General features: G+C 43.0%; 53 protein-coding genes and 1 pseudogene (2 of these 54 cut by a window edge). 18 read left to right on the top strand and 36 right to left on the bottom strand.

Annotated elements, in window-relative coordinates; all coding sequences use genetic code 11:
• Positions 1 to 1,035, top strand: partial view of a site-specific integrase gene (locus DWW90_RS08325; RefSeq protein WP_233547680.1) — the 3' portion only. The gene continues 12 nt to the left of window position 1, outside the view; 1,035 of the gene's 1,047 nt are visible here — the last part of the coding sequence; its start codon lies beyond the left edge, outside the window; the stop codon is at positions 1,033 to 1,035.
• 200 nt (positions 1,036 to 1,235) lie between these two features.
• On the opposite strand, the gene DWW90_RS08330 is transcribed toward DWW90_RS08325, so the two are convergent.
• The 14 genes from DWW90_RS08330 to DWW90_RS08395 all read right to left on the bottom strand — a co-directional run bounded on the left by DWW90_RS08330 (position 1,236) and on the right by DWW90_RS08395 (position 17,203).
• On the bottom strand, positions 1,236 to 2,555 hold the full coding sequence (locus DWW90_RS08330; protein WP_122344643.1) for a sigma-54 dependent transcriptional regulator: 1,320 nt from the start codon (positions 2,553 to 2,555) through the stop codon (positions 1,236 to 1,238).
• Positions 2,548 to 4,857, bottom strand: coding sequence for an ATP-binding protein (locus DWW90_RS08335; protein WP_122344644.1), 2,310 nt, complete (start codon positions 4,855 to 4,857; stop codon positions 2,548 to 2,550). Before DWW90_RS08335 ends, DWW90_RS08330 begins: the two co-directional genes overlap by 8 nt.
• Before the next feature lie 30 nt (positions 4,858 to 4,887).
• On the bottom strand, positions 4,888 to 6,054 hold the full coding sequence (locus DWW90_RS08340) for a MalY/PatB family protein (RefSeq protein ID WP_122344645.1): 1,167 nt from the start codon (positions 6,052 to 6,054) through the stop codon (positions 4,888 to 4,890).
• A gap of 9 nt (positions 6,055 to 6,063) precedes the next feature.
• Positions 6,064 to 6,930 carry a DUF3737 family protein gene (locus DWW90_RS08345; protein ID WP_122344646.1) on the bottom strand — a complete coding sequence of 289 codons (867 nt, stop codon included), beginning with the start codon at positions 6,928 to 6,930 and terminating at the stop codon, positions 6,064 to 6,066.
• Between the two features lie 20 nt (positions 6,931 to 6,950).
• Entirely contained in the window at positions 6,951 to 7,538 is a 588-nt protein-coding gene (locus DWW90_RS08350; protein ID WP_122344647.1) for a cyclophilin-like fold protein, read from the bottom strand.
• 21 nt (positions 7,539 to 7,559) lie between these two features.
• Entirely contained in the window at positions 7,560 to 8,258 is a 699-nt protein-coding gene (locus DWW90_RS08355) for a flavodoxin family protein (RefSeq protein WP_122344648.1), read from the bottom strand.
• Positions 8,259 to 8,456: 198 nt separating this feature from the next.
• Positions 8,457 to 9,518, bottom strand: coding sequence for an alpha/beta hydrolase (locus DWW90_RS08360; RefSeq protein ID WP_122344649.1), 1,062 nt, complete (start codon positions 9,516 to 9,518; stop codon positions 8,457 to 8,459).
• A 15-nt stretch (positions 9,519 to 9,533) separates the two neighbouring features.
• Complete coding sequence (locus DWW90_RS08365) at positions 9,534 to 11,012, bottom strand: aldo/keto reductase (RefSeq protein ID WP_122344650.1); 1,479 nt, start codon at positions 11,010 to 11,012, stop codon at positions 9,534 to 9,536.
• Between the two features lie 12 nt (positions 11,013 to 11,024).
• Entirely contained in the window at positions 11,025 to 12,041 is a 1,017-nt protein-coding gene (locus tag DWW90_RS08370) for an alpha/beta hydrolase (RefSeq protein WP_233547688.1), read from the bottom strand.
• 237 nt (positions 12,042 to 12,278) lie between these two features.
• The gene (locus tag DWW90_RS08375; protein WP_122344651.1) at positions 12,279 to 13,721 is read right to left on the bottom strand and encodes an MATE family efflux transporter; all 1,443 of its coding nucleotides are present in this window, start codon (positions 13,719 to 13,721) and stop codon (positions 12,279 to 12,281) included.
• Positions 13,718 to 14,968, bottom strand: a complete 1,251-nt coding sequence (locus DWW90_RS08380) for a DUF418 domain-containing protein (RefSeq protein WP_122344652.1) — start codon at positions 14,966 to 14,968, stop codon at positions 13,718 to 13,720. Before DWW90_RS08380 ends, DWW90_RS08375 begins: the two co-directional genes overlap by 4 nt.
• A 3-nt stretch (positions 14,969 to 14,971) precedes the next feature.
• Positions 14,972 to 15,550 carry a DapH/DapD/GlmU-related protein gene (locus DWW90_RS08385; protein WP_122344653.1) on the bottom strand — a complete coding sequence of 193 codons (579 nt, stop codon included), beginning with the start codon at positions 15,548 to 15,550 and terminating at the stop codon, positions 14,972 to 14,974.
• A 15-nt stretch (positions 15,551 to 15,565) separates the two neighbouring features.
• Complete coding sequence (locus tag DWW90_RS08390) at positions 15,566 to 16,105, bottom strand: flavodoxin family protein (RefSeq protein ID WP_122344654.1); 540 nt, start codon at positions 16,103 to 16,105, stop codon at positions 15,566 to 15,568.
• Positions 16,106 to 16,141: 36 nt separating this feature from the next.
• Complete coding sequence (locus tag DWW90_RS08395; protein WP_199662184.1) at positions 16,142 to 17,203, bottom strand: DUF362 domain-containing protein; 1,062 nt, start codon at positions 17,201 to 17,203, stop codon at positions 16,142 to 16,144.
• A 227-nt stretch (positions 17,204 to 17,430) separates the two neighbouring features.
• On the opposite strand from DWW90_RS08395, the gene DWW90_RS08400 reads away from it, so the two are divergent.
• A complete protein-coding gene (locus DWW90_RS08400) occupies positions 17,431 to 18,336 on the top strand; it encodes an AraC family transcriptional regulator (protein WP_122344655.1) in 906 nt (301 codons plus the stop codon).
• Between the two features lie 8 nt (positions 18,337 to 18,344).
• Positions 18,345 to 19,241 (top strand): AraC family transcriptional regulator, encoded by an 897-nt coding sequence (locus DWW90_RS08405; RefSeq protein ID WP_122344730.1) that lies wholly within the window; start codon positions 18,345 to 18,347, stop codon positions 19,239 to 19,241.
• A 140-nt stretch (positions 19,242 to 19,381) separates the two neighbouring features.
• On the opposite strand, the gene mobA is transcribed toward DWW90_RS08405, so the two are convergent.
• Positions 19,382 to 19,804 carry a conjugal transfer protein MobA gene (gene mobA / locus DWW90_RS08410; RefSeq protein ID WP_122344656.1) on the bottom strand — a complete coding sequence of 141 codons (423 nt, stop codon included), beginning with the start codon at positions 19,802 to 19,804 and terminating at the stop codon, positions 19,382 to 19,384.
• 283 nt (positions 19,805 to 20,087) lie between these two features.
• Positions 20,088 to 20,630 (bottom strand): DUF3408 domain-containing protein, encoded by a 543-nt coding sequence (locus tag DWW90_RS08420; protein WP_122344658.1) that lies wholly within the window; start codon positions 20,628 to 20,630, stop codon positions 20,088 to 20,090.
• A 416-nt stretch (positions 20,631 to 21,046) separates the two neighbouring features.
• Here DWW90_RS08420 and DWW90_RS08430 point away from each other — a divergent pair, with 416 nt between their 5' ends.
• From DWW90_RS08430 to DWW90_RS20630, 3 genes are read left to right on the top strand one after another with little or no spacing between them, the layout of a single operon-like run.
• The gene (locus DWW90_RS08430) at positions 21,047 to 21,358 is read left to right on the top strand and encodes a helix-turn-helix domain-containing protein (RefSeq protein ID WP_122344660.1); all 312 of its coding nucleotides are present in this window, start codon (positions 21,047 to 21,049) and stop codon (positions 21,356 to 21,358) included.
• A gap of 52 nt (positions 21,359 to 21,410) precedes the next feature.
• Positions 21,411 to 21,716 carry a helix-turn-helix domain-containing protein gene (locus tag DWW90_RS08435; RefSeq protein ID WP_122344661.1) on the top strand — a complete coding sequence of 102 codons (306 nt, stop codon included), beginning with the start codon at positions 21,411 to 21,413 and terminating at the stop codon, positions 21,714 to 21,716.
• A gap of 50 nt (positions 21,717 to 21,766) precedes the next feature.
• The gene (locus tag DWW90_RS20630; RefSeq protein WP_199662185.1) at positions 21,767 to 21,934 is read left to right on the top strand and encodes a hypothetical protein; all 168 of its coding nucleotides are present in this window, start codon (positions 21,767 to 21,769) and stop codon (positions 21,932 to 21,934) included.
• A gap of 124 nt (positions 21,935 to 22,058) precedes the next feature.
• Here DWW90_RS20630 and DWW90_RS08440 read toward each other — a convergent pair whose 3' ends face one another.
• Genes DWW90_RS08440 through DWW90_RS08450 form a run of 3 tightly spaced genes read right to left on the bottom strand, consistent with a single transcriptional unit; the run spans position 22,059 to position 24,937 of the window.
• Complete coding sequence (locus DWW90_RS08440) at positions 22,059 to 22,433, bottom strand: hypothetical protein (RefSeq protein WP_122344731.1); 375 nt, start codon at positions 22,431 to 22,433, stop codon at positions 22,059 to 22,061.
• Between the two features lie 13 nt (positions 22,434 to 22,446).
• Positions 22,447 to 23,667 (bottom strand): site-specific integrase, encoded by a 1,221-nt coding sequence (locus tag DWW90_RS08445; protein WP_122344662.1) that lies wholly within the window; start codon positions 23,665 to 23,667, stop codon positions 22,447 to 22,449.
• 37 nt (positions 23,668 to 23,704) lie between these two features.
• Positions 23,705 to 24,937, bottom strand: a complete 1,233-nt coding sequence (locus DWW90_RS08450; RefSeq protein WP_122344663.1) for a site-specific integrase — start codon at positions 24,935 to 24,937, stop codon at positions 23,705 to 23,707.
• 272 nt (positions 24,938 to 25,209) lie between these two features.
• On the opposite strand from DWW90_RS08450, the gene DWW90_RS08455 reads away from it, so the two are divergent.
• Positions 25,210 to 25,401, top strand: coding sequence for a tyrosine-type recombinase/integrase (locus DWW90_RS08455; protein ID WP_255418857.1), 192 nt, complete (start codon positions 25,210 to 25,212; stop codon positions 25,399 to 25,401).
• Positions 25,402 to 25,489: 88 nt separating this feature from the next.
• On the opposite strand, the gene DWW90_RS08460 is transcribed toward DWW90_RS08455, so the two are convergent.
• The 3 genes from DWW90_RS08460 to DWW90_RS08470 form a co-directional block, all read right to left on the bottom strand.
• Positions 25,490 to 25,783 (bottom strand): helix-turn-helix domain-containing protein, encoded by a 294-nt coding sequence (locus DWW90_RS08460; RefSeq protein WP_122344665.1) that lies wholly within the window; start codon positions 25,781 to 25,783, stop codon positions 25,490 to 25,492.
• 3 nt (positions 25,784 to 25,786) lie between these two features.
• The gene (locus tag DWW90_RS08465) at positions 25,787 to 26,068 is read right to left on the bottom strand and encodes a helix-turn-helix domain-containing protein (RefSeq protein WP_122344666.1); all 282 of its coding nucleotides are present in this window, start codon (positions 26,066 to 26,068) and stop codon (positions 25,787 to 25,789) included.
• Between the two features lie 124 nt (positions 26,069 to 26,192).
• On the bottom strand, positions 26,193 to 27,398 hold the full coding sequence (locus tag DWW90_RS08470) for a site-specific integrase (RefSeq protein ID WP_122344667.1): 1,206 nt from the start codon (positions 27,396 to 27,398) through the stop codon (positions 26,193 to 26,195).
• A gap of 575 nt (positions 27,399 to 27,973) precedes the next feature.
• On the opposite strand from DWW90_RS08470, the pseudogene DWW90_RS08475 reads away from it, so the two are divergent.
• Positions 27,974 to 28,267 (top strand): annotated as a pseudogene (locus tag DWW90_RS08475) (IS982 family transposase); the annotation flags it as partial.
• A gap of 531 nt (positions 28,268 to 28,798) precedes the next feature.
• Here DWW90_RS08475 and DWW90_RS20510 read toward each other — a convergent pair.
• Positions 28,799 to 29,134: a hypothetical protein gene (locus tag DWW90_RS20510; RefSeq protein ID WP_158582832.1), complete on the bottom strand. Its 336-nt coding sequence runs from the start codon at positions 29,132 to 29,134 to the stop codon at positions 28,799 to 28,801.
• Positions 29,135 to 29,488: 354 nt separating this feature from the next.
• Here DWW90_RS20510 and DWW90_RS08485 point away from each other — a divergent pair, with 354 nt between their 5' ends.
• Genes DWW90_RS08485 through DWW90_RS08500 form a run of 4 tightly spaced genes read left to right on the top strand, consistent with a single transcriptional unit; the run spans position 29,489 to position 34,505 of the window.
• Positions 29,489 to 31,504, top strand: coding sequence for an AAA family ATPase (locus DWW90_RS08485; RefSeq protein ID WP_122344668.1), 2,016 nt, complete (start codon positions 29,489 to 29,491; stop codon positions 31,502 to 31,504).
• Positions 31,494 to 32,084 (top strand): hypothetical protein, encoded by a 591-nt coding sequence (locus DWW90_RS08490; RefSeq protein WP_122344669.1) that lies wholly within the window; start codon positions 31,494 to 31,496, stop codon positions 32,082 to 32,084. The genes DWW90_RS08485 and DWW90_RS08490 overlap by 11 nt, the downstream gene beginning before the upstream one ends.
• A gap of 3 nt (positions 32,085 to 32,087) precedes the next feature.
• Positions 32,088 to 33,203 carry a hypothetical protein gene (locus tag DWW90_RS08495; protein ID WP_122344670.1) on the top strand — a complete coding sequence of 372 codons (1,116 nt, stop codon included), beginning with the start codon at positions 32,088 to 32,090 and terminating at the stop codon, positions 33,201 to 33,203.
• A gap of 9 nt (positions 33,204 to 33,212) precedes the next feature.
• A complete protein-coding gene (locus DWW90_RS08500) occupies positions 33,213 to 34,505 on the top strand; it encodes a DNA modification methylase (protein WP_122344671.1) in 1,293 nt (430 codons plus the stop codon).
• Between the two features lie 540 nt (positions 34,506 to 35,045).
• Here DWW90_RS08500 and DWW90_RS08505 read toward each other — a convergent pair.
• A complete protein-coding gene (locus DWW90_RS08505; RefSeq protein WP_122344672.1) occupies positions 35,046 to 35,999 on the bottom strand; it encodes a ketopantoate reductase family protein in 954 nt (317 codons plus the stop codon).
• Positions 35,996 to 36,841: a helix-turn-helix domain-containing protein gene (locus DWW90_RS08510; protein WP_122344673.1), complete on the bottom strand. Its 846-nt coding sequence runs from the start codon at positions 36,839 to 36,841 to the stop codon at positions 35,996 to 35,998. The genes DWW90_RS08505 and DWW90_RS08510 overlap by 4 nt, the downstream gene beginning before the upstream one ends.
• Before the next feature lie 303 nt (positions 36,842 to 37,144).
• On the opposite strand from DWW90_RS08510, the gene DWW90_RS08515 reads away from it, so the two are divergent.
• The 3 genes from DWW90_RS08515 to DWW90_RS08525 all read left to right on the top strand — a co-directional run bounded on the left by DWW90_RS08515 (position 37,145) and on the right by DWW90_RS08525 (position 38,339).
• Positions 37,145 to 37,450, top strand: a complete 306-nt coding sequence (locus DWW90_RS08515) for an RNA-binding protein (protein ID WP_122344674.1) — start codon at positions 37,145 to 37,147, stop codon at positions 37,448 to 37,450.
• A 198-nt stretch (positions 37,451 to 37,648) separates the two neighbouring features.
• Complete coding sequence (locus DWW90_RS08520; protein ID WP_122344732.1) at positions 37,649 to 38,119, top strand: cold-shock protein; 471 nt, start codon at positions 37,649 to 37,651, stop codon at positions 38,117 to 38,119.
• A gap of 10 nt (positions 38,120 to 38,129) precedes the next feature.
• Complete coding sequence (locus tag DWW90_RS08525; protein ID WP_115499584.1) at positions 38,130 to 38,339, top strand: hypothetical protein; 210 nt, start codon at positions 38,130 to 38,132, stop codon at positions 38,337 to 38,339.
• A 56-nt stretch (positions 38,340 to 38,395) separates the two neighbouring features.
• Here the strand turns inward: DWW90_RS08525 and DWW90_RS08530 are convergent, their stop codons facing one another.
• The 6 genes from DWW90_RS08530 to DWW90_RS08555 all read right to left on the bottom strand — a co-directional run bounded on the left by DWW90_RS08530 (position 38,396) and on the right by DWW90_RS08555 (position 47,422).
• Positions 38,396 to 39,511, bottom strand: a complete 1,116-nt coding sequence (locus DWW90_RS08530; RefSeq protein ID WP_122344675.1) for a glycoside hydrolase family 105 protein — start codon at positions 39,509 to 39,511, stop codon at positions 38,396 to 38,398.
• 62 nt (positions 39,512 to 39,573) lie between these two features.
• Entirely contained in the window at positions 39,574 to 41,289 is a 1,716-nt protein-coding gene (locus DWW90_RS08535; RefSeq protein ID WP_122344676.1) for a RagB/SusD family nutrient uptake outer membrane protein, read from the bottom strand.
• 18 nt (positions 41,290 to 41,307) lie between these two features.
• Complete coding sequence (locus tag DWW90_RS08540; protein ID WP_122344677.1) at positions 41,308 to 44,694, bottom strand: SusC/RagA family TonB-linked outer membrane protein; 3,387 nt, start codon at positions 44,692 to 44,694, stop codon at positions 41,308 to 41,310.
• Between the two features lie 158 nt (positions 44,695 to 44,852).
• Complete coding sequence (locus tag DWW90_RS08545; protein ID WP_122344678.1) at positions 44,853 to 46,013, bottom strand: FecR family protein; 1,161 nt, start codon at positions 46,011 to 46,013, stop codon at positions 44,853 to 44,855.
• A gap of 56 nt (positions 46,014 to 46,069) precedes the next feature.
• Positions 46,070 to 46,648, bottom strand: coding sequence for an RNA polymerase sigma factor (locus DWW90_RS08550; protein WP_233547683.1), 579 nt, complete (start codon positions 46,646 to 46,648; stop codon positions 46,070 to 46,072).
• Positions 46,649 to 46,750: 102 nt separating this feature from the next.
• Positions 46,751 to 47,422, bottom strand: a complete 672-nt coding sequence (locus tag DWW90_RS08555; RefSeq protein ID WP_122344679.1) for a YitT family protein — start codon at positions 47,420 to 47,422, stop codon at positions 46,751 to 46,753.
• 191 nt (positions 47,423 to 47,613) lie between these two features.
• On the opposite strand from DWW90_RS08555, the gene DWW90_RS08560 reads away from it, so the two are divergent.
• Positions 47,614 to 48,213 carry a MarC family protein gene (locus DWW90_RS08560; RefSeq protein ID WP_115499578.1) on the top strand — a complete coding sequence of 200 codons (600 nt, stop codon included), beginning with the start codon at positions 47,614 to 47,616 and terminating at the stop codon, positions 48,211 to 48,213.
• A gap of 7 nt (positions 48,214 to 48,220) precedes the next feature.
• On the opposite strand, the gene DWW90_RS08565 is transcribed toward DWW90_RS08560, so the two are convergent.
• From DWW90_RS08565 to DWW90_RS08585, 5 genes are all read right to left on the bottom strand, one after another.
• On the bottom strand, positions 48,221 to 49,069 hold the full coding sequence (locus DWW90_RS08565) for a M23 family metallopeptidase (protein WP_122344680.1): 849 nt from the start codon (positions 49,067 to 49,069) through the stop codon (positions 48,221 to 48,223).
• 195 nt (positions 49,070 to 49,264) lie between these two features.
• On the bottom strand, positions 49,265 to 50,437 hold the full coding sequence (uxuA, locus tag DWW90_RS08570; RefSeq protein ID WP_122332802.1) for a mannonate dehydratase: 1,173 nt from the start codon (positions 50,435 to 50,437) through the stop codon (positions 49,265 to 49,267).
• Positions 50,438 to 50,459: 22 nt separating this feature from the next.
• Positions 50,460 to 51,272 carry an SDR family oxidoreductase gene (locus tag DWW90_RS08575; RefSeq protein WP_115499575.1) on the bottom strand — a complete coding sequence of 271 codons (813 nt, stop codon included), beginning with the start codon at positions 51,270 to 51,272 and terminating at the stop codon, positions 50,460 to 50,462.
• Between the two features lie 131 nt (positions 51,273 to 51,403).
• The gene (locus DWW90_RS08580; RefSeq protein ID WP_122332801.1) at positions 51,404 to 52,459 is read right to left on the bottom strand and encodes a LacI family DNA-binding transcriptional regulator; all 1,056 of its coding nucleotides are present in this window, start codon (positions 52,457 to 52,459) and stop codon (positions 51,404 to 51,406) included.
• 65 nt (positions 52,460 to 52,524) lie between these two features.
• Positions 52,525 to 53,157, bottom strand: a complete 633-nt coding sequence (locus DWW90_RS08585; RefSeq protein WP_122344681.1) for a hypothetical protein — start codon at positions 53,155 to 53,157, stop codon at positions 52,525 to 52,527.
• A gap of 472 nt (positions 53,158 to 53,629) precedes the next feature.
• On the opposite strand from DWW90_RS08585, the gene DWW90_RS08590 reads away from it, so the two are divergent.
• Together DWW90_RS08590 and DWW90_RS08595 are read left to right on the top strand one after the other, a co-directional pair.
• Complete coding sequence (locus DWW90_RS08590) at positions 53,630 to 54,841, top strand: efflux RND transporter periplasmic adaptor subunit (protein ID WP_115499625.1); 1,212 nt, start codon at positions 53,630 to 53,632, stop codon at positions 54,839 to 54,841.
• A gap of 32 nt (positions 54,842 to 54,873) precedes the next feature.
• Positions 54,874 to 57,671: the 5' portion of an efflux RND transporter permease subunit gene (locus DWW90_RS08595; protein ID WP_122344682.1), read on the top strand. Its footprint extends 424 nt past the window's final position; the window shows 2,798 of its 3,222 coding nt (coding positions 1-2,798); its start codon is at positions 54,874 to 54,876; its stop codon lies beyond the right edge, outside the window.

The following is a 57,671-nucleotide window of genomic DNA, read 5'->3' on the forward strand; positions in this document are numbered from 1 at the left end:
GGGCAGCAGGATGAAATCCGTATCCAGCGTTCAGTACCGGTCAAGCTGTGGAACAATCAAAAGGGTTGCAGCAAAGGAAAAGACCGCGCATCGGTGGAATTGAACAGTTATATTGAGTCATTGACAGTTCGGTTATACCGGATACATAAAGAGCTGTTATGCCAGGAGGCTTTGATAACCCCCAAACATCTTCTGATTAAACTGTTTTCCAAAGAGGAACGCCGTACGGTTTTAGGTACGATGAAGAAATGCATGGAGGATTGGACTGCTTTAATCGGCAGAGAATATCAAAAGTCCACCCTTTCCCGTTACGGGAACTGTTACGAATCTTTGGAAAGTGTAATCAATGAATTCTATAAGAAAGAGGACATCGTTTTTAATGAACTGAACGGTGAATTCATTGATGCTTTCGAGATGCATTTACGGATAGTCAGAAAATTATCCCAAAATACGCTTACTAAATATATGAGCTGTTTCAGAAAAATAATAGGAATAGCCAGGGATAATGGGTGGCTGACGTTCGATCCGTTTGTCGGCAAACGCAAGAGGCTGTTCCGAAAGGAGGAAACCTGCCCGACTTTCCTGACATTGGAGGAATTGCAGCGTATTATCTCAAAGGATTTTTCAACTACCCGTCTGGAGCATGTAAAGGATTTCTTCCTCTTCTGCTGCCTGACCGGCATGTCATACATTGATGTAACCACTTTATTACCTGTACACTTGTGCCGCGACAACGAGGGGCAGTTGTGGATACACAAATCCAGAGTTAAAATAACGGCTGCCAAGGAAACGTGTACAAGCAATGTGCCTTTGCTTGCTCCGGCAGTAGCCATTCTTGAAAAGTATAAAGGATGGGATCCCGAAAACCCGGATGGTCCTTGTCTGCCGGTGCCTTCCAACCAGAAAATGAATGAGTACTTGAAAGAGATTGCCGTATTGTGCCGGATTAACAAACGCTTGACGGTTCACCAAAGAAGACATATTGAATTGTCTTTATCGCTGAAACAGAATAGTTTGCAAAGATTCGTTTCTTGACAGGTAACGATTTGGAAACGAGCGAAGCTCTATATTCTGCCTTGTTCTGCATCAAATCAAAAGAACGCTGATTTCAAGTGTAAAGGTAATATTATTTTTTGAAACAGAAGTCTTTATATTGAGCAAAATGCGGCATAGCGAATATAATTTCTATTTATATTCGATTTGACCTCCAACAGATACAAATGAGCCACTGACAACTATTCTTGAAATTTATACCTCAAATCATATTCTTCCAACTTCTTATACAGCGTTGTACGTCCTATTCCGAGCAGTTCGGCGGCAACCTTGCGGTTCCCGTTTGCCTGCTTCAACGCCCGTAAAATCCGTTCCCGTTCTTCCACATCGTTGCGCAGGGCGAAACTGACGGGTGAGTTAGGCTTCGTCACGGCAAGTTCCAGATGCTCTTTCGTGACAAGCCCCGTCTGTGCCTCCAACACCGCAGCCATGATTTTCTGCCGAAGCTCACGCACATTGCCCGGCCACGCATGGGTCAGCAATCTCTTACGGGCTTCCGCATCAAAGCCTGTCACGCTACATTCCAGTTCATTGTTGGCTATCTCACGGAAAAACTCCGCCAGCGGCATGATGTCCTCCTGACAGTTACGCAACGGCGGGACGGTTATCTCGTAGTCGTGCAGCCGGTGGAACAAATCCTGACGGAAACGCTTTTCAATGACTGCCTGCTCCAAATCCTCGTTGGTGGCGGCGATGATACGGACGTTGAAGTTCCTGTCTGCCTTATCTCCTATCGGGCGGTATTTCCGTTCCTGTATGGCGCGGAGCAGCATCTGCTGGGTTTCCATTGCGAGGTTGCCCACCTCGTCCAGAAACAACGTGCCGCCTTCCGCCTCGTGGAAATAGCCCTTCTTAGCACTGTCCGCACCCGTGAACGCTCCTTTCACGTGTCCGAAGAATGCCGAAGGTGCAAGTTCTTTGGAAAGGGAACCGCAGTCCACCGCCACGAACGGTTTTCCCGCCCGTTTGCTCTTTTCGTGCAGATGGTGCGCGATATGTTCCTTACCCGTCCCGTTCTCGCCTAATATCAACACGCTCATATTGGTGGAAGCAACCTGCCTTATCCGTTTCATGATGGTTTGGAATGCCGAACCGTTACGGGAAAACACGGGCATACGCCTTCTTCCTATACGCATTTCCTTCAGAATATCGTGAAGCAACGGAATAAGTTTGACCTCTAACTGTTGCTTGGGTATATAGTCCAACGAGCCGAGTCTGATGCTTTCCACAGCCGTATGCACTGCGGCATAATCGGTCATGATGATGAACGGCTGCATCATGCCTTCCTTGCGCATCCATCGCAAGAGGTCGATGCCGTCACCGTCCGGCAGACGCAGGTCTGAAACCACTATGTCATCTTCTGTCGCCTGTTGCAACAGTTTCCTCGCTCCCGAAAGGTGGTAAGCCTGTACGGTACTGAAGCCTTCCCGTTCCAGCAGGTTGCAGACCAACTGACAATACACCAGATTGTCGTCCACCACTATGATTCTTGTCTTATCCATTTTCGTATTTTCTCCTTTCTTCTTTTGCCAGCCGGATGATTTCCGCGCCTTTGTCCAGTACGGTAGCCACGGTCTGGTTTATCGCTTCCCAATCGGGCGTACCCCCGGCATGAAGCAGTGTGTAAAGTTCTCTCAACGGTTGGTCGGCACGGAGTATCTGCCATGAACTCCGCAGGTGGTGTGTCAGCGCATCCAATTCTTGGAGGTCTTGCTTTTCTTCCGCATCTTTGACCGCCTGCATTTCCTTTTCGGTTTCTGTTATCAGCTTTTCCAGCATGATGGTTTCATTGCCGTATGACAATAAAGTGGAAAAGTCCGGTTTCCCGTCTTGTTTTTCTTTTGTGGCATAGTTGTCGGTGACTTCCATCAGTTCGGACATGGAGAACGGTTTGAACAGGCATCCGGCAAATCCCCGTTCCATCAGTTCCTCCTTGCTGCAACTGCCCGATGCGGTTGTCACGACAACCGGGATGCTCTTTGAATTGCCCACATTGGACGAGCGTAGCAGCTCCAGCAGTTCAAAACCGTTTATCTCAGGCATATTCAAATCCGTCAGGAGTAAATTGTATTCCTTGTTCCGTATCATCTCCATCAGTTCCGCGACATTGGTGCAGGTGTCGCAGTGCATACCCTCATGGGCATACATCTCTTTCAACATCAGTAGCAGTACCTCGTCATTGTCGATGGCAATCACATCGTGGCAGGCATGGTTAGGGCGTATTAGGGATTGACTTATCTGTTCTGGCAGTTCTTCGGCTGTCTTCATGGGGATTTCCACCGTGAAACGGCTTCCTTTGCCTTTCTCGCTTTCCAACCGGATTGTACCGCCGAGCATCGCCACAATGCGCTGCACGATGGATAAGCCCAATCCGAAGCCGTCTTTCGTGGCAGCATTTGAAAGGCGTTCAAACGCACCGAACACCCGTTGCCGTTCCTCTTCGGTCATGCCCGTACCCGTATCTTCGACGACAAGTTTCAGCACACCGTTCTCGTAATCCATTGTCAAGGATACACCGCCGTTCTCCGTGAACTTGATGGCATTTGAAAGAAGGTTGTTGCCTATTTGCAGGATACGTTCCTTATCGGTCAGGACAACCGCTTCCACGTTGTTGTCCACGGTAAGGGACAATCCCTTGTTCATGGCAATGGGCATGAACTCTGTTTCAAGAATGTGTGCGATATTGGAAATCCTGCATGGGGAAACGTTGGGCTGTTCCTTGCCGTTGTCCAGACGGAAGAAATCCAGCAGCATGTTGAGCATCCGGCGCATACGGTCGGAGGATTGCCGTATGTTCTGGATATATATCCCGGTTTTATCCGCATCATGTTCTTTGTCCATCAGTCCGGCATAGCCTGTTATTGCTGTCAGCGGTGTACGAAGTTCATGGGTGATGGTATGGACGGCTTTTTTTCGGGAGAGAATCAATGCCTCGTTCTTCTCTACCGATTGTTGCAACCGTCCGATTAAGTCTGCCGTTTCCCGTTTGTACCGTTTGATGCGGTTGGTATTCCGGTGTATGATGATATAGGAAATGACCAGCAGCAAAAGGACAATAGCAGTCAGACCACCGATTTGCATGAATGACTGTTCGCGCATGGTCGCTATCCCGGCTTCCCGTTCCTGCAGATCGGTCTGCACCTTCTCATCCATCTGGCGGATCAAGCCCTGCAACTGTCGGTTTAGTTCCGCGTTCCGTGCCGCAAGACTGTCGGCGAGCTCTGACAGACGGCGGCTTTGCACCCGTTGTTCGGCTATCATGTTCCGGTTGAGGGAGCGGAGCATCGTGGTGGTTGTGGTAGGTTCCGGCTTTTCCTTTTTGCCGAAAATACCGAGAAATCCTTTCCGCTTTGGTTTCTTGGGTTGTTCCTGCACACTTTTCTGTACGATAACGGGTACTTGCCGTGCCATCTTCTCATTGAGGGCCTGCTGTTCATCGAGCAGTTTGACGATGCCGCGCATCTGCTGTTCCTTGTCTTCGAGAAGATGGCGCACGCTGTCTATGCGCCCTGTCGGATAAAACGCTTTGAAACGGCACAGCATACTGTCCATCGCCATACGCCGGGTATGGTAATGTTCCAGATTATTCTCCTCCCAATCCAATATGGTTTCACCCAATAGGGAAAACTCTATCAGTTGGATGTGGACTTCGTTTATTTCTTTCCTGAAATCGTCTATCTGTCGGTTTTGTGCTTCCAGCCTTTCGACATCCTGCCATTCTTTATGCCATGTATAAGCTATACACACTATTAGCAAGGTAATCAGCAAATAACCGGAAGCGATAATTTTCCGAATAGATATCATTTATATTCTTTTAATTATTGCATTATATAATTAGTAAAGAGCTTTTACAAAACTGGCAAAACATTCCAAGCCTTCTATCAGCGTATTACGTGGACAGGCGATATTCCAACGCATGAACCCTTCACCCTCTGCACCGTACATTGTTCCGGCATTGAGCCACAATCCGGCTTCGATTATCAATCTTCGTTCAAGTTCTTCCGAAGATATGCCAAGTTTACGACAATCCATCCAGACGAGATAGGTCCCCTCCAATACCGTGACAGGAAATTCAGGCAGATGCTCACGACAGAACTCTCGCATATAGATATAATTGGCGTGCAGGTATTCAATGAGTTGGTTCAGCCACTCTTCCCCCTCGTTGTAAGCAGCCCGGGTTGCGATTACTCCAAACGGATTGACATCGCAGACCTCATTGTCGTTGATGGCACGGTCTATTTTCACACGGCGGTCGGCATCGGCGCATACAATGTTCGCAATCTGCAAACCAGCGATATTGAACGCCTTGCTTGGGGATATACAGGTGACGGAATGCCTTAAAAAATCTTCCGATATGGAGGCAAACGGTGTGTAACGATGTTCCGGGAAAACCAGTTCACAATGTATTTCATCCGAAACGACAAGAATATTGTGACGGATACAAATCTCGCCTATACGCACCAGTTCCTCACGCTTCCAAACTCTTCCGGCAGGATTGTGAGGATTACACAGAAGCATCAATTTCACTTTCGGATCAGCCGCCTTGCACTCCAAGTCTTCGTAGTCAACAGTAAAAGTATTGCCGGAAAAGACCAACGGTGACGACAACATTTCACACCCGTTGTTGCGGATGGACGAAAAGAAACAGTTATAGACGGGAGTCTGCACCAGCACCTTGTCACCCGGCACGGTCAAAGCCTTGATAACGGCAGAAATGGCAGGGACTACACCGGAGGTATAAATCATCCATTCACGGTCAATCGTCCAACCGTGACGGCGTGCGAACCAACCAATAACAGACTCATAATAGCTGTCGGGGACACGGGTATAACCGAAGATTCCGTGTTCCACACGTTGGCGCAGGGCATCAACGATAGCGGGGGCTGTACGGAAATCCATATCAGCCACCCACATCGGCAATACATTCTCGTTTCCGGCACTGTCCCATTTGTAGGAATCGGAGCCACGCCGCGAAATTTGTTCATCGAAGTCGTACTTCATATCTTCGTTTTAATCAGTGAAACAGGTGCGTTCGTCCCGAAGACGGATTTCACAATCGGCAGGAGCCTTGATATTCTCGTCTATGGTGATGGAGCCGTACTCGTCGGCAATGATACGTCCCGATGTCGGATTCTTAATGTTCGTAATAGCTCCCCGAATATCGGCCTGCAACGTGCTGTACTCAAATGCACGGTCGCAATCCGGTCCAAAAGTGCAGTTTTCAAGAATAAGGTCATGTGCATAGCAGAGCGGCTGTTCACCGGTGATATGGCAATTAACCAGACGCAGGTTCTTCGAGTGCCAGCCGAGGTACTCTCCGTTAAGCTCGGAGTCGTAAATCGTTACATTTTCCACCTCCCAGAAAGCGTCCTTCGTTGTAATTTTGGCATGGTGGATTTCCACGTTCTTCACGTATTGGAACACATATTTGCTGTCGCTCTCCAGTCCGTCCACATAAATGTTGTTGCTGAACATGAATGGATAGGTGCCGCCATGTAGTTTGAGATTCTTGATGCGGATGCCATTGCAGCGCCAAAACACTTCATCGGCATCGTTCATCGTTACATTCTCAATGTCTATTTCATCCATTTCACGGAACATCTTCGGCGCGTCGATAATCGTGTCGGTCATCTTCAGGTGGTCGGAATACCACAACGCCGAACGTCCTCCGACATCGAAATAACAACGGTCGATTTTGAACCCGCGTACATGCCAAAAGGGATAGTTCCCTTCAAAGCGACAATTTACCGCTTCGATATTGCTACATTCTTTGATGGCCAATTCTCCGGCACGGATAATCACATTCTCCAGACGAAGGTCATGGGATTCAAACAAGGGGCGTTCTCCCCCGAATTCTGTATCTTTAATAAGTTTCATTTAATGTATTGTTTTAATTTTCAATTATTAGTGCGTTCGAATGTAACGGCTACATTTCCTCTTCCAAGAGCTGAAGCCAATCCTGACGGATTGTCAATCCTGCCTATACGGGTGTAGCTGTAAGATGATGAGAATGATTCATAGAATAGGACGACACAACTGGAACCATAAAGCATCAGGTCGCCATTGTGGATTGTTCCCGGCCGATAGCTGTCCGTAGGCAGATTCTCTGACAGATAATGGTATTTTTCATTGCCGTTCATCTCGTTCATTGTTACCGTCATAGGCAGCAATGCGGAAAAAGCGCGTGCCGTGGCATTGTCCTCAAGTGTGGCGGTAAAACTGCGGTCGCCTACACGGACTGTGATATTTCTGTTCATTTCGTTGTCTCCTCCATTATTTTCGTTGTCTTCTCCATTATTTTCGTTATCACCACTCCCTGTATTGTCACTCCCGTTTCCGGTATTGTCATTATCTCCCGGCTCTTCGGGATCCGGAACCGGTGTGACAGGAGTCTCTATTATAGGATCGTCATCCGGGCTGCACGCTGTCAATACGGATGTTGCGGTCACAAGTGCTAAAGTGATTATAATCAAATACCTGTTCATTGTTCATTCATTATTTAACTGTTATAATACCAATCCCATTTTATAGGCTTTTTCAAGATGCTCAGGGGCTATTTGACGGGCTATATTCTCACATCCCGTACAACCGCCTGCCAAATAAGTACCGGTCTCTTTCCCTCCCAAAACACCACTGATGATATGGAAATAATTCAAAGCCTGGTCGAAAGTATGTTCGTTGTTGTCTCCCGCTGTCATAAGCAGCACGGTTTCTTTCTCAGGATATTTATCCTCGACAGAAATGGCATATAGACGTTCAATAAAAGATTTCAGTCTTGCCGTGATTGTCCAGAAATAGATTGGTGAGGCCATTACAAGCGTATCACATGCTGCAAAAAGCGGGTAAATCTGTTGCATATCGTCTTGCACGGCGCAACGGTTCCCATTACGCTGGCAAGCCCCGCATCCCCGGCATCCCGCCATACGCATACTACCCAGATATACTTTGGTCACAGTGTGTCCTTTCTCGGAAAGTCCCTTGATATAAGCATCGGTCAGACGGTCTGTATTGCCCTGTCGCGTGCCTGCGCTCATCAGTACAAGCACATTCTTGCCGTTCCCTTGGCATATTTTTTCTATTGTCGCGGGACGAGGGGGGTCTTCCTCCTGCTTGCTATCTTTCATAAAACGGAAAATAGCCGACCCTCCGAGTAATACACCGCCAGCCGTAAGCAGGCTGTTTCTCAAAAAAGTTCTTCTTTCCATATTCTATAATTCTTTTTTTCATATTGTTATTCTTCTGATTTCCACAATGCAAAGTTACGTTGAAACTACGAGACACACGGTAGATGAATTACGGAGAAGATAACCCCAATTACAGATTGAATAAAAAAGCACCTGCCCCTCCAATGATGGCGGCAGATGCTATCACTTTTATTTCGGTTTTATATTGATGTATTACTTCTATTTCAAGTATTCTTTGAAGAACTCCTCTATCTTGTCGAACGGTATAATATCCGTCCGGTCGTATAAATCCGTATGCACGGCACCGGGAACGATGAGCAGTTGCTTGTTGTCACCTTTCAGCTTTTTGAAAGCGTCCTCGCCCATGTAGCGGGAATGCGCCTTCTCGCCATGAACCACCAATACGGCACTGCGGATTTCATCGGCATAAGCAAGGATAGGCGCATTGAGAAATGCAAGATTGGAGGTCTTGTTCCAACCTAAGCCGGAGTTGATGGAACGGGGATGATAGCCTCGCTCGGTCTTGTAATAGTCGTAATAATCTTTCATGAACTGCGGCGCGTCATCGGCAGGTTCCGGGTTCATCACGGTGCGGGGATATGTACCGGTACGGTAGTCTTCCGTGCGCTGGGCGTTGAGTTCCTGACGCATCTTATAGCGTGCATCCGCATTGTTGGCAGCATCGAAATAACCGTTTGCCGAACAGCGGCTGATGTCATACATGGTGGAAGCCACCGTTGCCTTGATACGTGTGTCGTTGGCAGCCGCATTGATGGCAAATCCGCCCCAGCCGCAAATACCTACTATGCCGATACGTTCGGCATCCACGTCCGGCCGTGTCGCAAGGTAATCCACCGCCGCCGAGAAATCTTCGGTGTTGATGTCCGGCGAAGCCACGCTGCGAGGTTGACCACCGCTTTCTCCGGTGAACGATGGGTCGAAAGCAATCGTAAGGAATCCCCGTTCGGCAAGAGTCTGGGCATAAAGTCCTGATGACTGTTCCTTTACAGCCCCGAACGGACCGCTGACAGCGATGGCAGGCAGTTTCCCCTCAGCGTTAGTTTTCGGTACATACAAGTCGGCGGCGAGCGTGATGCCGTAACGGTTGACAAAAGTCACCTTGCTGTGGTTCACCTTGTCATTCTTCGGGAATGTTTTGTCCCATTCCTGTGTCAAATTCAACTGTTCCATATTTCTGCTACTTTGGTTTTCCTGTGCCATACTCTCTGTCAGACCGAAGAGACAGAGGAAGGCGGCTGTTAAAATTGTTATTCGTTTCATAATAAATAATAGTTGTTAATACCAGTCATGTTTCTCGTTCCGGTTAAGTGCGGCGATTCGCACCATTTCATCATCAGTTAACGAGAAATCGAAAATTGAAATGTTTTCCTTGATATGGTCAGGATTGCTCGAACCGGGAATGGCAACCACACCGCGTTGCAAGTCCCAACGTAAAATAACCTGTACTACTGATTTGTTATGGCTGGCAGCGATTTCGGACAACACGGGGTCGCTCAAAAGTTCTTTTTGGTGTCCGCGACCGCCAAGCGGATACCATGCCTCCACTACAATGCCGAGGTCATGCAGATGCTTTACCACTTCTGTGTCCTGATAATACGGATGAATTTCGTTTTGCACTAATACAGGTTTGATGTCCACATTCGGCAAAAATTCGTCAATCTCTTTGACATAGTAACACGAAACACCTATTGACCGGATTTTGCCTGCCGCCACATATTTTTCCATCGCTTTGTATGCCTTCACATCGTTCGTGCCGGGATGATGTAGTAGCATAAGGTCAATATACCCGATGTCGAGTTTGCGCAAGCACTCCTCGATGGCAGCTTCCGGATTGGAAAATTGGTTGGGGTAGAGTTTTGTTGTCACAAAAATCTCTTCACGTGGCACGCCTGACTCACGAACGCCTTGTCCCACTTCCTCTTCATTGCCATAGATTGATGCCGTATCTATTTTGCGGAAACCGGCAGCAAGTGCGGATTTTACAGAATTGATACAGGTGGCTCCGTGCAGGCTGTAAGTACCCAATCCGAGAATAGGCATATCGTAGCCGCTGCTTAATTTCACTGTCGGGGCGTTTCCGTTCGTTCCTGTCGAGAGGTCAAATACCCCAGTATTCGTATTATTAAAATTCAGGTTCATACTTTCAATCCAGTCTTCAATTGTTTCTTTTGATTCGTTGCCGCTGAACCGCCGCCCCGGTTGCCAGACGGCTCCGGCTGCCAGACGGTGCAGGTCGCTATCGCTCGAACCGATACCGCTGGAATGCGAGGTGCAGAACGGAACGATGGTCTTGCCCGTAAGGTCATGGCTTTCAAGAAAGGAAAAAATGACTTTCGGGGCTTTGCTCCACCAGATGGGATAACCGAGGAAAACCACATCATAATCGGCAAGGTTCTCGCATTTCCCTTTGATGGCGGGACGTGCCGCCGGGTCGTTCTGTTCGCGGTTGGCACGGGATGAAGAATTGTTGTAATTCAAGTCCTCAGACGTGTAAGCCACTTCGGGTTCAATACGCCAGATCACCGCATCAGTCGCCTCGACAATCCGCTCGGCGATGCCTTTGGTTGTGTTCGTGCAGGAGAAATAGACCACCAAGGCACGGCCTCCAGAAGGTTGCGGGTCAGGATTTGGTTCGGGTTCCGGGTCGGGTATAGGTGTAGGCTCTTCCGTTTTTATCGGTTCGTCAGCAGGGCTGCAGGCATTGGCTGTTAACATCAATCCAGGCAGCAGTACAGATAATAGCCACATCTTCATAAACCTAATGGATTATTTCAGATTTTCATTAAAGAATTTCTGAATATGACTGAATGGGATAATGTCGAGTTGGTCATACAAGTCGGTATGACTCGCGCCGGGAATAACCATAAACAGCTTATTGTTCTCTTTTCCTGGTACAACGGTCAGTTTTTTATAAGCATCACTGCCGAAATAGAATGAGTGTGCCTTTTCTCCGTGAATAATTATGACAGCATTCTCTATCTCACCTGCACGGCTCATGAGTGGGAAGTTAATCCATGGGATTGGTGATGTGGCATTGCGACCGCCATTAGAGTTGAGCGAACGTTTATGGTATCCTCTCGGTGTCTTATAATAATCGAAATAGTCGCGGATGAATTTTGGCGCATCTTCAGGTAAAACATCGGGAACCCCACCGCCAAGTTTTGGAGTTCCTGTCCGATAGTCTTCAGTGCGCTGTGCAGCAAGAGTTTTACGAAGAGCATTGCGAGCTTCAGCACTGTCATCGGTATCGAAATAACCATTGGCAGAGACCCGGCTCATATCGTACATTGTGGATGCGACTGTCGCTTTGATACGCGGATCGGATGCTGCGGCGTTGATTGCAAGGCCACCCCAACCGCAAATACCAATAATACCGACTTTTTCTGAATCCACATCAGAGCGGTTGACCAGATAATCAACAGCAGCACTGAAATCTTCGGTATTGATATCGGGCGAAGTCATGTAACGTGGTGTGCCACCGCTTTCTCCGGTAAATGAAGGGTCGAAGGCGATTGTCAGAAAGCCTCGTTCAGCCATCTGCTGGGCATAGAGTCCGGAGGACTGTTCCTTGACCGCACCGAAAGGACCACAGACCGCTATAGCGGCCAATTTCCCGGTAGCATTCTTCGGTACGTACATATCAGCCGCCAGCGTGATGCCGTAACGGTTTACAAAAGTTACTTTACTGTGGTTCACCTTCTCGCTCTTTGGGAATGTCTTGTCCCATTCCTGTGTCAAATTCAACTGTTCCATATTTCTGCTACTTTGATTGTCCTGTGCCATACTCTCTGTCAGACCGAAGAGACAGAGGAAGGCGGCTGTTAAAATTGTTATTCGTTTCATAATCGCTGTGATTTTAATGTTTATCGTTTCTTGTTTTCTTTTCACTGTGCAAAATTACAGCGGATTACAGAGAAAGCCGGTAGATGAATTACGGATTGTATAACCCCGATTACAGACTTTGATAATTACAATGTCAGACTTCGACAATCACAATGTCAGACTTTGACAATCACAATGTCAGACTTTGACCGTCTCGAAGTCTGACATTGTCATCCACCGTTCCCGCTTCAGGCGAACAAGGAAAATCAGTCCCCTGAAACACAATTCGATACACATGGCAATCCAGACACCTTTCAGCCCTAATGAAGGAGCGAGTAACGCAGCCAAAGACAGACGCACCGCCCAGATGCTGAAAAAGTTCATCAGGCACGGGACAAGCGTGTCAGCCGCTCCGACGAAGACACCGTAAGCGACGATTGAAGCTGCAAACATCGGTTCGGCGAACGCCTCAATGCGCAGAGCCATCACACCCAATTCCCGAATTTCTCCGACTGGGGTCATCAAGCCGATAATCTGAGGTGCGAACAGATACATGAGCACGCCCATCAATCCCATGATACCCATTCCCATAAATACGGTGATGCGGGCGAAACTGCGGGTCAGTTTCCGGCGACCGGCACCGATACTCTGCCCGACCAGTGTCGTGGCGGCATCGGCAATTCCGTAGCCGGGCATATAGCAAAGGCTTTCAGCTGTGATGGCAAACGAATTGGCAGCGATGGCGAAGACGCCCAGCGGAGCCACTATAACTGTAGTCATAATTTGTGCACCGCAAATAACGATATGCTCTATTCCCATAGGAAGCCCGATATGGAGTGCCTTTTTCAACGTTGCCGCCATCGGGCGGAAACTTCCTTGTTCTCCCAGTAGTTTTAACTCATCGGAACGGGTCCAGAGATACCACAGCATAATCCCGGCAATCACCGCCTCTGCTGCTGCCGTACCCAATGCCGCGCCTTCCACACCTAATCCCGCACCCGGCATCGTGAAAGGAACTTCGGCTACGTGCCATTCACGAGAGGGGAAAATCAAGAAGAAATTAAACACGACATCAAGTACGCACATTGCTACTCCCAACAGACTCGGTATGTGCATATTCCCACTGCACCGTAACATGCCCCCTGCAAGGAAATTCAACTGTAAGGCAGGCAGGAATATCGAGAAGATAAAAAAATAAAGCGATGCGTCGCTGCGAATGGAAATATCTCCTCCTAACCATCCGGGAAGCATATCGCTGATTGCCGTACCAAGTACGGCTAATAACAAACTGAAAACAAGTGTGGCGGTCAGTGACTGCCGCAACACGACACGCGCACCTTTCATGTCGCCTGCTCCGATTTTATGCGCCACCTGTACGGAGAATCCCGTGGCAGCCGCCACGCATAGCCCCCAAAAGAGCCATGTGGTCGTCGATACCAGTCCGATGGCAGCCGACGCCTCTGCTCCGAGATGTCCCACCATTGCCGCATCAATATACTGCATGACAATAGAGGATAGTTGTGCGATGACAGCCGGAATGCTGAGTTGTACAGTCAGGTTTAGCCGTTGTCGCAGCGTCATCGGTTTACAGTCACGGATAGACGCAAGCAGGGTGTTTGTTTTGTCCGCTCGTATTCTCATCCGTTCCGTTCTTTGGTTAGTTTAAACACTTTCCCGTAAGTAAACATCCGCCAAATCCATTCCAAAGGACCGAATTGGCAATAATGCAACCAGACTCTACTGAACAATGCCTGTATTGACCATACTCCGGCAGCAATCAGAACGACATAGACTAATCCTACTTTGGCTCCGAAGCCGAACCCTATACCATAGAAAAGCAACATGCCGAAAACCGATTGCCCGATATAATTGGTCAGTGCCATGCGCCCCGGCATGGCGAAGAATCGGAAACCTTTCCATTGTGGATGCTGAAGGTAACAAAGGCATACACCGGACACGTAAGCGAAACCCAGCGGAAAAACGCTGATGAAATAAAGTGCAGCATGTGTGCACAATCCCAACGGATGACCGTTCATTGCGCTCCACGCATAGATGAACGACAGCGGCAACCCGATGATGAATCCATAACGGGCGATACGCTTCAGTTGCGGTATAAACTCGGACAAATTGGCATATAGCCGGTTACGTCCGATACAAAAGCCCAACAGAAACAGTCCCATTACTTTGAAATACCGGTTTCCGTCAATAAATTCCTGAACACGTACCAGTGCCCCTTGTATCAAAAACTTGAAAGTTTCGCCATAATGTTCCGCATCACGCAACCAATAAGCAAAATTCTCGTCCGTAATACCATATTTGTCACAATAGAATTGTTGAAGTTCCACAACTGCTGCCGATTGGTAAATACCGGATAACTCCACGATAAAATCCACAGCTACAGGTATCACCATCAAGACGAAAGCCCACACCAGCAACAACCGATTCGAGGCATTGCGGAATAGGGGCAGCAGCATACCGAGCAAGGCATATAGCATCAGTATATCGCCACTCCAAAGGAACATCAAATGTAAAAATCCTATCAGCAACAAGATGAACATACGTCGGTAGAATATACGGAAACCATCGGCACCCCTTCTTGCCGCATTGGTAATGATGATGGAGAAACCGATACCGAAAAGCAACGAGAATATCGTATAAAATTTTCCGTCGATGAAGACGTATTGCAGGTAACGCACGATACGGTCGATTCCGGCAGTGGGCATGGCATTCGCTGCATCAACCGGAAGAAAGGAGTACAACGAAAACTCAGGAAAGTTGGCTATTGCGATACCCAACAAAGCCAATCCGCGCAACACGTCCAGTATGACGTACCGTTCGGATGACTTGACGGGGATGGCTGTATGGTTAGTAACTGATTCCGATTCCATTGGCTATCGCTTTTTATTACAGTCAATGTCCCGAATGTACTTGGCAGGTACACCTCCCACGATGGTGTTGGCCGCCACATCTTTCGTTACCACCGATCCGGCGGCGATAATGGCGTTGTCACCTACGGTCACACCCCGAAGGATGGTAGAGTTTGAACCAACCCACACGTTTTTGCCTAAACGGATAGGTGCCGGATACATCACCCCTCGGTCTTCGGAAGCCTCACCGTGATTGAGTGTGGCAAAAACCACGTTGTGACCGATGAGGCAACCGTCGCCCAGTGTCACACCGCCATGATCCTGAAAATGGCAGCAAGCATTGATGAAGACATTACGCCCGATGGTGATATTTCTGCCGAAATCGGTATAGAACGGCGGGAACATCTTGAATGTTTCATCCACAGGTTTACCGGTCAGACGTGACATCAACATACGCAATTCTTCTTGTGAATGGTACGAGTTATTTATCTCGCAGGTGATTCGCCGGGCTTCATCACTCATTTCATCCATCAGCCGATAGATTTCCGGTGTATTCAGTACACCGCCGTTATCTATATGATTCAGAAAATCGTCAAGTGTCATAATCCGCTCCTTTCCTTACGCCTGTCTGCCCATTTCGTATGCCTCCTGCAATTTCGGGTTTCCCTTTATTTCTCCCGTGTGCCATACACCGCCGCAAAACAGTGTGCCCTTCACCGTAGGATTCTCCAGACAATCGAGGAATCCCATGAAATTGGCTACGATACGGTCCATAATCGTTTCGTCTTCTTCAGCGGCTGTGGCAATGAAATAGAACTCTTTGTCTTTCATTTCGGTATAAGGCCCGCAACAGCGGTCTATCATCATTTTCATCTGCGCGCTCATGGCATAGAAATAGACCGGTGTGCCCATCACGATGACATCTGCCGCAAGCATTTTTTCTATTACTTCCGCCGCATCGTCTTTCTGCGGGCAGGGTTTCTTGTATTGGCTGCACACGCTGCACCCCGTGCAGGGATGTATGTTCTTGTCGCGCAGGAAAACCTTCTCTACATGGTTTCCGCTCTCAATGGCTCCGCGCATGAATTCATCGCAAAGCGTGTCCGAATTGCCGCCACGACGGGGGCTGGATGATAAAATCAGAATATTCTTCGACATGGCTTATCTGTTTAATTGTTATCTATTTCAGGTACTTTATTCTTTGACAAACGGCTTTAATCCCTTGACTGCTTCCGCGGCGGTAATACGCTTGCCTCCATTGTCCAAATCAATGAGGATGTAACGGTCATTACCCATTCCCAGTTCTTTCATATAGGACAACTGGCGCAATCCGTGACGGCTTTCGATGCGTTCCACCAAGTCATGGTGCTCGGCTTCTGTCATGGCATATACCAAATCCACGCACGCCTGGTCAAGAGCCAATATATCGGTAGAAGAAAGGATTCCGACATTCGGTGTCACGACAGGAGCGGCATTCACCCCCTCGCAATCGCATGATACCGACATGTTGCGCATCACATTGACATACGTGATTTGCTTGCCGAAATAGTCTATGACAGCTTTGGTCGATTCGGTCATTCGTTCCATGAACTCCTCTTCGCTTATGTCCCATTGGTTATCCTGTCCGGGAGTGGTATGAATCCATGCTTTTCCGATACGTCCGTCCGCACAGCCGATGCCGATGTTTTTGTTACTTCCACCGAAACCGCCTTGGGTGTGTCCTTTGAAGTGTGTGAGCACCACAAGGGAATTGTAATCGGTCGTATGGCTTCCCACGGACATTTTCTCAAACCATTTGCCGCCGTGAACAGGTAATGTCAAGGTATCTTCCTCATCCATAATGTCAACCGGGCAGAATGTCCAGCCGTTTACTTCCAAAGTCCGGCGATGCTGCTCGGTGGTATAGCGGTCACCTTGATAATAAGTGTTAGTTTCGACGATATTTGCATCCGGCAAATCTTTCCGTAACAATGCTTTTACCCATTCACGCGGGATGATGTTAGGTCCATTCTGCTCTCCGGTGTGCAGTTTCACCCCGGTATGTCCCTTGATGTTCGCACTGACCTGTTCATACGATTTGATAAGCCCTTCGGCACTGAGGTTGCGCGTAAAATACACAATGGATTCATTGCCGCTTCGTTCTTCGTATGGCACATACTTATTACCGTTTTCCCCTGGAACAGGCTTGGACTGCGCCATGGCTGTTGTTCCCATAATAAACATGCTTGCAATCATGATGGCTGATATACGTTTCATTATCTTTTTATTTTATTGAATTTAGCATTTCTGTTTCTGGATGCAAAGTTAAGCGTATGCCCGAAAATACCGTGTAGATGAATTACTGATGTTATAACCTCAATTACATGATTTCAGAGAAAACGATATGAATCTGTAGTCGGGGTTACATTATCCGTAATTGAGGTTATGGCAATATCGACATAAAGCCTTAATTTTGTACTGTGAAATTAAGGACATCTGAAAATATGGATAAGATACTCAACTTGGACAATGTGGACCAATACAACCGGTTATACGGTCTTGAAACCCTGCACCCGTTGGTCAGTGTGGTCAATCTTAACGAAGCGACCCGTGCGGTGGATACCATCCGTTTGAACTATGGTGTATATGCCTTGTTCTTAAAATTGGAAAAGGCGTGCGATATTAAATACGGTCGTCAAAAATACGATTACGAAGAAGGAACCATAGTCTGTTTCGCTCCCGGACAAACAGCAGAAACGACGTCTACGCTCGGACAGATACAGACGAATGCATACGGAATCATCTTCCATCCCGATTTGCTTCGCGGCACGTCATTGAATAAGACGATAAAGAACTATACATTTTTCTCGTATGAGGTCAATGAAGCGTTGCACGTGTCCGAAGAAGAACAGGCCATCATATTGGATTGCCTGAAAATAATCAGGAAAGAACTGGAGCACGATATAGACAAACACAGCAAGACTCTAATCGCCACATATATCGAATTGCTGCTCGGTTACTGTATGCGTTTCTACGAACGCCAGTTTATCACGCGCAGTAAAAGCAACCGTGATGTGCTGACACGTTTTGAGAATCTGTTAGACGAATATTTCGAAGGGAGTGCAGCTGAGCGTGACGGACTTCCTTCTGTAAAATACTTCGCTGACAAATTGTGTCTCTCTCCAAACTATTTCGGAGATATGCTGAAAAAAGAAACCGGCAAGACACCGCAGGAATATATTCAGGAGAAAGTAATCGAATTAGCCAAAGACCGCATATCGGGTACTCAGGATACAGTAAGCCAGATTGCTTATTCTCTTGGATTCCAATATCCGCAGCACTTGTGCCGTCTGTTTAAGAAACGAGAGGGATGCACACCGAATGAATACCGGGCAAGGATGATAGGATGAAAGGACATATGAAAGAGACGTTAGACATAAAAAGCGTGCGTGAATGCAATCAATGTTTAGGGTGCAGGACGCTGCATCCGCAGGCAAGCATCATCAATTTAGAACATCCGGATTTGGAACAGGAAACTGTGAAATTCGAGTTTTATGCGGTGCTGCTCATTGAGGAGTGCGCGGATGGATGTTGCTCTTGCGGCCGAAAATATTATGATTATTCCAATGCTACGATGATATTTCTAAAACCCGGAGAGGTCTTTCGTATGAGCGAAGCGGGCGTACTGCCGGATAAGGGGTGGCTATTGGCATTTCATCCCGATTTGATATATCGCACCTCACTGAAAAATCATATCAAAAACTACACGTTCTTTTCTTATAATAAGGAAGAAGCATTGCATTTGTCGCAGCGTGAAACGGCAACTGTTACATGTTGTCTCGAAAACATAGAAGAGGAACTGCACCACTCAATCGACACGCACACAGCTACCATTCTATCGCGGCATATTGAGTTGATGCTGGACTATTGTACCCGTTTCTACGAGCGCCAGTTCATCACACGGGAGAATAGAAACAAAACAGTGCTTGAAGAATTGGGGACTCTGCTCGATGACTACATTGATTCCGGCAGGTTACGCGATTCCATATTGCCTACATCTGAATATTGTGCCACGAGGCTGGAATTGTCCGTTCCTTATTTCAACGATTTGCTGAAGTTTGAGACAGGTAAGACTCTAGATGAATATTTCCAGTTGAAACGGCTTGAAACAGCTAAAAAGATGTTACTCCAGACGAATAACACACCAGCTACCGTTTCTCGTCAATTAGGGTATTCTAATGTTCAATACTTTAGTCTGCTATTTAAGAAAATAACAGGCATTGCACCTAACGAATACCGATATTCTCAAAATTAAAGAGATTAGTTGATTGTAATAACAAAGGAAGTTAACTTACAACCTCCTTTGTTTTTTAGTTATATATTCATTTCTTTCGGACGGTTTTCATCTTTTGTATATACTCCCTGTCGCTTGACGATTATATGTTGGCAACAAGATTATTCCTTCCGTTGTTCCCACTTGGCATACATTTCCCTTGAAAGCTCCACTATCTCCCGGCTCAGTTTCACAAGGTCGATGGTCTGCTTCTCCAACTTATAGAGTAATGCCATCGCCTTCTTCTCCGAGAAATGGCAGCGCAATTCCTTGACGACTTGGTTGTAGTTCGTTCCGATGCCTCGGAATTGGGCATGGAAGTCGGACAGTTTGGTGCAGTATTCCAGCATCGTCTTGTCCACCTTCAGTACCTTGAACTTCTGTCCGAAGAAATGCGCCTTGAGAAAGACGGCTTTCGCGTACACCTGCGATTCCTCGTACATCGTGAGGAAGCTGTTCCATTCCACATCATCGAAGCGCACCATCACGCAGTGCGTCTTCGGGTCTGATACGGGATTCCTCCCGTACTTGCTGTTCTTTTTCATCTTGTCTTCTTCTTTTGAATTAATAGTTCATCCATCGTCTAATCTCCGATTAAAAAACTTGGAAATTATCCGACTGCGGAGGATAATTCTGCCCACGGCAGTGCAAGGGTTTTCAGTTACCGGGAAGTCCCGGAGTAACTGAAAATATATCTTGCTGTGTCTTTGAAGACACAAGAATCCTCCGCTTGTCGGATTTGTTTGTGGGTATAATAACTCATTAGGAGTATTGGTCAAACCGATGGAGTGTATCCACCGGCTTGACCGGTTCCACTACTTTATCAGCTCAGAGCTTACGCCACTGCTCAATGTCTTCCCGATAGGCTTCTATATGCAGACGGGCGAGGTTCTCGATAAGCCCTGATGCGCTCATGCCACGTCCTCCGAGACGGCGGACAATCTCATCCAGTCTGTCACGTACCTCCCCACTGACGAACACGGGCTTGCGGTCGGCAATCTTGGGCACTCGCAGATAGGTGGCACGGTATTCGTCCAATGACAGCCTGCGCTGTTTACTGCTGATACGTCTGGCGATTGTCCGTTCCACGGGAATGTTGCCCGTATCTGTGACGGTTTCCTGTGCCTTGTCATCTGATTTCGCCTCCGTTACCTGCTCGTGTATGCGGGTATCCGACACTGCCACCAGTACTGCGGATGTGTCCGGCTCATCCAATACAGGAAAGAGACTGCCCGCTTCCTCAACAGGCTCTTGTTCTACTGCGGAAGAAACCTCTTCCGATTTGTGTTCGGGCATGGAAGGCATATAGTCTTCCAGCTTGAAGTTCTTGAACGCTTCATCGTTCTCGATGTTTTTGAATTTCTTACTCATTGTTGTTTCTTGTTAAAGTGAATACTTGTTGGTCCGTATGCGCATAGTTGACCGTTTGTCGGGAGCAAAGTAAGAGGCTTTATTGCAGTCAGTCAAGGACTTGGATTCTGTTAGGCAATTTTGTGTGGTTTTGCCTTATGGCGGCATGAACAATGGTGCAGACTTCTCCGATTTGCCGGATATGAATCTGAGGGAGGACAAAGATGATTTTAAGGGCAAATTTGAATTAAGCCCTTATTTATCTCTTGGCATTCTTGCTAAAATCCCCAATTAAGGTAATAACAATAAGTAGGTACCCCGGACAACCTCTACCATATCGGTGCCACATGCTGCCACTTTTAGAAAATCCATTGTCAGATAACGAATTATCTATTCCTTTGCGCCAAAAGAAACAATAACAGCAAAGAATAAAGAATATGGAAATCGTATCAATCGAAAGAAAGACCTTTGAAGCGATGGTTGCCAAGTTCGACCGCTTTGTCCACCGTATGGAAGCCATCTGCCATCGGCACGGCGAAAAGAAAATGAGTGAGTGGATGGATAATCAGGACGTGTGCCGGATGCTCAACATCAGCCCGCGCACGTTGCAGACCCTGCGGGACAACGGCACGCTTGCCTACTCGCAGATAAACCACAAGACGTATTACCGTCCCGAAGATGTGCAGCGTATTGTTTCCGTTGTGGAGGATAGACGGAAAGAAGCGAGGTTCAAGGGAAGGACAATATAAGCAGAACGCAATGAACGTAGTATAATAACAATACCCACTAAATCCGAGTAACATGAACGAGTTAATCAACAAAGACAACGAGTGGATAATCCACTTCATGGGCAGCCTTGACCGTCTGCTGGACAACTACGAGCGTCTGACCGCCAACTACCGCCCGACATTGGGCGGAGAGCGTTTCTTTACAGACAAGGAGGTCTCTGCCCGATTGAAGGTAAGCCGAAGAACACTTCAAGACTATCGCAACGAAGGGCGTATAGCCTATATCCAGTTGGGCGGCAAAATCCTTTATCGTGAATCCGACATCGAAAGGATGCTTGCTGACGGCTACCGCTCTGCTTACCGACAGACGGCTATCTGATTTTCTTGAAGGAGCGCAGTTTGCCGTCTGCCCCTATAAATGCGATAGCAATGAACTTACGGAAAAAAGAAAAGGGACGGTTTACGGGTGAAGCATCCAAATTTCACTTCACTTGTAAACCGTCCCTGATTTTTCATCTGATTTCCCGTCAGTCGCTTGTTTCCGTTGCCGGATGCCTTTCAAGCGTATGGTTGGCAGAGGCAAGGTTTTCGGGCTGAATACGCTCCGCAGGAGGAAGATTCTGCCCGAAACGGCTCTACCGCTCGGCCTTGCTACTGCCATCAGAACCATACGCTACCTTTGCATCCGAGCATCGGGAACAGGTGGCTGGCGGGATGAACTTCAACTATACGATAGGTTGCTCCCTCTGCCACAGGAAAGAAACAATGTTATCGGAGTCTCTCTCTTGGTGGCACTGATTTCATTTATTACAAAGCGTCTGAACAGGATACTTTCTCTACTGCATATCCTGAATGCAATGGCTATAACCACTTCAATATTATAAGTGTCATAGCTGATGTCGTCCGATTGCTTGATATACTTCATCGTATCACATTCGTTCAACTCTTTATTCTTATATATCGCATGAATCGCCTTGCGGATATTGCACGAGAATATCCCGAACAGGTCGGCTATCTCGAACTGTGTCATCCATACGGGTATGGTCGGCATAGTAACAACACCCGTTTCACTGATTGTTATTATTCCTCTGTTCATAATGTTTCGTTTTTTATTCGTCTGTTCTTTTTTCATCAGCCGATTGCTTTTTCCTGCGCTCCATCAGCTTGTCCATATCATTGGAAATCTTGTCATCCGTGATTTTGGCATAGACTTGGGAGCTAATGATATTTGTATGTCCCATCATTTTGGCGATGCTCTCTATCGAAATGCCTGCGGAAATCAACAGAGTTCCGAAAGTGTGCCGGGCTTGGTGATGGGAGAGATTCTCCTCAAACTCCAGTGCGTTACCGATGGAATGTACCTCGTGCCAAAGTATATCACGGATTGGCAACGGGAAAACGGGCTTGGTGTCATCGGTCGTGTTGTAAAGTGACAATATACGCTCTGCCACGGGATGCAGGGGGACAAATGCTTCCACGTTAGTCTTGCCTCTCTTTTTGCGGATATACTTCCTGCCGTCCGCTGCCTCTCCGATATGGTGCGGATAGAGCCTATGTATATCTACATACGCCAGACCGCAGAAACTCGAAAAGATAAACATACGCCGTGCCAATTCCATGTTACCGTCCTCAAACGGAGTAGCCATCAGGCGTTTCAATTCGCTGCGGCTGATATGTTTCAGTTTCGGTGGACTCTTCTTTTCATATTCCACCTCCTCGATAGGGTTGGCACGTATAATCTCCCTGTCCACGGCAAGATACAACAACCTGTTGAGCCAGCACAGGCACTTGTTCATCTTGTCCGTGCTGCATCCCAAGTCCTTTAGCAGGAATGTCTTGTAATCCCTACCGAATTGTTCCGTTATTTCCTCCAACGGCATATCCTGCATATCATGGACTGATTCTATATACTGCCTGATACAGTTCTGAAAGATAACGGATTGCCGGTAGGTGGAGCGTGATTGTATCACGACAGAGCGTTTCTTTAACCTCTCCAGCTCTTGTCTGCCTGTTTGCAACAAGGTTGTGGGCAAGGAACTTTCCGCCACTATGGTATTTTTCAGCAGTTCCGCACTGACTACACCTTGTTCCTTCAGTATGGTGTTGTATGTATTTTCTATGTGTTGGCGGTATTGGCTTAACCGTCCGTTTGTGCGAATGTCCTTTACCTCGCCATTCTTGCTGTTCCAATCACCGGGATTGCAATAGATACCTGTGGAAAGTACCGTTTGTTTGCCGTCTATGGAGATTCTGCACCAAATGGCGGTCGTGCCGTCAGCTTTTACCTTACTGCGGTTGATGTAATAAAGTTGTTTGAATGTACTGCGCATAACAGATTATCTTATTGAACGTGATTAAATGATTTCATTAGAGAACAAGTTCCAAATCTTTGGTCGCTTCTACAAATGTGTCCATGTCCTCAAAGAGTTTCTTCGGGGTCACACGGGCGTAAATTTGCGTTGTCTGAATATTGGTGTGCCCCAACATTCGGCTGATGGTTTCGATAGGCACACCCTCTTCAAGCGTTATCAGGCTTGCGAAACTATGGCGTCCGACATGATAGACGATGTCGGTCTTGATTCCAGCCAATACACGGAGGCTCTTCATATTGGCTCTCAATACGCGGTAATCCTGGACAGGCAGGAGTGTTTCCCTTGATTCGTCCTTGTATTTCTCCAACAGGGCAATCGCTTCTGGAAGAAGTTTCACCCGTGCGAGGTACTCGTTTTTCTTACGGTGGTATTTCAGCCACAGGTTGCCGTCATCATCGGTAAAAAGGTTGTCCCGTGTGACGGACACGGTATCGGCATACGCTGTTCCGGTATAACAGGCAAACAGGAACAGGTCACGGGTGAGGGCAAGCGAGGGCCTGCGGCGCACTGAGATTTCCACGTCACGCACTTTCACGAACTCTTCCCGCGTGAGTGCCTTCGGTGCGCTGATTTCCTGTTTCGGCAGTTTGAAGTTACAGAAAAAATAACGTTCCGAATGCCCTTCCTTATAGGCGATACGGCACACCTTTTTCAAAAGGGCAAGGTAATGGCGCACGGATTGCAGGGATTGTTTCTTCTCATCAAGCACATAATCCTGAAAATCCCAGATGAACCGCTCGTAAAGCTGCCCGAAAGCGACATCCTCCGTCTTGAATCTCTCACGGATGAACTCTGCGAGAATCTGCCGTGTATAGTAATACTTGTAGTATGTTCCCTCGGCACGGTCAATGCCTACACGTGATTTCAAATCCTCGTTGATACGGTCAAACTGTTTCAACAGGGTCATCTGCTTGTCCATGCTTCCCTGAAACATATCCTTGACTGCTGTAGCATCAAATTCCTGCTTGCGCTCCAACAGAGAATCAAATGCGGAATTGACGGCAAGCAACAATTTCTCAATTTTGGCATTGGTTTCAACTGCCTCCTTGCTTTTACCGTTCAGGCGGCTTTCACGGGGATTCCATAATTCTGGAGTGCAGGACAATTTGCAACCGAACTGTGCCATTGTCCTGTTTACGGTGATGCGTCCCATGATGGGAGCCTTTCCCGACTTGTCCAGTCCGCTCTTTTTGAGGTAGAGCAGCACCTTGAATTTTTCTACTTTCATACGCTTATATTTTTTGTGCAAAGTTACTTGCCATATAAGCGTTCCTTGATATGCAAAATGCTGTGTATGAGTGCAAACAAAACGGTGAGGATTTCTTTTCATTGCTTGCCGTTACCTGTTTCTGTTTTGGTAACTACCCGGCTAACGGTTTGGTAACTGAACAACCTCAATATTCTGTTGCCATTTGCTTTTTCTTCATTTGGCAGAATATAGAAATATAGCTCATTTCAAACGGTTTACGTTCAATTTTCACCTGTTCGCTTTCGCTTGCTTTGCCTTGTATATTCCACATGGGCAGGCATACTTTTGGGACTACCATTACATTGGCCAACAACGTGGCGTTGCAGAACGTATCAAAGATGCTGGGGCATTCCTCCACTCGTATGACCCAGCATTATGCGCGGGTGCTGGATCATAATATCATGGAAGATATGCAGGGAGTCGCCAAGCTGATTTTCAAATAGAAAAGAAGAAGGTCGCATTTCATAGGGATTGAATGTGGCCTTTTTCAGTAATATGCAGTTTTAATAGTGCGCAAACAAGGTTTGAATGTCATCTGAACGCATCCTGGCGGTTCTCGGCAAGCAGCCTCTCGATGTCGCTTTCCCGATAGAGTATTTTTCCTCCGATTTGATAATAGGGAATCTTCCCAAAGTTCCGGTATTCCAGTAAAGTGCGCTTGCTCAGTTTGAGCATTCCTGCGAGTTCCGTATCCGTCATGTAACGTTCCCCATTTAGAGAAGGGGCATAATTTGATTCTATGAAGTCAACAAGTGTTGACGCCCTCTTCATTTCATCGAAATACTGGAGGACTTCCTTATTTGTCCGGATAATGATTTCTCCCATGGCTTATTTTTTCTTTTGTACGGTTCTTAATAGTGACATGACATCCTGTTTGCGATAAAAAATCTTTTTGTCTATCCTGGTAAAGGACAGTGTACCATTGTTCCTTAAATGTTGCAGGGAGCGGGAAGATATGCTAAGTATCTTGCAGACTTCCTTGCCGTCCAGCCATTCATCTGGTTCTTTTTTCAGATAAATGTCTTGTAGTTCTTCCAGTTTGCCTTTTAGGGAATGCCATACGGCTACCATTTCTTTAAATGTCCCGGCTTCAATGCTCACGATTTCCATAAACTATATTTTTTTTGTTCGGAACAAAAGTAATAATGCTTGCAGGCAAATACCAAGCCTCTGACATCAGATATCATCAAATGCCATCAGATGTCAGAGAAGCCACCGGGGTGGCTAATGGGATTTAATATTCGAGCCGACTTTTTAGTGCCTGCATATCATTCATAACTTTTGTATATGTGACTCTTGCATACGATTGTGTAACCCTTAGATTGGTATGTCCCAATATTTTAGACAGGGTTTCTATGGGAATTCCGTTTTCCAGACAGACTGTAACTGCAAATGAGTGTCTCGCGACATGATAGGTCAGTTTCTTTTTTATACCGCAAATGTCTGCAAGCTCTTTCAGATAAGCATTGGTCTTCTGATTGGAGAGCATATGAAAGATTTTGCCGGACGGAGTTTGGTTAATGTACTTATCAAGAATCTCCTGAGATTGGGGAAGGATCGGAATGAATGCCGGATGGTTTGTTTTGGTCCGATAAAGATAAATATATCCATTCCCTTTTAGATCGGACACAATCTGGTCTTTTGTTAATTTGCACATGTCGGCATAAGATATGCCTGTGAAGCAGCTGAAAATAAATGAGTCACGGACAAAGTCCAGTCTGGGGATGTCCAATTGCTTTTTTATTATCTTTGATATTTCCTGCTTGTTCAGAAATTGGACTTGTGTATCTTCTTTTTTTATCCGATAGGTGGCGAATGGATTTATGAGTATTAATCCGCATTGATATGCCCATAATATTCCTTTGCGGATGAATTCCAGCATTTTGGCGGTAGAGTTAACCGATAAGTTGCAATCTGTTCTAAAGAAGATTTCCAGTTCATATATGGTTTGCCGGTTAAATTGATCCAATGCCATGTCACCAATTCCGTTTTTCTTGCAAAATTCATTGAGACGTCGGTAAACGAGCTGGTGCTTATTGTAGTGGGATGTACTGATTTTATTTGCCGATACCAATTTATGTGCGTCTTCCATTTGCTTCATGAAAAGTTCCAAAAGGGATGGAGGAGCAACACCTATCAGGAGGAAACGTTGTTTTAACAGATTGGCGGTAATATGTCTGGCATTCAGCAGTTCTTGCTTGTAATAATAATGTAGAGTCGTATTAACATCATCCAGATATGCATTGATATTATGTGCATCTGGAGCCGTTTTTATGACCCGTTTCTTTTGTTTATCCCAATACTCCGGTAATATGAGCGTTTTCAAACTGGTATCTGCCACTTCTTTATTAATTGTAATACGGAGCATTATTGGGTATTCACCACTTTTTCTGGGTGTACTACGTTTTAAATAAAAACTGATGGAAAAATTATGTCTCATGCGTAAACTAATTTATGTTCATGTCCATTATTTTTGCTTTCCAACATGGACATGAATAAGACATAACTGTTTTATTGAGAAAAGTGCAAATGGTGGTGATTATATGAATTTTGCACTATTTATGTAGGACTCTGGTAGATTTTAGTATTTACCCTTGTAATGTTATGATTATCAGATATTTATATGGATATGTGCGATATATGATTTCCACCAGGAATCGAACCGAGGACTCGCTTTTGAAGCGATTGTTTAAATGATTAATAATCAATAATATATTAATTATATAATTATTGTATAGTTCAATTCCTGTTTGTGTTATATATATTCTTTGTACAATACTGATAATCAATTGTTTTTTGGATGACTATTTTAGAGAAAACCACTGAATAGACCACGCTGATATTTCCAAATCTGATATTAAGTTTAAGATTATGAATAATTGAGATGGCTTATTTTAGGCAAAAGAATAAAAAATATATACTTTTAGGTTGTTATTTTTAACCTTTACAAATCTAAGAAAATCTATAGACTTTTTTATTCTCTCAACTCAGACACCATTTTTGAAACAGTATTTTGGAGATAGAGAATATATAAGTACCCAAGTGCAATTAGATCTAAGATCAGATTGGAAATATCATACAGAACTAATCAGAAAGAATGGAAACCGAAATTCCCTATTTTGTCAAAGTAAGAAAAAGGATAGAAACATTATTCTCACAGGTGTGTGGCTAGTTTATGATTATATAGAATTATACAAAAGGGTACTAATGGATTGTTTGCTTGGATTATCGGAAAGATTAGTACATTTACAATCCTACAATATGTTAACTAAAAAAAACATTGATAGAGTTAAATATATACTAATTTAATTTCACTAACGGGTAGAATGGTGATAATTCGATTGAAGAATCCAAATAGAAACGCAACGTTTCCTCAACAACCGTAGAGATGGGTAAATGAATCTGTTATGTGGGACTACTAACAATACAAAATGAAAAGGGAGAGCAAAGTCTCTCAACGATGAATTAACTTTGTATTGCTTATGTCAAATCAACTGATCGAGGCACAAAGATCTGCAATTTATCTTGGCCTCAAAGAAAATGGAGCCAATCCCGCATTGCACGTGTCAAAGTCAACAGTGCGCTGTGAAATCAAGAGAAACTTGAAACCAGATGGCAGCTATGTGTTGAAATATGCGTAGGCCAAGTACGATGGGTGCAAACACAACTTCAAAAGAAATCACCGCAAACCGGACAGGTTGTGGTGGCGAATCTAACAGATGCTCGTCGAGTACGACTGCTCGCCGGCGCAGATAGTGTGCGTACTGCGCAAGAAGGGCGCACCCATATGCAAGCAGACCATCTACAAGCACATACATGTCGACGGTACAGGTTGTTTGGCTATGCACGCCCCACACGAAATGAAATACATGAGGCGCATGAGGATGCCGATTCCCACCAAAGCGACCAACATAAAGAACCGTACGAGCATTTACGACCGACCGAAGGGATAAACGGGAGCAGGTTTGGGACTGGGAAATGGACATCATCGTAAACTCCTGTGGGCACGTCATACTCACATTCACGGAATGCTCCACTAACCTTATCCTCATGGAAAAACTGCCGCATGGGCGTAAGGTCACACTCATGGCAAAGGTTGTGGTAAGGATGTTGTTCCCATACGGGAACACCGTAAAGACTATCATAACTGATAACGGAGGCTAGTTTGCAGTGCATATGGAAATCTCTAAAGCACTCTTACCAAAAGGAAAAACGAAAAAAACTCGTCTTTTTTTGCCGACTCCTATTGCTCATGGCAGAAAGGTGCTATTGAGAACGCAAACAAACTCATCAGAAGGTACATTCCCAAAAACTAAACTTTGAATCGCCTAAAATGAGATCATTTGAGCATTTTACTTAATTTTGCATTTGCTAGTGGACTCTAATAGTGATAATTCGATAATTCTAGACTTATTTTTTTGTTTGTTGAAGAAAACTTCGTATTTTTGCTATTAAATAGGTGTGTTGTATATTATATTGTGATTGATATGTAGCTATTAACATAATTGGAATTTCTTAAAGAAAGTATTTATGAGTAGACGAATTTATCTGCCTGAATTATTGAGTATAAACATTAAGAATTATACATTATATCCCAATGGGCTTGACTATACTTTTGATTTTGTCAAAGGTGTTAACCTTATTCTTGGTGGAAATGGAATGGGAAAAACGACATTCGTTAATATAATCAGGTATGCAATACTTGGCTTGTACAAGAAGCCATTTGGATATACTCGTACATATCAAGGGAATATAATAGAGAAGCGGCAGCTATTTCCTCAGAAATACTTTAGTAATCGTATGGATGAAAGTATTCATATAGATGCATCTCCGACAGTCTCAATTAGTATGAAGGTTAATAATGCTAGTATTGAGTTAACCAGAGACTTATCAACTATAACTATGACTCAGTTAAAGGTTGATGGGGTAGAAATAACAGGTACACTAATTAATCAATTTAATTATGAGAAATTGTCAGATACTGCCAAAAGGGACACTTTGGCATTTAAATATGAACAGATCCTAAAGAATAAAACAAATTTGGATTTTGATGATTTAATATTTTTCGTAAATGAAGTACTTTTCTTTGGTGAAGATCATAAAACTATTTTGTGGAATGATGGTGATGCTTTTCCTGATGTACAAAACGAGCTCTTTAACAAATATTTCAATGTTCCAGATTTGGATAAAAAACGTCAAGAAGCTATTCGTAAGGCGAAATATTTTGATAGTTTATCGCGCCATAGTTCAGAAGACATGCGTGCCATTAATAAAGTGCTGAATAAAATGAAAGAATCTTCAATGTCAAATACATCTAATGACAATGAAGAGAATACGGCTCTTAGACTTATAGAGTTAAAAGGTAAAATAACAGAAACGGACACTCGATTGGTCTCTATTCAACATGAAAGGGCTTCAAAAGGTCAAGATATCTCACTTTTGCAGAATGAAATTAATAAAATTAGTTTATCTGCTAATGATGTTGATCGTCAGTTAAAGCAGATAGAAGAGAATCTTAATAGTCGTATATGGGAAACTCTTCATCCATCATATAATATTTTTATTAAAAACATTCAATTAAATCATATTTGTCCAATGTGCAACCAACAAAATGAGGAGTTAGTAGTAAAAGTTGCTCATAATCAAAATTGTTGCTTTGCCTGTGATAATATGATTACAGAAAATGTGGAAACGGATATGGATTTACGTAATCAGTATGAAAGTACAAGTTCTTATCGTAAGTCTTTATACCAGTCTATAAACACAAAGAAACGAACAATACAAGTTATCGAACAACAGATAACAGCACTAGATGCAGAGTTTTCAAAAATTGAATTAAGGAAAAGACAACTTCAACAGCAAGTACGTGAATTGGAGTATGAGAATGCTATGGCTGACAATAAAAACAACTCTATTCAACCATTTTTAGATGAAGTCAATCGTCTGACATTACAAAAAGAATCATACCAAAAACAAAGTGATGAGCAATATAAGATTGTTACTTCTATATCAAATGAAATTGAAGATGTGATAACAGAGAATGTACATATATTTTCTTCTATATTTGCAAAATATGCGGGAAAATTCTTAGGTGTACCTTGTCAGTTGACTTATATCAAACAATCTGGAGATACCAATAAACGATTCTATCCTGTAATTGATGGTAAAGTACGTTTTTATGCAGAGGAGATGTCCGAATCTCAACGTTTTTTTGTTGATCACTCTTTTAGGATGAGTATCCTTACCTTCTTCTATACTACACCATCTTTTTATATCATTGAAACGCCTGATAGTAGTTTGGATATTTCGTATGAGAGAAATGCAGCAAGTGTTTTTGCTGAATTCCTTAAGAATCCAAATTCGCTTGTTATTACATCAAATTTAAATAATAGCCTATTTATAGAGCATTTAATCAATCAAGAGAATATGAATTTTGCAATTGTAGGATTATTAGATATAGCCAAGCAATCGACGATTCAAAACACTAGTAAACAATTAAAGTCAATCTATAATAATATAAAAAACAGACTAGATCATGTTAGATAGCGAATTGATAAAAGCTAATGAAGATATCATGACAGTATCTTCTATAGCAAAAAATATGGGTTGGGAGTCTGTTTCAGAACAATCCATTCAACGAGTGTTATATCTTGTTCAGGTTCTCTATTCTTTTAAGCATGGAGGTGAAAATCTGTTCCCTTATTACCATTTTACTGTAACGACTTTTGGGCCTTATTCTGATTTAATAGAAAGAGGATTTGTTTTTTTAAAGAGTTCTTTCAAACTGCGTGAAGAAGATGGCGGATTGGTACTTAACTCAAAGATGGAAATTCCATTAAATAAAGAGAAAGTAGAATGGCTAAAGACAGTAATGTATATGTTGGGCAAGTATGGAGAAAAACGTTTGTTTGGCTTCATTGTTAATGATCCATCATATGAAAATGCGGCCTTAACGAACAATGTTGATGGTGTAGATACTTTGTCATCAGATAGTGAAACTCTTAAAGTATTGAACGACTTCAAAAATGCATTTGAGCAAACTTTAGAAGACACATCCGCTATTAGTGATGAAAAGTACATAGAAATGTACTTTGAATATGTTTTTAGTGAAATTATAAAGTCATAAGTCATGAAAACAAGATTCAGTCAAGATGATAACTTTAAAGAGTTATTAAAGCGCAATCAGGCTAGTATCATTGATGCTGCATCTAATGGTTTAGAGGCTGATGATAATTTTAAGCTTATGCTTTCTCTTATAAAGGCAATGAGGGATAAATATAACGATAATAGCTTTAAGTATTTTGTGATATTAGAAGAAGATTTGCAAAATCTTACGTCTGAAGCAGATAGTGCTATAGATAAACTTTTTGCCAATCCATTATTTATTCAGAATCGTCATATAGTTATAGATTCTGAATTAAAAATAGTGGAAGCAAATAACGAATTACATAATAACAACAATGAAATTCGCCGATTGTTTACAGAAATGTCAAAATCTGGCATAGTTATTTTTATGTTGGCCTCTGATGGCATCATTAACTATTTTGTTAATGGACGTGATGGTGGGGATTCAATTTTTTATGAAAGCTCAACATTGCATTCGTTTATTCAAAAGAGGCCTCTGACAGAATTAAAAGAAGTACTCGAAGAATATAGGAAACGTTTAAAACTTAGAGATACTTATTCAAAATTCTTCGTTGAAAAAAGTCATTTGAAATCTTTAAGAGTAGATGTAAAATCAGAACTTTCTGAAGATAAATTTATTGAAGCGAATAAACAGTTACTGAGAAACACTCCTGAAGACTGTTTTAGAGATGATTTGCGCCTATTTTTAAAAGAAAAGCTAAATGTATTCTTTATTCCTAAGGAAGGTATGCTTGAAAATCTAAAACGTTTAGATATTGTCATGATTGATGAAGATGGGCAAGGTCTATATTTTATAGAAGTAAAACGGGTTGGAACTAGCATACATCCTTCTGGTAAGGATTTTGGTACTGAATATAAAGCCAAACCACGAATAGTACCGGATGCATTTAAGCAATCCACTGAATACATCACAGAATTATTAGCAGAGAATATAGATGTTAAATTAGGATATCTTGCGGTATTTGATGCTAGAAATGAAACTTTGCCTGATACAGGAGTGGGTATGTCTATTGATAAAATACCAGAAAAAGATAGGCCATCTTTTTATAAACATATTAAGATTGATGATTTTCGAGTGATAAATGAACACCCTAATTGATTTACAACGATGCTTAAGGATTATAATTTTATAGATTGCACCGAGAAATATCATTCAATAATGCAGTTTGACAAAAATAAGAATGTTTTTGTGCATAGATGGTATCCATTTGTTGAAGGATACTCTAAAGAGTTTATAGAGGATATTCTTAATGAATTATCTTTTGTACCATCATGTGCATTAGAACCTTTTTGCGGTAGCGGTACAACACCTGTTGAATTGCAGAATCATAATATTAGGTGCTATTCTTTTGAAGTTAGTCCTTTCATGTACCTTTTATCAACGGTTAAGTTAGAGCGAAAATATGATGTTGAAACGTTTGAATCTTATGTAAATGTTGTAACAAAGAAACTATCTCGCACAAGCCGTAATATTCGAAAAGTAGAAGTTTTGCCATTTGGAGATACAATTGTAAAAACGGAGAAAACAAAGAAATGGAATTTTCATGATACGGCCATTGATGGCATCTTAGATATTAGATATGCTATTAGAACAGTCGTAGATGACGAAGAATACAGAAGATTGTTTACAATAGCATTGGCCTCAATTATTGTTCAAGCTAGTAATTTGTTCCGCAACGGTAAATGTCTATCATATAAGAAAGGATGGGAGAATAGAATCTTTAGTAGAAAAGATATTCATAACTTTTTTCTTGATAAATTAAATTCTATTTTCGCGGAGGATATAAGGATAATCTCAAAAAACAGTTCTACTGTATCTAATTCTGACATATGTTATATAGGAGATGTACGTAAAAATATACAGCATGTTCCCAATGGTAAGATTGATTTAATTATAACATCTCCTCCATATCTTAATTCACGAGATTATACGGATATTTATATGTTGGAACTAAAAGTACTGCAACTAATTAATTCTCATGAAGAACTTCGTGAATTGCGTAAAAACACATTACGTTCTCATGTACAAGTTCCATATGACAAAATACTTCCGATAGAAAATGAAAGACTTAAAAATAGCCTTTTAGAAATGTCAAACAATGAGTTAAACGCATGGAACTCAGATATCATAAATATGATATGCGCCTATTTTGAAGATATGCAATTTTTATTCTCAGAATTTGCAAAAAAAATGCGCAAAGGTGGAATCATATATTTCAATGTAGCCAATTCCGCTTATTATGGTGTTGAAGTGCCAGTTGATTACATAATTGCTGATATAGCGGAATCTTGTGGGTTCAAAGTTCGTGAAATAAGAAAAGCTAGGGACTTAAAAACTAGTCCACAGCAAAGTGATAAAATCAAAAAACTTCGTGAAAGTGTGATAATTATTGATTATTGAATTTTAATAATAGATTACAAGAATATCTCAAAACTTAATTTCAATGAAGGAAATTGTAATTAGAAACTTGATCGTTTTATTTGTAATGAAAATTGCTCTATAATTCTCTGAATGGAGGTATATTAGAAATAGATTTACTGATTGTTTTCCTAAAATCTCATTCTCAATATTAGTATTGAAAAAAAACTTTTGATTTATTGGTAACGATATTGTATCAATTTGAGAAGAAAGAACAATTCTTGATGTCTGTAAAAATATCAGTAGAAACGGATTATAAATCTTTTAAATAAATGTTCATTTTGACTTGATTATTTAAATAAAAGCTCCATCTTTGTATTGTTGGAACAAGGCAAATTCCTATCAGAAAAACATAGAAGCTATGTAGGTGCAAAATCAGGTGCTTTTTTCGGAGAAGATTTATAATTTACTGAATATCAAAAGCAATTGAAAAATCCGTTAGTCCCGTACGCACCGCGAAAGCAAATAGCAAATTAAAGCAAAGCTCTGAAATTTAAAGATTTCAGGGCTTTTTTTATCCGCTCAAGAAGATATATAACTTTTTAATTGAGCTAAATTAGGAGTTGCAATACTATATTTTACACCACTATCTATTATGTCATCTATCATTTGCCTTATTTCTGCAGGAGAATGATTTATATGTCCTTCAAACATAAGTTGTAAAGCATCATTACTATAAATTTTCTTTGCTATTGGCACGCAGATAAATAAGGGTAAATAGTATAGTCTGTTTGCTTTTTCTGTGTTAGGATTGATACCCATTTTTTTGCAAATAGCTAAACCTTCCCGAATAGCTTTCATTGTAATTTTTATAATAGGTGTGTTTTCTATAAATTGGGGGGCACTTCCGGCACTCATTATTCCGGCTGAAAGACCGGCTGCAACAGCATAATGTGTAATTAACCATACTACTATCTGATTAGAAATAACTGGTTTTAAGCCTGCTTTATCCAGTGCTACGAAAAGTCTTTCTACTCGTGGAGTTATTCGTCCATCTTTTTCCCCTAATGGAGTATTGGAATATTTTAGACCTGAAATGGCACAATGTATGCTTTTATCATCTTTCCCACCCCCGACCATAAAAGGAAAGGCAAAAAAGTATTGTTCAGGCTTGAGATATTTATCTATTTCTGTAAAAGCATCCCAGTTGTTTTGGAAAAATACGACATTCGCTTTTCCTGCAGACTTTGAAAGAATGGGCAATATGCTTGATAGTTGCAATTTATTGGTGGAGACAATGATATATTCAAAATCATTGTTTGACAAAAGCTCATCTATTACTGTAGGCTTAAAAACTATATCTGTATCTTTTCTTATTTTCTCTCTAAAGTCCGAACAAGTAATGTGAATGCCCTCTTTCTGTACAACCTCTTTTTGTCCTTTACGCACTAATACAGTAATGTCGTACCCTGCTTTGGATAATTGCCAGCCATAAGTACAACCTACTACGCCAGCACCGTATATTAATATTTTCATAAAGCGATGTTATTAAGTTCTTTATTTTCGTTGATAAAAACAGAATTGAATACTGATAGATTTTCGGTATAAGTATCACAAATATCAAGTAGCTGTTTAGGGGTATGACCTGTGAACATTTTAAACTCCTTTATTAAATGTGATTTATCATAGTATCCACAATCATAGGCAACTTTACTTATACTGATTTGTGGAGTTGATTGCAAAATATTGAATGTCTTCCTAAATCGTGTGATTTGAATAAAATCTTTTGGATTTAGTCCTACATATTCGGCGAATATCCGTTTGAATTGCTTATATCCTAAACAAGCCGTTTGAGATAAAACGGATATATTTCCTTCTCCTTCATTGATATTTTGAACAGTAGTCATAATCCTATTGGCATTGCATGGAATATTTTTGCATAGTCTATTTAATAAATATTCTTCTATCAATCTAACCGCTTGATAAGTATCAGATGCTTCATTTATTTTATCTTCCAATTCTACTAAATAGGTATTATCTAACAAATCAATGCCTATATTTTGATTCGCAAATTCTTCCATAGGATATGGAAAAAACATTCTGCATCCGATAGGCTGAAATAGGATAATGACCATATCTAAAAAAGAAAACTCTATGTCTGAATAAGTACTGATTTGTCCGCTTATATAAGATTGGGGTTGTATTCCTTTATGGAAAGAAGAAATAATTTTGTTCCCTCTATGAAAAACAAGTGCTACACAGCCTGCCGGAATAGAACGTTGAAAGCCTCGTTTTATTTCATCTATCCTTAAAAACCAATATTGTTTTATATAAGGAGCGAGCAATTTGGTTGGTTGTATTACTTGGATTTTCTCCATTTTGCCTTAACTATCAGGCAAAAGTAAGATTTCTTAGATTGATATTAGGTGTAAAAAAGGGACATTCTAACAAAAATGCAAAAAGCACAGTCGAAAAGTTAGAAGCTTGTTAAATAGATATGCAAAGTGCTTTTTCTTTTAAAATGGAACAATAAAACTTGCTTATCCGATTTATAGTATTATCTTTGTATCAGAGTTTGAGTTACGTATTATTATCGTATAGTTCTTCTTTTCAAAAAGTAGGTCTCTCCATTAATTTTCCTCCTCATACCCTATTAGTAATTAATAAAAATAAAATTTCAAATGAACATTTACATTACAGGCTTGAACTATAGCATTAATGATGCTGACTTAAATGATCTGTTTGCGGAGTATGGAGAAATTACTTCTGCAAAAGTTATTATGGACAGAGAAACAGGGCGATCCAGAGGATTCGGCTTTGTAGAAATGCCGAACGATGCAGAGGGCCAAAGAGCAATCGATACGCTTAACGGAACGGAATTGGAACAGAAAGTTATTTCAGTAAGCGTTGCACGTCCCCGGACGGAAAGACCTTCAAACGGTGGTGGATACCGTGATAGAGGAGGTTATAACAATAGAAGATATTAGTTTTCTTTTATATGAGGATATGTCAAAAATTATAACAGGTTTTTGACATATTCTTTCCTTACAGTTTAGTTAGCACCTGCCCCTTAATGCAATATCAGGACTCTCAAATCCTGTATTTTCCTGTGTTAGAAATTTTTTTGCATTCTACTCAAGTCTTTATATGATAGATTGATAATTAATAAAATAAATATATATTACATGGCAAAATCCGTAACATTTAATAAACGAGAAAACGAAAAAAAGAAACAAGCCCGAAGAGCAGAAAAGCAAAAGAAGAAAGAAGATAGAAAGTTGCTTGGGAAAGCCAGTAGCTTTGATGATATGATCGCTTATGTTGATGAAAATGGAGTCATAACATCTACTCCCCCGGAATTCAATCCTAACAAAGAAGAGATAAAGCAGGAAGAAATTCTTATATCAGTCCCTAAAAAAGAAGACATAGAGACCCCTTCCGTTCTGAGAGGACGCATAGATTATTATAATGAATCGAAAGGTTATGGTTTTATTAAAGACCTTGATGGTAATGAGAAATACTTTTTCCATGTGAGCAATAATTCTCTTGCCGATATTTCTGAAAATGATATTGTTACCTTTGACCTCGAACGGGGCCTGAGAGGTATGAATGCTATAAATATTAGTCTTGAAAATGAATCGGAAAACGAAAAATAAAATTTAAGATATGAAAAAAGGTGAGACCATGAGGTCGGATGCAAATTTATCCAGTCAGTTAACAAAGAATGCTCTGAAAGAACATAAGAAAAGAGTAGGGGAAGTGGTGCTTGTCGCTATTAGCCCGCGTACGACAATCGAACTCCCTGCTAACCTGTCGCAAGCAGAGAGGGATGTCCGCATAGAACTTTACAAAAAGCTGCATAGCTCTAAGGTATAGAATGATAAAAGAAAAGGTTGTCGATGAAGACAACCGCTCTTTATTTGAATGATAAGCTATTCCATTAATGCAAAGCAACACCAAAGTACAGGCGCTTGTCCATGATAGTCACCTGCTATTCTTCGACGGTCATAATAATACTGCTTATCATTCTTTTTATTGGTTCCGACACACACTTCTGTAACATCTCCTTCTTCATTGATATAAGGAACTAATGCCATCCAGGCTTTGTGCACAACCGGAGAATATTCTTTTTTATCCAGCCACCCCGATTTGACACCTGTGATCATGGCGTATGTGAACATCGCTGTGCCTGATGTTTCCGGCCAGCATTCAGGATCATCTATCAGCTGATTCCACATGCCGCCCGGCAATTGATATTCTTTCAGGCTTTTCATCATTAAGAGATATCCTTCCAATATGCGGGGGCGGTCCTTATTGTCTTTCGGTAAATAACGAAGCAATTCTGTCATGCCTACAGCCATCCAGCCGTTTCCACGTCCCCAGAAAAACGGCACGTCCGGAGCATGGAAGAACAGGCCGTTGGGACGTTGGAGTTCATCCAGATACATCACCATTTCACGGGCGGCCCGGTCTATATATTCTCTTTTCCCTGTGCTTTTGTATGCTTGTGATTGGATGATCGTGATCATAAACATATCGTCGATCCATAGACGGGTTTGCCAGGAGAATCCTTTTTCGGCCCATTCTTTCTCTTTAGTTGTTGCGCTGTCAGGCACTTGCCATTGCGTATCTGCATATGGCATACCCATATCCAAATAACGTTTGTCATTTGTGATTTGGTAGAACTCAAGCGGCAGACAGCCAAACATATTCAAATCTACGTGGTTCATGCGCGGTCGATAGTCCGCTTCAGTGGTAAATAGTGGTTCGAACTTGTTTTGAAGTTGTTTGAACAGCTCGTTGTCTTTGGTTACAGTCGCATATTTTAAGGCTCCATACCAAGTACAAACTTCTGCATAATGGATGCCATCTTTTCCGTTCTTGTTATGAAACATATGCTTGGTAGAAACAAATCGTTTGCTTACCAGTTTCCCTATTTCTTTAGGTGTATAGCCTTCCGGAAAGTTGTCGAAATCGGATTTGGAACTCGTTGCGCATTGTGTAAAAAATAATAGACATGCTAATGGAATAAAGAATTTTGTTTTCATGTTAGTTTAATAAATAGGAAGCTACCCGTTGAATTCGGGTAGCTTCGATTAGACATATTTAATTAATAGTAACCTTGATTTTGTTCTTCAGCATCCGTACCTCTTGGATTCAAGCGGTCTATGTGCTTTTGAGGAATCGGGCGAAGTTTATGGTGTGATTTGAAGGTTACGGCTCCTTCAGTGTTCCATTTTTTAACGTACTCTTCCAGTTTTTCGCATCGTACTAAATCAGTCCAACGGCTGGTTTCACCTAACAGTTCACGTCCGCGTTCATCTAATATGAAGTCGATGAAGTTACTTTGGAGATCTGCCGCCGTTACTTGAATACTTGCAAAGGTATTATTGGTATCTCCCATTTGTCCGCCTTCTTCACGCCAGTATTGAGGCATTTTGGTTTCGCCATCTTGCCATGCTGCACGTTTACGGACTATATTGATATAGTCGGCTGCCGTCTGGAAATCTCCATTACGCCCGGCTGCTTCCGCTGCAATCAGATAAGTTTCTGCCAAACGCATTTTGACCCATTCGCGTCCCCCTTGTCCGTCATTTACGGATAAGCGTAAAGGATCGAAATATTTCAGCAGGGGAGGATAGTAGCGGTTGTTTTTAGTAACATCTTCTCTATCCCAGGCGAAATATTTGTAACGATACGTTTCTGTAGTCGGGTTGATACTATAATAGATAGCAGTATCTCCCACTTCCAGTCCTGCGCCTTCGCGGTTGGCATAATAGACCCATTTAAAGCTCTTGTAGAAACGGGAGTCGTTTTTACGGTCAAACAATTGCAACATTGTTCTTTGTGATTGAAGATGCCTTCTGTATGGGCGCCCGTTTTCAAGGTCTCTCCTCATACCCGGTTGGTCTTCATACCAGGAACCCCAATATAAATGGAAGGTATTACCGTCTCCCCGGTAAACAGGATCGGTAGTGAACTGGACTGAAAAGATCACTTCTTTGTTGCCTTGATTATTGATATCCCACAAGCTGGCGAAATCAGACAGTAATTCATATTGCCCGCTTTCAATGACCATTTTGGCATATTTCAAAGCATTTTCCATATCTGTAGGTTGCTGTCCGCGTTGGTCGCTGACTGCACTTCCGCGTGTAAGATACACTTTGGCTAACAGGTGGGCGGCGGCATATTTGGCGGCTTTTCCTGTCTTGGCCGGTTTCTCGGGAGAATATTCTACCGAATACTCCAAGTCTTTGATGATCTGATTATAAATGTCGGCGACTGAAGCACGCGGGAAATCAGTTCTCACATCGAAAGATACATCCAATACCAAAGGTATATTTCCGAATTGTTGTACCAGTTCGAAATAGAAAAATGCACGAAGGAAAGACATTTCGGCGAGAGCCACTTGCTTTTGGTTTTCCGTCATCGAGGTAGAGCCTTCTACTTGCTGAATTACTAAGTTCGCAGTATTAATCGCTTTATAATGGTTTTCCCAGAATTCATATAAAACACTGGCATCCGGGTTCAACTGGCTTCCGTATTTGTTGAAGGCGTCAGCTTGCTTTCCTGGATCTTCTCCTTGTGTGAATAGATCAGTGCCGTATTCTGTCAGTACATTATATCTTTCGTTTCCCGCTCCCCAGCGCATAAAGCTGTAAGTCGCTGTAGCCGCAGATTCAACACCTGCAACAGTCCCATAATAATCAGGAGTTAAACGGGGAAGGTCTTTCTCCTTCAGATAATCATCACAACTTGTCAGTCCGAAGCATGCGCTTGCCAGACTAAGAAGAACGATCTTCTTTATATTATTAGATTCTTTCATTGTTTCTTATTTTTTTGATTAAAAACTTATATTAAGACCTACCAACCAGGTTGAGGGGGTTGGACGTGTATAGCCGGCATATGTTCCGTCGACACTTTGATTCAGCGTATTTTCCGGATCAACTCCGCTAAAGTTTGTCCACATCCATGAATTTTGTGCCTGAACATAGATACGGCAACGTGAGATATCCCATTTCTTTGTAATCTGACTTGGAATGGTGTATCCCAAGGTTACGTTACGAAGTTTAATAAAATCACTTTTTTCGTAATGTAACGTTTCATAATACGGGAGATAATCGACACCTTCGATCGGACGGGGAAATGCGTTTGTCGGATTTGTCGGAGTCCAGTAATCGACTTTCACATTACCGTTTCTGTGAGCCTGGTTCAGATAACTGATGTTGTTTTTAACCATAGCACCGAAGTTACCTTCGAAGAAGAAGCTGAAATCAAAATCTTTATATCTGAATGTGTTATTTAAACTCAATATGAATTTAGGTCTTTGCTGTCCTTGGATAACACGGTCGTCAGAAGTGATTTTGTAATCGCCATTATCCCACAGTCGGATTGTTCCCGGAGAAAAGTTACTTCCGTTTTTATTGAACTTTTCCATTTCGGCACGATCTTCCGGAGTATCTTGCCAGATACCGACTTTCTTATAATCATAGAATACGTTGATTGCTTCACCGATGAACCAGGCGCTACCAGGATCATCTTCTTTACCGTTATATAACTCTACGATCTCTTCTTTATTGGCATACATCATGAAGTCTGTCGACCATGTGAAATTCTTGTTGTTGACATTCAGTGAGTTCAACGTAAGCTCAACTCCCTTGTTACGTGTCTTTCCTACATTCGATTTTATCTGGTTAAAACCGGAAACAATGGGCAATTGTCTGTCTAACAGCAAGTCTTTTGTGTTTTGTAAATACAGATCAATTGTTCCGTTAAGCCTGTTTCCGAAGAATCCGAAATCAAAACCGGCATTCCATTGGCCTGTAGTCTCCCAGGTCAATGTCGTATTAGGCATTTTATCAGGAGCATAGCCAAAGATCGATTCGCTGCCGTAATTATAAGGCTTTTGTGTCAATGTTCCTTTTGTTTCATAAGGATCTACTTCCGAGCTGGCAACAACACCGTAGCCCATGCGCAATTTCAGGTTACTGAGGAATGTCGCATTTTGCATGAATGACTCTTCATTAATACGCCAAGCCAATGCCGCAGCCGGAAAAGCGACCCATTGATGTCCTTCTGCCAGACGTGAAGACCCGTCATATCGGGCTGAGACGGTAGCCAGATATTTCCCTTTAAAACTGTAATTCAAACGAGCCATGAAGGAGGCCAACTTCCACTGTGTCTTACCGCTTTCCGTTTTTTCGGGATTGGAAGCGGAACCAACGTCATTGTATAACAATTCGTCAGCGGGGATCCCCTGGACAGGTATTTTGTTATATTCCCGGAGGTATTCATTGATTGATTGGAGCAAGGTAACACCGATCGTATGATCTTCAAAAGTTCTGTCATAGAACAACAAGTTCTCCCAGGTAAACATGGATCTGTTTTCCGTACCGTTTCTGGCATAGTTCATGGTATTGCCCCGTGCTTCAGCCGATTGGAAATTATAATCCTGTCTGGTCTCATAGTCTATACCTAAATTCGTACGGAACCGGAGTCCTTTCAGCGGTAATGTGATGTCGGCATAATAGCTACCGATAAATCGGTTTATCTTTAAAGGATTCGAGACTGCTCCTTCAGCTAACCGGAGCAATGGGTTACGCCATTGGTCATCCGTCCCTGAGACTTTTTCCAACAGATTGCCGTCGTCGTCATAAAAACGTCCCATAGGCATGACACGCCAAGAGTTGAACAGGGTTGAACCTCTTTCCTGTGTGGAGTGGGTATATCCTGTAAATGCCCCGAACTTGATGTATTTATTAACCGAGTGTTCGAGATTCAAACGGATTGAATAGCGTGAAAAGTCTTCATCTTTAACAAGCCCTTTGTAATCATAGTATGAACCGCTGAATGTGAAGCTGGTTTTGTCTGTACCTCCACGTACGCTCAGCTGATGATCGGTAACCATACCGGTACGTTGTACGGCATCCCACCACTTACTGCCTGAGCGGACTTTTGAAGGATCGTAATTGCCGTTTTCATCGTAGGCCATTCGTAAAGACTCCAACGTGTAAGGATCGTTGGCGAAAGACCCGATCTTCTGGTCTTCTTCCCAACTTGGTGTTGCCGAGAGATATTTACCTGTGGAACGGTAGGATTCGCGAACGGTTTCCGCATAAGCTGCACCATCCATATATTCCAACTGGTTCAGCACGGTCTGGAAACCTATGTATCCGTTATAGTCGACCTGGGTTTTTCCGGCTTTCCCTTTTTTAGTAGTTATCAGGATAACACCGTTTGAACCTCTTGCACCATAGATCGCAGTTGCAGAAGCATCTTTAAGAATATCTATCGTTTCAATGTCCGAAGGACTGATTTCATTGAGACCTCCCACGACAGGAATACCGTCCACGATATAAAGAGGATCGCTGCTACCGCTGATAGAGCGTTTACCTCTGATGACAACAGAAGCGCTTTCACCGGGTTTCGTTGTTGAATTGGATACGAATACACCGGGAAGACGTCCTTGGATGGCCTGAGTTGCACTTGTAACGGGCGATTTGGAAATTGTTTCCGAGTTGACAGAGGAGACCGAACCGGTGAGATCTTTCTTCTTAACGGTTCCGTATCCTACTACGACAATTTCTTCAAGTCCCAATGTCTCTGCTTCCAACGTAATGTTCAGGTTTGACTGGCTGCCCACTTTTATTTCCCGTGTTTGATAACCGATATAGGAAATAACAAGTACCGGATTTGTTTCCGCGACAGACAACGAGAATCTGCCATCTATATCGGTCACAGTACCTGTAGTTGTTCCCTTCACCACGATATTCACACCGATTAAAGGTTCTTTTGTGTTATCGACAATTGTCCCGGTAATGGTTCTTGTCTCTTGCTGTAATATCGGAAAAGAGGAATTTGCCTTTTTTGATTTGGCGATTGAAACCTGGCGGTCGTTTATGGTATACGCCAGATCTGTATCGGCAAAAAGATTATTCAAAATAACATCAAGAGTTTTAGAATTGACTTTTATGTCAACCTTCTTTTCCAAGTCTTGACGGACATTGTCGGAAAAAAAGAAAACATACTCCGACTTTTTCTCAATAACTCCGATTACTTCTTTTATCGACTGCTTGTTGACGTCGAGCGAAAGTAACGTATTTTGAGAATAGGTCATAGAAAATGAATATCCAATGCTTAAGACCAATAAAATGATTATGATTTTCATAATATGTAAGGTATAACGTAGACCGTTAAACCACGATCTATCGAGATAATGATTTATTTTCATATATTTGTAGTGATTTTAAAAGTTTAGTACGTGATAATAACTTTGGAATCTTATGCCGGGTAATACTGCAATATTGTCCGGCATACTTTTTTTCATAATGGATGTTTCATAGGCATTTCAATTTAAATTAGACTTATTGTTAGCAAATGTGATTATTCCTATTTCTTTTGTACCAATATCCGATCTGCTTTCTGCGAATATTTAATCGGAATCGTGTTATATATGGTTTTCATGACATCTTCCAGGTTATCGAATAAAACTAATTTCCCGTTGCATTTCAGTTGTGCAATGTTTTCATCATAATCGATGGGTGTATCATAATAGCGGGACAAACGTTTTAATATATTGGATAACGGCTCGCTTGCAAACTGAAGGTAACCCTCTTTCCAACTGATATAATTATTGACATCTATCTGTTGGACGGATATTTTATCCATCGATACGGATAACATCTGGTTGGGCTTTAAGCGAGCTTTTTCTTTATTAATGCTGACATCCACACATCCTTCCACCAATACGACTGAATAATCTGTATCTTCATCATAGGCTGTGACATTGAATTGAGTTCCCACGACATTTATAGTCATGTGGGAGGTGTTGACATAAAAAGGCTTGGCCTTATTTTTCTCAACTTCAATATATATTTCACCGTCGACCCAGATTTCTCTTCTATCGATTTTGAATGTTGTCGGGAATTTAAGTGTGGAGCCGGAATTAACCCAAACTTTGGAACCGTCGGCTAACGTCAGGCTCGATCGTTTCCCTTTGGGAACAATCAAGGTGTTTAATGCAGTTTCTTCTTCTTCTGTTTTTGAAACTTTTATTTGTTCAACTCCTGCGTTTGCGGTGATTTCTCCTTTCTTGTCATATTTAATATCTGCATCTTCTTCGAATGTGATAGTTCTGTTATTGGCCAACACTAATTGTATATCTTTTTGATTGACAGTGCTGCTGTCTGCTACAACAAGCAGGTTTTCGAGTGGAACTTCATTCTTGCCTGAAAAGAATGGTTGCAACAGAACCAGAAGCAGGGCGGCACAGGCTACTGCTGATACTGTCAGATATATCTGGAATCGACGTCGTTTATTCCTGTTTTCTATATCTTTCTGTATTAAATCAAATAAGTTCCGTTTCTCTTCCGGAGAAAGTTTTTGAGTGTTCAATTTTATTGATTTTAAGATGCTTATCGCTTCTTCTATCTCATCTGTCAGATGTGGGTTTACCTTAATAAATTGCTCCCAATAAAGATTGTCTTCCTGAGTCGGAAACAATCTCCATTGTATAAAAGACTTATTCTGTAACCACTGATTCGATAGCATATTCGATTAATTTTCATAATATAGACGATCCGGAATTTTTTTTGTTCCCATTTTTTCTAAATATTTTCGTCACGCATGCGTTTTATTGCTCTGGATATAAGTTTTCTTACAGCAGGGGCGGTCATATCCAACAGGTCTGCCACATCTTCGTACTCCATTTCTTGTATGAAGCGTAAATAGACAGCTTCTCTCTGTCTATCTGTCAGGATTTCCAGTAAAGTCTTTATTTCTGTTTCAAGAGCCAGCTTGTCTTCATTGGCGATCAACTCATCTAAAACAGAAGGTTCGATTAAAAACGGTAAGTCCGGAGCTTCAACGATATTTTCTTTATTGAGGGATTTATAGATGTCGAACAGGCGGTTTTTGAGCATTCGGAATAAATAGTATTTCAAATGTGTGATTCCTTCCAGTTGCTTCTTGTTTATATAGAACTTGAAAAAAGTATCTTGTATCGCGTCTTTGAGCGTTTCCCGTTCGAATCCTAACCCTATGCCATAGGCGAACAGTTCGTCGACATATTTATTATATATCAATGAAAAAGCATTGTTGTCTCCTTTCAGGAATGAAAATAGCAGGAACTGCCCCTCTTCGTCGTTTGCTTTTTTATTTTCGTCGTGTTCGCTTATATTACTCACTCAAAAACGGATCTTCTTTTCTTATTGAATACAAATGTAGTAAAAAATACTATTCCGGAATGAAAACCATTTGTTATGTATCACTATTAAGCTATTTATTAGTTATTTCAGTATGGATGTAACCCTTGAAAGCATTTTTCGCGTCATGATTTTGTTATTCAGGAAACTGACTATGTAGCCGGTGATACAAGCGGCTATCAGCGAGCCTTCCCTGACTCCTTCAATCCGTCGTGTGAAGATCAGCGATAGTAGAATTGCAATCGTTACCAGGGTAAAGTCAAATACGACTTTGAACTTGCCGAATTCTTTGTTATAACGGCGTGAGGCATAATTGACAAATCCTTCGGCACTCATCATCGCTACCTGAGGCTTAATCTCTAACACGACACCGATAGACTGGACAACGCATCCGATCAATAATAACCCGATCGACATGATGTAATTGGAAGGCTGTAAACCTTCTGTTATTGCCATATTAAAATCGATAAAGGCAGAAAAGAGGAATGAAAACGGGATTTGCAGAAGGATCGAAATCCTGTCCTGGCGGCTTTGTGTTCCGCGTATAAGCCAGAATTGGCCTAATATAAGTAATACATTGACAATGAAAGTGCAAGTCCCTAAAGAAAGCGGGCTGTTGAGGCTTAATACATAGTTTACACTTGAAATGGGAGTTGTCCCTAATGTAGAGTGTATGATTAATACAATTCCGGCTGCTAAAAAATATAATCCGATGATAAATACCAAATACTTTTTTAAAATGATTTTTATATTCATATCTCACGACAATAATTTAATCAGATCTAATTGCTTCCCGCAATTAAGTGTATGCAAATGTCGTTATTTTTTTGTGAAGCAAATATGTATTTTGGGCTAAAAAACATTATTCGTGAGGGCTATTTTTATTGTGTATTCGCCGGAAGGATAGAAAGATTTTGTATCTTTAGAGCAACTAAACAGGGTATCTTATGTTTGAACATTTTGATTTTCAGCAGATGATCAGTGCATTCATTGTATTGTTTGCTGTGATTGATATAATTGGTTCTATACCAATTATCATCAATCTGAAGGAAAAAGGTAAGGATGTGAACGCCATGAAGGCTACGGTTATCTCTTTTTTGTTGATGATCGGGTTCTTTTATGCGGGTGATGTTTTGCTGCGGCTTTTCCATGTGGATATCGAGTCGTTTGCAGTGGCGGGATCGTTTGTGATTTTCCTGCTCTCGCTGGAAATGATCCTGGACATAGAAATCTTTAAAAACCAGGGTCCGATAAAGGAGGCGACGCTTGTGCCGCTGGTCTTTCCTCTGCTGGCCGGCGCCGGTTCATTTACTACGTTGTTGTCTTTGAGGGCGGAATATGCCAATGTCAACATCGTGATTGCGTTAATACTGAATATGGTATGGGTGTATTTTGTTGTCCGTATGACGACTCGTATCGAACGTTTTTTCGGGAAAGGCGGAATTTATATTATCCGGAAGTTTTTCGGCATTATTCTACTGGCAATATCGGTCCGCTTGTTCACGGTTAATATCAATCTGTTGATGGAAGCGATACAAGGGCATTGAATAGGAACTATAAAGCTTCCTTTTTGCTTTTTACCTGTCCTTTTGGGACAACCGAATAGCTGCTGTAATCTCCGGCTAACTGGTTAGGCATCAAGTTTACGGATTTAACAGCAATGCCGTTCCCTTTTTTCGTAAATACCAGACACTGGTCGTTTAGTTTTCTTTCTTCCAGATTGAATACCATATTCGGATTGAAATGCTGTCCGTTCACCCGTACTTCAAAATGGAGATGTTCGGTTGTTGCCCGTCCGGTGCGTCCTGTCAGTGCGATCGGCTGGCCTGCTTTTACGTGGTCGCCCGGTTTAACGAGGTTTTTGGAATTATGGCTGTAGACGGTTTCCAACCCGTTATAATGGCGCACTACGACTACATTCCCGTATGCGTAGTAAGGTTTTGCCAGACGGACGATCCCTTCAAAAGCGGATACGATTGTGTCGTTTGCACAAGTTTTCAAGTCCACACCCGAATGATGTCTTCTGCGCCCGGCATAAGGAGAGATTACTTTGGCTCCGGGTAAGGGAAATGCATAATCCTCTTTTTGTATGAGGCTGAGGTCGATCAGCATGGATGTTTCGTCAGCCATCAGCTTCGGATCCGCTACGGCGATATCGCTTTTCTCTCTGGCTGAAAAGTTCTCTGTTATATTTTTGCGTGGAGATGTTTGCGGGTTCAGTTCCGGTTCTTCCGGGAACAAAAAAGCGAAATCTGTGGCAGGAAGAGGCACTTCTGTTACCGGCAGGACCAAAATTGATTCTTGTTGCGGGACAGGTTGCGTTTGAGCCGTCCACAAAGAGTGGCAGGCACTTAATACAAATAATATGATGATTAACAGTAGACTATAGTGTGTTTTAAACATCTTGTGAAATTGTTAGCGCTACAAAAATAGGGAAAAACGGCTAAAGAAAATATCTCCTTTTTATTTGTTTACATATCATTCCGATTTCTTTATATTTATTATTGTATCGGAATTTGAGAGGGATTGAGTGAAAAAAGGCTTCCGAAATTGCTTCGGAAGCCTTTGAATGCCAAACTATTTGTGATTACTCACTTATCATTTGAATAAAGAACGGGCAATACCCAGTTCCAAACCGCGTAATTCAGCCAAGCTGCGTAGACGGCCGATGCAGGAATAACCCGGGTTTGTTTTTTTATGCAAGTCATCGATCATCTGGTGGCCGTGATCCGGACGCATGGCGATCGAGCAACCGCGCTCCTGCTCGATTTCGAGAAGCGCTTTCATAACTTCATAAACATTTACGTCGCCTTCCAGCAAGTTTGCTTCGTAGAAGTTTCCGGCTTCGTCGCGTTTTGTACTGCGTATGTGGACAAAGTCGATACGGTCGCCGAAGCGTTTCATCATACCGGCCAGATCATTATCGCCACGCACACCGAACGAACCGGTGCAAAGGCACAAACCATTGCTCTTGTTCGGAATCGCTTCGATCAGTTTGCAGAAATCTTCTTCCGTGCTCAGGATACGTGGTAAACCGAGAATAGGATAAGGAGGATCATCCGGATGGATAACCATGCGTGCGCCAACTTCGTCGGCAACCGGAGTAATCTCTTTCAAGAAGTAGATCAGGTTGGCACGAAGTCTTTCCGCGTCGATATCTTTGTAGCGGTCCAGTTCTGCACGGAACTGGTCCAGTGTGAAGCTCTCTTCCGAGCCGGGCAGACCTGCGATCATATTCCGGATCAGCAATGCCTTGTCGTCTTCCGTCATTTCATCGAGACGGGCTTTTGCGATTGCTTTTTCTTCGTCCGTATATTCCTGTTCGGCTGCAGGGCGTTTCAGGAGATAAAGGTCGAAAGCCATGAAAGCGGCACGTTCGAAGCGCAACGCCTTGGAACCGTCCGGCATGGTGTAAGCCAAGTTGGTACGCGTCCAGTCCAGAACCGGCATGAAGTTATACGTGATCACACGAATGTCGCAAGCAGCCAGATTGCGGATACTTTCTTTATAATTATCGATATATTTCTGGAAGTCTCCACTCTGTGTCTTGATATGTTCGTGTACAGGAACACTTTCCACAACGCTCCAGCGCAAGCCGGCAGCTTCGATCATATCTTTACGTTTCTGGATTTCCTCTACTGTCCATACTTCTCCGTTCGGGATATGGTGCAAGGCATTTACAATTCCGGTTGCGCCGGCCTGGCGGATATCGGAAAGGCTAACTGGATCGTTTGGTCCGTACCAGCGCCAAGTTTGTTCGCATAAATACATAATGTCTTGTTATTAATTAGGATTAAATAGAGAATGCATCAAACCCACCGTCTACAATCGCAATTGTTCCGGTTACGAATTTAGAAGCGTCGCTGATCAGATACTGGATTGTTCCGAACAATTCTTCCGGTGAACCCAGACGTCTGAACGGAGTATGTGCAATGACTGATTCGGCACGCGGAGTATAAGAACCGTCCGGATTAGTCATCAAAGTACGGTTCTGCTCAGTTAGGAAGAATCCCGGAGCGATCGCATTCACGCGCAAACCTTCACCGAATTTGATTGCCAGTTCGCCAGCCAGATATTTAGTCAGGTTGGAGATAGCCGCTTTGGCAGCACCGTAACCGACCACGCGTGTCAACGGACGCAAAGCTGATTCGGAAGAGAAATTAACGATTGCGCCTTCTTTCTGTTGTGCCATTACATCGGCAAATACCATTGTCGGAAGAACTGTTCCGAACAGGTTCAGATCAACCACTTTGCGAAATGCATCTATGTTCAGGTCGAAAATAGTGCTGTCCGGTCCGATAGTCGCACCTGCCATATTTCCGCCGGCTGCATTCAGCAATGCATCGATACGGCCGTATTTAGCTAAGATGTCTTTTTTGTTCTGTTCCAGGACTTCTTTGTTCAACACGTCAGTCAGGTAGAAGCTCGCTTCTCCTCCTTTTGCCTTGATTTCGGCAACAATCTGTTCTCCTGTTTCTGCTGCACGGTCGAGAATCACGATTTTAGCACCTTCTTCAGCCAAGTGGCCTGCAATACCCCGACCAAGGATTCCGGCTCCGCCGGTAATGATAACGACTTTGTCTTTAACGCAAAATAAATTAGCCATGTTTTTATTGTTTATGTTGTGATAATTCCATTGTTTCTGTTGTATTGTGCTCGCGCACACATCGGGCACAAAAGTATAGTATTTATTTATCAAACAAAAAGAAAACAAGGAAAAAATACCTTTTTATGTTTTCAAATATAATTGTTGTAGTATTTGATATTCTCTTTTATCAGAATGTCGATCGGCATGTAATTGATCTGCTCGACTTTCTCTTTCAGGACCAGATGGCGGAACAGAGCCCGTATGCAATTGAATCCTTGTACTTCCGGCCGTTGGGCGATCAGATGGGTGATATTGCCGTTGTTCAGGCAGGTGATGTTCGAATCGATCACATCATAACCGATCAGCCTGAACTTTTCTCCTTTTGCCTGGAAATATTTACCTAACAAATGAGCGCGCGAGTTGAATATGATACCGGCACTGACTTCCGGATGTTCCTTGAGGAAAGCATCCAGGACCTGAGTGTTCTTTTCCGGTTCGTCGGCATGCAGTTGTACGGAATAAATCCGTCCGTCGTAGTCCTTTTCTGTGAGATAATTACGGAAACCTTCTTCCCGTTTCATGACTTGTGTCACCTGCATTTCTCCTTTGCGGATAAAGCGGAAGATGGCGATGTTCTCTGTCGGATTGATCTGTTCGTAAAGAAGACGACCGGCGATGTATCCGGAGTCATACGAGTTGGTCCCGTAGTAAGCCACGCAATTCGTGTTTTCGATGAATGCGTCAATCAAAACATATGGAATCTGTAATTGGTCCAGCCGGGAGGTCAGCTTGACCACGCTTTCGCGGAACTGTGTTGCAATCACGACACCCTGGCAGTCCGCCTTCTCGATCCGGGGGATAAGCTCGTCGAAGCTGCCTTTGTCATACTGGTTAAAACACATGCGCTCGACTTCAACATTATAGCTGAACATCTCTTGTTCCGCCTTGTCTATGCCTTCGCACAGTTTATCCCAATATTCGCCTTTTGCAAAAGAGGGGATCAGCGTGATGAAATGATAGTTCTTTTTCAGTGCAAGGGAACGTGCTATCAGGTTAGGATGATAGTCTATCTCTTTTAATACTTTTTCGACCTTTTTCTGTGCCTCTTCCGACACCTTACCCCGATTGTGTAATATGCGGTCAACGGTTCCGGTAGATACGCCGGACATTTCTGCTATGTCTTTTATTCTGTATGTCTTACCCATAAGCTGGAAAAGTTACAGCCCGCAGAAGTTTTCTTTTTGCGGGCTGCCTGTCTGTTTTATAATGATTATTGTTGTTCTGTTGTTGTCGAAATAGAATTTAATTTTCTGAATGTATAGCACTGCATCATGTATATCAGTGGTGCGGCAACGAAAAGACCGACAAAAAACAGGATACAGCCCACTATTGCAATACCGATCATCGCCAAAAATAATAAGAACAACGGCATTACCTGTCCTTCAGTCAGCTTCCAGCTTTTTTGCAGGGATTCCATAATGCCGCAATCTTCTTCTACTATATAAGCCGAATAAAATTGCAGGCGGATAGCCAGATAGATGCCCGGGACGATTAGTAATATTATTCCGATACTTACCGCAATACCCATAATAAGGCTGGCGACAAAATAGGTGATGATTTTACGGGACTGTTGTCCGTAAGCAGAGAATTGTGGTTCTTCACCGTCAAGTGTCTGGAACATGTTTTTTAAATATCCCAGCATGAAAACACAACCGATGATAGCACTGATCAGATTAACGATAATCTTACCGACCATCGAACCTTGCGCCGGCATGCCGAACAAACTGATGATTGATGATAGGATAAAATATCCGATAAACAGCCCTGCCAGTACCCAAATCTGTGATTTAGTGTACTTCCATGAAGTGCTGAACACTTCTGAGATCATAAACTTTGGTTCCATGTGAATTGATTATTTAGGTTATATATGGCGTAAAATTAGGATAAATTATTGAATAAACAAATTACCCGTTAAAATTATGTAGCAATTCGAACGAATATATTTTCGATCGGTCAAAGTCTTGATATGTCTCTGATACAGAAATATAAAATAAGCAATTTTTTAGTATAAAAGAATGTATAAACGGGAAAAGTACAATAAAAAGATTCTACATTTGTACGTTTTTTTAGCAAGTGTAGCCCGCTGATAGTAACTATTGGACGATAAAATTCCAATTTTGTGTATAAAAAGAAGAGTTCTAAAGGCAGAAAATGATCATTCCAACGGCATGGAATAAAAGTTCCATCGGCATGAAACAAAAGTTTCACGAGCATGGAACAAAAGTTTCACGGGCATGAAACTAAAGTTTCGCCCGGTAGAAAACGTGAAACTAAACGTGAAAGAGAATAGGTATTGAATATATATAATAATGAATATGGATAAACAAATGTTGAGAACTACTATTACCCAATTGAGGCAAATCGCTTTATTTGCAGTGGGGGTGTCTTTATTAACCGCTTGTGGAAACAGCCAGGGCGGTATGAAATTAGGGGATAATGAATATGCTGTTCTGACAGTCAGTTCAACAACCAGTGACCAGTCAACATCCTATCCGGCAACAATCAGAGGTACGCAGGATATTGAAGTCCGTCCCCAGGTTTCGGGTTTTATTGTGAAGTTGTGTGTGGATGAAGGAGCGACTGTCCGTAAGGGGCAGGCTTTATTCCAGATCGATCCGACGCAGTATGCCGCTGCGGTAGGGCAGGCGAAAGCTGCCGTCGAAATGGCCAAAGCGAATGTAAGTACTTTGACGTTGACCGAAAAGAACAAAAAGGCATTGTTCGATCAGAAGATTATCAGTGATTTTGAATATCAGACAGCCATCAATCAGTTGATGTCGGCTAAGGCAAGTCTGGCCCAGGCGGAAGCCTCTTTGGTCAGTGCGAGCCAGAACCTGTCTTTCTGTACAGTGACGAGCCCGTCGAACGGCGTTGTCGGTACTTTCCCGTACCGTATCGGAAGTCTGGTAAGTCCTTCCGTTGCACAGCCATTGACGACTGTGTCTGAAATCGGCGATGTTTATGTTTACTTCTCCATGACGGAAAAAGAACTGTTAGGATTGACGAAAGCCGGTGGTACACTGAAAGAACAGCTGGAAAAAATGCCGGCCGTGCAATTGCAGTTGTCCGACGGATCGCTCTACCATGCAGAAGGAAAGATCGATGCCGTAAGCGGTGTGATCGACCAGTCTACCGGTTCTGTCAGCATGCGCGCCATTTTCCCGAATGACAAGAATATTCTGAGAAGCGGTGGAACGGGTAATATCGTTTTCCCGTACACGATGGATAATATCATTATGATTCCTCAGGCTGCTACGGTAGAAATCCAGGACAAGAAGTTCGTTTTCGTCCTGCAGTCTGACAACACAGTGAAGAATACGGAAATCCGGGTTTCAAATCTGGATGATGGGAAGAGCTATCTGGTTACGAACGGCTTGAAGTCCGGTGACAAGATCGTGATCGAAGGCGTACAGAAGCTGAAAGACGGCCAGGCTATTGAGCCGATTACTCCGGAACAGCAGAAAGCCAAGTACGATCAGGCTTTGAAAGACCAGCATGACGGTAATCTGAAGACCGCTTTTAATTAATTACTTCCATTTGTTCGTTAAAAACAGAAAATATGAAATTAGATAGATTTATAAATCGCCCGGTGCTCTCTACGGTGATCTCCATCGTAATTGTAATCCTGGGTATCTTAGGCTTGTTGACCTTGCCTATTACCCAATATCCGGACATTGCACCTCCAACCGTGTCGGTGAGGGCCACTTATACGGGTGCCAATGCGCAGACCGTATTGAATAGTGTGATCGCGCCTCTGGAGGACCAGATCAACGGTGTGGAGAATATGATGTATATGACTTCAAATGCATCAAACAACGGTTCTGCCGATATTTCCATTTACTTCAAACAGGGAACGAATCCGGATATGGCGGCTGTCAATGTCCAGAACCGTGTCTCTATGGCACAAGGTTTGCTGCCGGCCGAAGTAACCAAGATCGGTGTGACGACGCAGAAGCGCCAGAACTCCATGTTGATCGTGTTTGCCGTGTATGACGCGGAAGACCGTTACGACCAGAAGTTCCTTGAAAACTACGCCAAGATCAACCTGATCCCGGAAGTGCAGCGTGTACCCGGTGTCGGTGATGCAAACGTGTTGGGTACCGACTATTCCATGCGTATCTGGTTGAAGCCGGATGTGATGGCCGAGTATCATTTGGTTCCGACGGATGTTTCGACTGTTTTGGCTGAACAGAACGTCGAGGCGGCTCCGGGATCTTTCGGTGAACAGGGAAACCAGACGTTCCAGTACACGATCCGTTACAAAGGACGTTTGCAGACAGCCGAAGAGTTTGAGAATATGGTGGTTAAAGCCCTTCCCGACGGCGAAGTGCTCCGCCTGAAAGATATCGCGGATATCGAGTTGGGACGTTTGACTTATAACTTCTCCAATAAAGTAAACGGTCATAATGCCGTAGCTTGTATCGTCTACCAGATGGCCGGTACGAATGCGACCGAGACTATCAATAACATCCAGGACCTGCTGGTGGAATCCGAGAAGACAATGCCGCCGGGAATGAAAGTCGAAGTGTCCATGAATGCCAACGACTTCTTGTATGCTTCTATCCATGAAGTAATCAAGACACTGTTGGAGGCCTTTATCCTGGTGTTTATCGTGGTGTATATTTTCTTGCAGGATTTACGCTCCACGTTGATTCCGGCTATTGCCATCCCGGTTGCCTTGATCGGTACATTCTTCTTGCTTTCAATGATCGGATTCAGTATCAACTTGCTGACCCTTTGTGCTATGGTGCTTGCCATTGCGATTGTGGTCGATGATGCGATTGTGGTCGTCGAGGGGGTCCATGCCAAACTGGACCAGGGATATAAGTCGGCCAAGCAAGCTTCTATCGACGCGATGAGCGAGTTGGGCGGTGCTATCGTTTCCATTACATTGGTCATGATGTCCGTGTTTATCCCCGTAAGTTTTATGGGCGGAACAGCCGGTACGTTCTATCGCCAGTTCGGTCTGACGATGGCGATCGCAATCGGTTTGTCAGCCTTGAACGCCTTGACTTTGAGTCCGGCGCTGTGTGCGATGTTCCTGAAGCCCCATGAAGAAGAGCATGAGAATAAGAAGACGACGTTTGTCACGCGTTTCCATAAATCGTTCAATGCGGCTTATGACTCGTTGCTGAAGGGATATAAGAAACGTGTCTTATTCTTTATCCAGAAGAAATGGTTAGCGTTCGGGACGGTTCTCGGTTCTATTGCCCTGTTGATCTTCTTCATGGAAGTTACGCCGACAGGTATGGTGCCGAATGAAGATACCGGTACGATCATGGGAGCAGTGACATTGCCGCCGGGAACATCAATGGAACGTACGCAGGAAATTATGCAGCGCGTCGATAGCCTGATCGCTTCTGATCCGGCTGTAAAATCACGTACGGCAATTACCGGTTTCAGCTTTATCGGTGGTCAGGGACCTTCTTACGGTTCGTTTATCATTAAATTGAAAGACTGGGATGAACGTTCGATCATGCAAAGTTCGGATGTTGTTTACGGTAGTTTGTTCATGCGTGCGCAGAAGATTATAAAGGATGGACAGGTGTTGTTCTTTACTCCGCCTATGATCCCGGGTTATTCGGCATCCAGTGATATCGAGTTGAACATGCAGGATAAGACAGGTGGTAGCCTGGAGAAATTCTTTGATGTGTCAAAAGATTATATGGCAGCATTGATCGCCCGTCCGGAAATTAAATCCGCGCAGACGACTTTCAACCCCAACTTCCCGCAATACATGATCGATATCGATGCGGCAGCCTGTAAGAAGGTGGGCATCAGCCCGAGCGATATCCTGATGACGCTCCAGGGATATTACGGAGGTTTGTATGCATCCAACTTCAACCGTTTCGGAAAGATGTATCGTGTAATGGTACAGGCTGATCCTACTTTGAGAACGAATATGGAATCGCTGAAGAATATCAAAGTAAAGAATGGAGATAAGATGGCTCCGATTTCCCAGTTCATTAGTATGACAAAGGTATATGGCCCGGATATTATCAGCCGTTTTAATATGTACACATCCATGAAGGTGATGGTTGCTCCGGCCGACGGTTTTACCAGCGGTCAGGCGTTGAAAGCGATTGCAGAGGTGGCTGCGACCAACCTGCCTGCCGGTTTCGGTTACGAATTGGGAGGTATGGCGCGTGAAGAGGCTGAAACCAGCGGTAGTACGACAGGTTTGATCTTCCTGCTCTGTTTCGTATTCGTTTACTTGCTGCTGAGTGCCCAGTATGAAAGTTACATCCTGCCGTTGTCCGTATTGCTCTCCATTCCGTTCGGTTTGATGGGTAGCTTCCTGTTCGTGCAGGGATGGGCCGCTTTGGGTAATATCCCGGCTCTGAAGATGATCTTAGG

It is taken from the genome of Parabacteroides sp. AF17-28, assembly GCF_003479205.1.
Classification (GTDB): Bacteria; Bacteroidota; Bacteroidia; order Bacteroidales; family Tannerellaceae; genus Parabacteroides; species Parabacteroides acidifaciens.

Coding starts and splice junctions, on each gene's coding strand:
- DWW90_RS08465 (WP_122344666.1), bottom strand. CDS start 26,068: ATGGAAATCGTGAGCATTGAAGCCGGGACATTTAAAGAAATGGTAGCC.
- DWW90_RS08505 (WP_122344672.1), bottom strand. CDS start 35,999: ATGAAAATATTAATATACGGTGCTGGCGTAGTAGGTTGTACTTATGGC.
- DWW90_RS08520 (WP_122344732.1), top strand. CDS start 37,649: ATGGCAAAATCCGTAACATTTAATAAACGAGAAAACGAAAAAAAGAAA.
- DWW90_RS08495 (WP_122344670.1), top strand. CDS start 32,088: ATGAAAACAAGATTCAGTCAAGATGATAACTTTAAAGAGTTATTAAAG.
- DWW90_RS08400 (WP_122344655.1), top strand. CDS start 17,431: ATGGATAAGATACTCAACTTGGACAATGTGGACCAATACAACCGGTTA.
- DWW90_RS08510 (WP_122344673.1), bottom strand. CDS start 36,841: ATGGAGAAAATCCAAGTAATACAACCAACCAAATTGCTCGCTCCTTAT.
- DWW90_RS08565 (WP_122344680.1), bottom strand. CDS start 49,069: ATGTTTAAAACACACTATAGTCTACTGTTAATCATCATATTATTTGTA.
- DWW90_RS08530 (WP_122344675.1), bottom strand. CDS start 39,511: ATGAAAACAAAATTCTTTATTCCATTAGCATGTCTATTATTTTTTACA.
- DWW90_RS08365 (WP_122344650.1), bottom strand. CDS start 11,012: ATGAAGATGTGGCTATTATCTGTACTGCTGCCTGGATTGATGTTAACA.
- DWW90_RS08460 (WP_122344665.1), bottom strand. CDS start 25,783: ATGGGAGAAATCATTATCCGGACAAATAAGGAAGTCCTCCAGTATTTC.
- DWW90_RS08545 (WP_122344678.1), bottom strand. CDS start 46,013: ATGCTATCGAATCAGTGGTTACAGAATAAGTCTTTTATACAATGGAGA.
- DWW90_RS08380 (WP_122344652.1), bottom strand. CDS start 14,968: ATGGAATCGGAATCAGTTACTAACCATACAGCCATCCCCGTCAAGTCA.
- mobA (WP_122344656.1), bottom strand. CDS start 19,804: ATGAAAAAGAACAGCAAGTACGGGAGGAATCCCGTATCAGACCCGAAG.
- DWW90_RS08355 (WP_122344648.1), bottom strand. CDS start 8,258: ATGGAAAGAAGAACTTTTTTGAGAAACAGCCTGCTTACGGCTGGCGGT.
- DWW90_RS08555 (WP_122344679.1), bottom strand. CDS start 47,422: ATGAATATAAAAATCATTTTAAAAAAGTATTTGGTATTTATCATCGGA.
- DWW90_RS08580 (WP_122332801.1), bottom strand. CDS start 52,459: ATGGGTAAGACATACAGAATAAAAGACATAGCAGAAATGTCCGGCGTA.
- DWW90_RS08375 (WP_122344651.1), bottom strand. CDS start 13,721: ATGAGAATACGAGCGGACAAAACAAACACCCTGCTTGCGTCTATCCGT.
- DWW90_RS08360 (WP_122344649.1), bottom strand. CDS start 9,518: ATGAAACGAATAACAATTTTAACAGCCGCCTTCCTCTGTCTCTTCGGT.
- DWW90_RS08525 (WP_115499584.1), top strand. CDS start 38,130: ATGAAAAAAGGTGAGACCATGAGGTCGGATGCAAATTTATCCAGTCAG.
- DWW90_RS20630 (WP_199662185.1), top strand. CDS start 21,767: ATGAACTTACGGAAAAAAGAAAAGGGACGGTTTACGGGTGAAGCATCC.
- DWW90_RS08420 (WP_122344658.1), bottom strand. CDS start 20,630: ATGAGTAAGAAATTCAAAAACATCGAGAACGATGAAGCGTTCAAGAAC.
- DWW90_RS08335 (WP_122344644.1), bottom strand. CDS start 4,857: ATGATATCTATTCGGAAAATTATCGCTTCCGGTTATTTGCTGATTACC.
- DWW90_RS08575 (WP_115499575.1), bottom strand. CDS start 51,272: ATGGCTAATTTATTTTGCGTTAAAGACAAAGTCGTTATCATTACCGGC.
- DWW90_RS08445 (WP_122344662.1), bottom strand. CDS start 23,667: ATGCGCAGTACATTCAAACAACTTTATTACATCAACCGCAGTAAGGTA.
- DWW90_RS08560 (WP_115499578.1), top strand. CDS start 47,614: ATGTTTGAACATTTTGATTTTCAGCAGATGATCAGTGCATTCATTGTA.
- DWW90_RS08345 (WP_122344646.1), bottom strand. CDS start 6,930: ATGAAACTTATTAAAGATACAGAATTCGGGGGAGAACGCCCCTTGTTT.
- DWW90_RS08585 (WP_122344681.1), bottom strand. CDS start 53,157: ATGGAACCAAAGTTTATGATCTCAGAAGTGTTCAGCACTTCATGGAAG.
- DWW90_RS08490 (WP_122344669.1), top strand. CDS start 31,494: ATGTTAGATAGCGAATTGATAAAAGCTAATGAAGATATCATGACAGTA.
- DWW90_RS08535 (WP_122344676.1), bottom strand. CDS start 41,289: ATGAAAGAATCTAATAATATAAAGAAGATCGTTCTTCTTAGTCTGGCA.
- DWW90_RS08540 (WP_122344677.1), bottom strand. CDS start 44,694: ATGAAAATAAATCATTATCTCGATAGATCGTGGTTTAACGGTCTACGT.
- DWW90_RS08500 (WP_122344671.1), top strand. CDS start 33,213: ATGCTTAAGGATTATAATTTTATAGATTGCACCGAGAAATATCATTCA.
- DWW90_RS08485 (WP_122344668.1), top strand. CDS start 29,489: ATGAGTAGACGAATTTATCTGCCTGAATTATTGAGTATAAACATTAAG.
- DWW90_RS08390 (WP_122344654.1), bottom strand. CDS start 16,105: ATGTCGAAGAATATTCTGATTTTATCATCCAGCCCCCGTCGTGGCGGC.
- DWW90_RS08395 (WP_199662184.1), bottom strand. CDS start 17,203: ATGAAACGTATATCAGCCATCATGATTGCAAGCATGTTTATTATGGGA.
- DWW90_RS08450 (WP_122344663.1), bottom strand. CDS start 24,937: ATGAAAGTAGAAAAATTCAAGGTGCTGCTCTACCTCAAAAAGAGCGGA.
- DWW90_RS08330 (WP_122344643.1), bottom strand. CDS start 2,555: ATGGATAAGACAAGAATCATAGTGGTGGACGACAATCTGGTGTATTGT.
- DWW90_RS08340 (WP_122344645.1), bottom strand. CDS start 6,054: ATGAAGTACGACTTCGATGAACAAATTTCGCGGCGTGGCTCCGATTCC.
- uxuA (WP_122332802.1), bottom strand. CDS start 50,437: ATGTATTTATGCGAACAAACTTGGCGCTGGTACGGACCAAACGATCCA.
- DWW90_RS08430 (WP_122344660.1), top strand. CDS start 21,047: ATGGAAATCGTATCAATCGAAAGAAAGACCTTTGAAGCGATGGTTGCC.
- DWW90_RS20510 (WP_158582832.1), bottom strand. CDS start 29,134: ATGCACTGCAAACTAGCCTCCGTTATCAGTTATGATAGTCTTTACGGT.
- DWW90_RS08385 (WP_122344653.1), bottom strand. CDS start 15,550: ATGACACTTGACGATTTTCTGAATCATATAGATAACGGCGGTGTACTG.
- DWW90_RS08370 (WP_233547688.1), bottom strand. CDS start 12,041: ATGGCACAGGACAATCAAAGTAGCAGAAATATGGAACAGTTGAATTTG.
- DWW90_RS08350 (WP_122344647.1), bottom strand. CDS start 7,538: ATGAACAGGTATTTGATTATAATCACTTTAGCACTTGTGACCGCAACA.
- DWW90_RS08440 (WP_122344731.1), bottom strand. CDS start 22,433: ATGAACAGAGGAATAATAACAATCAGTGAAACGGGTGTTGTTACTATG.
- DWW90_RS08590 (WP_115499625.1), top strand. CDS start 53,630: ATGGATAAACAAATGTTGAGAACTACTATTACCCAATTGAGGCAAATC.
- DWW90_RS08470 (WP_122344667.1), bottom strand. CDS start 27,398: ATGAGACATAATTTTTCCATCAGTTTTTATTTAAAACGTAGTACACCC.
- DWW90_RS08405 (WP_122344730.1), top strand. CDS start 18,345: ATGAAAGAGACGTTAGACATAAAAAGCGTGCGTGAATGCAATCAATGT.
- DWW90_RS08435 (WP_122344661.1), top strand. CDS start 21,411: ATGAACGAGTTAATCAACAAAGACAACGAGTGGATAATCCACTTCATG.
- DWW90_RS08515 (WP_122344674.1), top strand. CDS start 37,145: ATGAACATTTACATTACAGGCTTGAACTATAGCATTAATGATGCTGAC.